The organism is Streptomyces sp. NPDC058257, assembly GCF_042881845.1.
Lineage (GTDB): Bacteria > Actinomycetota > Actinomycetes > Streptomycetales > Streptomycetaceae > Streptomyces.
The window spans coordinates 1,105,985-1,163,655 of record NZ_JBHVXJ010000001.1 but is presented as its reverse complement, the minus strand read 5'-3'; the positions used below and the strand labels follow the sequence as shown (position 1 = coordinate 1,163,655).

Sequence of the window (57,671 nt, the reverse complement as noted above, 5' to 3'; positions counted from 1 at the left end):
AAGTTCTCGGTCAGATGCAGCGCCAGTGACCCTTCGAGGATACGGGCGGCTACGGACGCCGCGGACTCACGGAACAGCAAGGCAATGCCCCCAGGCAGCACGAAGAAGACTCGTGCGGGTGGGGGCATGTCCTTCGTGGTCCGCCGCGCGATGTCGCGCGGCGGGTCAGGAAGCCCGTCGGGCCGCTGAGATTGGTTCTCGCCATCCTAGGTGAGGGTGTTGATCACGGGGAGGTGGTTGGTACGGAGTCGGCCATGAGGGGGTGGTGATGTCATCTGGGCTGTCTGCTACGGGCGTTCACCTCGGCGAGGAGGGCACTCAGCAGCTCGTCTTGCGTGAGGGTGCGGAGCCGGTCGGGGTCGGCGTCCCACTCCCGGCCACCGGCGAGCGGACGCAGTTGGATGTACGGGCCCTCGTAGCCCATGACCCGTCCGACGCGGTCGCGCCCGCTGTCGTGGACGGCCTCGCCGACGGTGGGTGCCCGGTCGGCGGCGTCCTCCGTCACCCGGTGATCCCCTTCGTGATCACGTCCGCGAGCATCAGGGCGATCGGGGCCGAGCACACGCCGAGGTGGACGAGGGCGTACTGCGCTTCGGCCTTACGGTCGTCCGCCCAGGGGGTGCGGATGTCCATCGCGGGGAGCTGGATGCCTGCTTGGGAGAGCGCGGTGGCGAGGGCGTCGCGGGCTTCTACGGCTTCCTGGACCTTGGGGGTGTGGGGAGCGGGCGGCGTGGGGTTCATGTGGGTCCTTGTTGATGCTTCTCGTCGGTGGTTCTCGGTGGGGTTCCGGTGCTGTTCCGCTGATTTCGTGACCCGACTGCCCTGCGCCAATTACGCTGTGTAGTCCGGTCGTGACGAGAATGCGCCCGGAGGTGGGCGGCCGGGTTGTGGGCGGGGTGGTGGTTCCTCGCCGCGCGGAGGTGGTTCCACACGTTCCACGTCGGTTACTCGTACGTCCCGGAGGGAGCGGTATGCCGCAACGACGCGTCATCACCGGCCGCAGTCAGGAACCCCGTCAGCGGTTCGCCGAGGAGTTGCGAAAACTGCGGGGCGAGAGCGGGGCGAGCCTGCGCGTGCTGGGCGAACGGCTGGGCTGGGACTGGTCGTTGTTCGGCAAGATGGAGAAGGGCGAGACGCTGGGCAGCCCGGAGGTCGTCCAGGCCCTTGATACGCACTACGGGACGCCGGGGCTGTTGCTGGCGCTGTGGGAGCTGGCTGCCGGGGACCATACGCAGTTCCGGGAGCGGTATCGGCGGTATATGGCGCTGGAGGCGGAGGCGGTGAGCCTTTGGCACTTTGCGGTGAGTGTGCTGCCGGGGTTGTTGCAGACGCCGGGGTACGCCCGAGAGGTGCTGGCAGCGGGTGGGCTTAAGGGCAAGGAGCTTGAGCAGCAGGTGGAGGCGCGGATGGGGCGGCGGGAGTTGTTGGCGGGGGAGGACGCGCCGCCGTTCCGGACCATCCTGTCGGAGGCGGCGTTGCGAATGCCGTTGCGGGATGTGGGGGAGTGGCGCGGGCAGTTGGAGTATCTGAGGGATGCGGCGGACCGAACCAACGTGACGGTTCACGTACTTCTGCAGAGCGCGGGCCTGCACGGTCTCGTGAGCGCCGATATGTGGTACCTGCTCCTTCCGGAGGGCAGAACCGTGGCGTATACCGAGAATGGGTACCAGGGCGAACTCATTGAGGAACCAGCCCCGGTTGTGCGTTTGCAGAAGACGTACGATGCGGTGCGTGACCTGGCGCTCACCCCGGCTGAGTCGCGCAAGTTCATCCTGCGGATTTTGGAGGAAGCAACGTGCGATCCATCGACCTGACTGCCGCCTCCTGGCGCAAGAGCAGTTACAGCAACCAGGACGGTGGGGCTTGCGTCGAGGTCTCTGACGACTTCGCCGCCGTCGTCCCGGTACGGGACAGCAAGGTTCCACACGGTCCGGTGCTCGTGTTCCCTGCCGCTGGCTGGGCTTCCTTCGTCTCGGCAATCAGCGGCGGGCAGTTGGACGACTGACCAGGCAAGACAACGGCCCCGCGATCTGCTCGGATCGCGGGGCCGTTGGCGTAGCTGGGGGACTACTTCTTGGCGGTGCGGCGCCCTCTGGTCACGGCGGCCGGTCGCCAGGCGCGCAGGTCGTCGTCGGTGAGGCCGTGCTTGCCCTGTTCCATTTGCCGGTCGCCCTCGAAGAACTTGGCGGGGGTCGGTGAGAAGAGCGGGTCGGGCTCGTTGTGCCACTGGTTCAGCCAGGGCTGGAGTTCGAGCAGCCCGGCGAGGAGTGGGGTGACCTCTTCGGTGGTCAGGCCCTCGTGGGTGGCGATGTACGTGTCGAGCGCGATGGCCTGCTCCCGGTGGTCCCAGCCGGCCCAGCCGTACAGGTCGGGGGTAGCGACGTTGGCCCGCGCGTACGAGATGAACCGCTCCTTGGGCACGTCCAGCTTGCCGCGCGCTCGCCAGTAGGAGGGCCGCAGGAAATCGGCAGAGGTGTACTTCGGCGGTACGGGGATGCGGTCCCGGATTTTCCGCTTGGCCGGCTCGTCGGGAGCGGCGTCTTCCTGCCGCTGAAGATCCCAGACGTGCTCCCAGTCGGCGCGCTTCTTGAGGGCGGCGGGCTTGTAGCGCAGGGAGGAGAGGAAGGGCACATGCTCGTCGGTCATCAATTCGGCGATGACGGAGTGCAGGTCCTTGCGGGGGGCATAGATCTTGGTGACGGAGACGAAGTCCTCATCGCGGGAGAGGTTGTCGGTGAGGCGGGACAGCGTGACGAGGGCGGGCATCCCGTTCTCGTCGAACCAGTGCGCACGATCCTCGATCCGGTCGAGCAACCAGATACGCAGCGCCTTTTCCTGAAGCGTGTCCCACCCTTCGGTGGCCCAACGTCGTTTGTACTCGGGCCGTTCGACCATGCCGATAGCGCGGGACGACTCGATGGCATCGATCCGCTTCTGGACAACCTCGCGGTAGGCGGCAGGCCAGTGAGTGGGAACCTCAGTGATTGGCGTGGACCCATGCCGCTTGAACCATTCGCCACTGGCTTCGCCTGCGGCGACCTGACGGGCGAGGAGGATCTCGAAAGCGCGCTCTCCGAGGCCGAGGTCGGGAAGGTTAGGGGATTCGGGGTCCTTGGACACACGCAGGTCCTCGGGGTAGAGGTTGTAGAGCGAGTAGACCTGCCAGTCCAACTCCTCGTGGAGAGCGATCATCCGGGCACGGGTTGAGAGCCACATGTGGTGTCCCTCGCGGAGGGTGTGGATCGTGGGGGGCGCCTCGGAAGGAACAGCGGAGGGGCTTGCGTAGCTGAAGTTTTTAGCAAGATTGTCTAGAGTGGCGGCAAGGAGGATACGAGATGTTGAGGGAAGAGGGAATCTCTCGACATTGGTTCCATTGAACTGGTAGCGGTTTTCCCACTCTTGGTCCTGGAACCCTCGCCCCAGTCCGCTTCCTCCCTTATTGTGACATGCCATCTTCAGCCAGAAACAGGCAGTTGAGCTGCTCAACAGGCCTAGCGCGGTGGCGTAATCGCTACGCTCGGCGGGAGGCGTCAACTTGATCAAGGGGGATGTTTGGTTGAAAACTCCTTCCCCTTCAAATATGGCAAAATGGTTATGTGTCGCAACCTCCGCGAAGACAATGGAGCTCGGATTTTGCAATTTTGCCTTGTATAGCTCGCGAAACTCGTACCATTTAAGCCCAGGGATGGTGTCGATTTCAACACCAAAGCGCCTGCGCTTCTGTAAGATCCTGCGATACGGCCAGAGCGAAGAGATGTTTCCGGGTATTTCTTCTTCTGGGAGTCTTTCTAGGTTGGAGCCATAAGGCCAATTGCAGATCATTGATGAGTTGACCATGAGGTCTCGAACTGTCGAACCTGTGGCCACAGGAAGTGACCTGTTCAGGCGCAGACGGCGGGCGGTTTGCGCATCAGGTAAGAAAAATGCGTTGTCCTCGCCGCTGATCGCTGCTGCGCCGATGCCGAGCGCAAGTGAATCCTTCAGTGGAGCCTGTTGGGCTAGAGCGATCTGTTCGATCATCTCTAGCCCCCCAGCAGTCAGGACCCATGGGTGCTTGGCGAAGTACTGTTGGCGATCTAAGTCATCTACAGAGACCCACAAGCTTGCTGATCCGGGGTCTTCGATCTGTTTAACGATAGCATTCCAGACAAGCCCATTGGCAGGCTCATCCGGCACTGAAGGCTCACTTTGGATGCTACGCACCGTTCGAATTGATGTTGAACGCTTTGGGCCTGACCGTCGCTTTCCAACCAGGATCACCGTCGGGGTCCCGTGTCCTGGGATGTATGCCCCGGACGTGTCAATAACCTCAGTTAATTCAATGTTATGTGCGAAATATTCTTCAATCAGCTTGCCGCCGAACTCGCGCTTCATGAACGAGTTGGCTGTGATTTGACCTACGATTCCGTATCCGAAACCGTCTGTATCACCTTGCTTTGCGAGCTCGAAGAATCGCTGCGTGAATGGGATTGAAAGTGCGTACTCGCGGTTGCATGCGGAGTACAGTTCCCGATAAAGTTGATTGAGTTTCTTATCTTGTACGGTAATGTACGGGGGATTACCGACTACCACATGGTAGCGCCCCTGCTGCAGAATTTCAGGGTGGTCGTGTACGTCTTCCGTCGTATAGGTAAATGCGGCTAGTGGGTCACCCTCGATGTCGCCGCCCTCATCCTCGCTTAAGGTAAGTGGTAACTCCAATTGTTGAGCTTTGATAAGAGAGTCGCCTACCGCAAGGTGAATTGGCCATTCGTGCTCAGCGGCTTCCCTCAGTGTGCGCACTCCGCTTGCAGCCATTGCTGCCACTAACAACCGGAACCGCGCTATAGCCACCGCGAAGGGATATAAGTCCACCCCGTGCACGGAGTTCAGCGACTCCTTCACCCGCTCGTGCACGTCCTTGCCGGGCCGACCCTCCGCCCACAGCCGTACCAGCCGCTGAAACGCTGCCAGCACAAAGTGCCCCGAGCCACACGTGGGGTCGATCACCCTCAGACCCTCGTACCCGAAGTCCCGGACCGCCGGATTCATTGTCCGGTCGAGGATGAACTCCGTCACGAATTCGGGTGTTTGAAGCAGCGCGTATGTTTTCCGCGCAGACCCATCCAGGTCCTGATAGAGGTCACCCAGGAACCGTGTGTCCCACCCTCGCGTCCCGTCCGCGTCCCTCTTCAGCGGGTCCGTGAAATCGTGGACGAGGGCGCCGTCCGCATCCCGCTGACGCCAGAACTCCACCAATTCTCGCGCGCCGTCGTGCGACAACGGAATCTGGAACAGGGGGTTGTGCCGCCGGTCGAATAGCAGTCGACCCGCCTGCCCCGCCCCCAGCTCCGCGAACGCATGCTCCAGCCAGCCCCGGTACGTCGGGTCCTCCGACTCCGAGACGTACTCTTCGAACCGTGCCAGCGCCAGATCCCGCCGATCGGCCTCCGGCGCCGTCAGATACGGCTCGGGAATCAGCCCATTGTCCTCGACGAACCGGACGAAGACCGCGCCCAGTACCCATGCCACCGCGACCTGCGTGACCCGATCGTCCAACCAGGAGTTCCAGGTTGCCGCAGTGCGGCCCAGCTTGCGCGCGCGTTCGTATTCGGAGCGCAACCTCTCGCCCTCCGCCACCACTCCGACCTGCTTGCCAAGGTCAGCCTCGACTGCCGTGACCTGCTGCTTCAGGTCATTCAGCAGGGCCCTGCGGTCGATCACTCGCCGCCCCCTTCTTACCGTTCGTGCCTAAGACACTCACGTTCGTCAGGCTGGACAGGTACTCCTTCCTGACCCACGAGTCCGGCAGGTCGATCCATTCCCCCAGGCCGGCCTGGTACGCCACCGCCGTGTGCCCAAGCTTCGGCTCCCGCCCCGGGTCCGCCTGTGGCACCAGCAGCCACAGCCCGCGCCCACCCTGCCGAGCCGCCTCCGCGAGCCGGTCCAGGATGCCCATGCCGTCGTACCGGGCGAACACGGCCGCCTCGGTCAGGAGAACCGGGCCCGAGCCGGCCCCAAGGTCCAACAGCTCCCGTACCTGCGGTTCCACCGCGCCCCACGCGGTCCGCGCGTACTCGCCGAACTTGAGCGCACCCCGCGAGCCCGGCTCGGCCACGTCCGCCTTCAGGAGCGTTTCCCACGTCGGCTTCGTGCCCGGAGGGACAAGCGCGTGCATCGACGACAGGAAGAGTTCGGTCACGGAGACCGGCTGCGCCCCGATGCGATGGCCCGCCAGCCTCCGTACCGCCTCGACCGTCCGCGCATGATGCACCGTCAGGACCCGGTAGCCGTCCCGCCGGGCCGACGCGAGGAGTCGCTCGTCCGCGCGCACCCCGCCCGCGACCAGCGGATCGTCGGAGTAGCGCGTCACCGCACCGGCCTCCGTCGACTGCCGCCAGTCCGCGACCGTCAGATAGGTGGACGCACTGTCCATCCGCGTCGGCAGATAGCGGGGCGTCCTCGTGTCCTCGCGCGTCGAGAGGGTGAGGTCGAAACCGGCGTCGCGCAATGCCTTGGTCAGCGGGCCGCCGGTCGGCAGCTCGTGTGTGCTCGTGCCCCGGCTGTCCTTGATGACCAGCTCGGGGAAGCGGGCCCGTACCCGCTCGTTGACGTCCTCGCCCGTCAGGCCGGGCTGCCGGGATTCGGGTACGCCTGCGATCAGCCGTACTAGACCGGCCTGGGTCAGGCGCAGGGCCCGTACCAAGGGCAGGTCGCGCGGATAGATCTCCAGGCGGGGCGTGGCCGCCGCGTTCACGGACGCGGCGGCGGCCAGTTCGACCAGGCGCCGTTCGTCCCAGTCCACGACACCGGGCGGTGGGGTGAGTGCGCCCAGCTCGCTCAGGACCGTCGTGGCCGTCGGCAACGTATCCAGACGGGTCAGGCGGTCGGCTGTCTTGCCCAGGCGGGTCGCGTAGTCGAGGAGGCCCGGAGCCGTCGGGGTGTCCGGGGCGTCACCTTCCCGCACGTCCAGCGCGAGCAGGCCCGCTGCTAGTACGTCCTCCGTCGCCCTGCGGTTGGCTTGGTGCTGGAACTCCGCCTCTTCCGGCTGGAGTTGCTCCACTTCCACGACCGCCCGAACCGCCGCCAGAGCCAGCGCCCGGCGCTGCTCGCGCCCCGGCAACTGCGTACCGCGTCGCACGGCGAGGGCATCGGCGATCTCCACGGCGGGGGCGACCCGGCCGAGGCCCACCAGCAGGCCGACGATCTCGTCCCGCAGAGCCTGGACCGCAGGGTGCTTCTTCCAGCGCTTTCTCTCCTCCTTCAGCATCTGCGGGATGCGCCCGGCGGACAGGCCGAGCGCTTCCGCGACGTCCTTCTGCTTGGGCCAGACGCCGATGCCGGGCAGCTCTCCGCGCTCGTCGGGCAGCCGCAGCAACAGCCGTACCATCTCGACCTTGTTGCTGTTGGAGCGGTTGTTGTTCAGCTCGGGAACGAAGAGGGTGGCGAGGGTGTCCAGGCTCACCGAACGAAGGACGGAATCCGTCAGCCGCGACGCTCCCTCACCCAGAACCGTGGCTCCGGCCACCGCCGACCCGGTGGCGGTGAGCTGGGCGAGCTCCTCCTTCGCCTCCGCGCGGCCCTTGGGGGTGAGCGGCGAGAGCGAGGCCTCGCGCAGCAGCTTGCCCCACTGGCGCTGGCGTCGCTGAACCTCGGTGCGGGTCTTGGTGCCCAGGCCCGGTGCGTTGAGGAGCTTGCTGCGGCTGTAGTCGAGAAGGCCGCCGACGGTTGTGATCCCGAGGCCGTAGAGGAAGGACTCCGCGGCCGGGGTGAGACCGGCCGCGGACAGGTGCGTGTCGCGGGTGACCGCCGCCGCCAGACGCTCACGCTGTTCGTCCGCGGTGAGCGGCTCGGCGTCCGCGATCGCCGTGGACCGCTCACCGGCAGCGGTCTCCTGTGGTGCGGGCTCGGGGTGGCGGGAACGGTGGCTGGACGGCACCGTCTGTGTGGCGTCCAGGAAGATCTTCCGCCAGGCGTCCCGCATCGGCTTCAGCTCGGCGAAGCGCTTCGCCGCGTCCCGGTGGAGGGCCTTGCGGAAGAAGGCGACCAGACTGTCCCTTACAGCGGGCTCGAAGGCGTCGGCCTGGACGGTCGGGTACGGGAATTCCTTCGCGTCCGTCATCCTCGGCGGGAGCGAGCCGTCGCCCCACTTCGGTAATTCGCCCGAGGCCATCTGGTGGAGGGTGACGGCTATCGCGTACCGCTCGGCGTGCGAGTCGTACGCGGTGCGGGTCAGGCTGCCGATGAACGGGTCGAGGTAACCGTCCGTGCCGGCCTCGTAGTCCTTGGCCGGGTAGCCCGCCAGGGAGAAGTCGATGAGGACCAGTTCGCGGGTGCGGTTGGGACGGATGCGTATAGCGATGTTGTCCGGCTTGATGTCGCGGTGCCAGACGCTCTCGCCCTCCAAGAAGTCCACGGCACCGAAGAGATAGTCGCCGTAGGCCTCCAACTGGTCCATTTTCAGGCGGCCGTGCTCGCGCAGCTGGCGTGCGACGGTCTCCTCGCGGCGGCGGGTGCGCGTGTTGGTGCCGGCGCCGGTGCTGGAATCGGAGGGCTCGGCGTCCGGCTCAGTGGCCTCGCGCTCGTCGCCCACGTACTCCAGGGCGAGGACGGTACGCGAGCCGATGTGCAGGGGTTCCGGCTCGACGAGCCGGATCACGCGAGAGTCGGGGCGCAGCCGGTTCATCACCTCGGCCTCGTGAAGCAGGACTTGGCCCCTGCTGTCCGAGAGAGCCACCTTCAGGACGGCCAGCGGGCGGGTCTTGCGCGCTTCGGCCTCCAGGTCGCGGACGAGGAAGGCCCGGCTGGTGGAACCGGTTCCGAGGCGGCGTCGGACTTCCCAGCGCCCGCCGAGCACATCTCCGGCCACCGCTTCGAGGGGGTCCTTCTCGGGGTGCTCGGCCGGTTCGGGATCGGGTGCCGAGGCCGGGGCGGTCAGGCCGTCCTCGACGATCTCCAGCATCTCCAGGAACTCGTCGACCGAGGAGAGACGTTGACCGGGCCGGTAGGCGGTCGCCGCCTGCACCAGGAAGTCGATGTCCTCGGAGAGATCGTCGACCAACGAACTGGGGCGCAGACCCTCGCCCGCCTCAAGACGGGCCAGCAGCTCGGCCTGGCTCGCGGCCGGGGCCCGGCCCGTGACCAGGAGGTACGTGAGGACGCCGAGGCCGTACACGTCCAGGTAGACCGGGTCGGCCTTGAGGGCGGTCAACTCCGGGGCGAAATAGGGATCGGAGCCCTCCGCCAGGTGCATCGCCGATAACGCGGTCGGTGCGAAGCGGGTCGCTCCCTGCCCGCTGTCGCCGTCCGTGCCGGATGCGCGCTGGGTGGCGATCTGCCAGTCCGATATCTCCAGGCGGGGGGTGAGCCAGGCGGCGTCCTCCCCGACCGCCCGACCGCGACGGCCCCGGTCGCGGGGAATCACGTGAACGGCGCGGGCGGCCAGCGCACGGTGGTGGATGCGGGCGGAGTGCGCGGAACGTATCGTCTCGGCGAGCTGGCGGACCAGTGCCATGCGGCCGAGGATGTCGAGACCCTTGCCGTGCTGGAGCAGGTACTCGTCCAGGCGCAGCGTGCGCGGGTCGTAGTCGAAGATCAGGGAGGGGCCAGCCGAGTGCCCGGACGGGTAGTACTGCTTGAGCTGGACCACGCCCGGGTGCTTGAAGCGCTGCAGCACGGCCGCTTCGCGGCGGGCCGCGTTCTCCACCGACCGCCTCAGCGAGGCGTCCGATCCGCGCTCGCTGAGGTAGACGCGGACCCGGGCCACTTCGGGCAGCTCACTGTGACTCGCCTTGTAGTCGGTCCAAGTCGGCCCTGAATCAAAAGACTTGCGGTCCAGTTGATACGGGCCGACCTTGTACTCGGCGTCACTGCGCCGGATGCCGATCCGTTCGAGCTTGGTCTTGATCTCACGGGACTCGACGGCGTTGATGCGTCGCCGCTCGTCGCGCGGCGGCTGCTTCAGCATCGTGACCAGCTCGTCGACCGTGTGGACGCCGTTCTGATCGTGGGCGGGCAGGCGGACGCGTAACCCGCCGTCGGTGAAGCAGACGGCCTCGCCGACCCACACCCGCCTGCCGTTCTGGCCGAGCAGCGAGGCCAGTTCCTTCGCCTTCTTGTTGACGAGGTGGAGCGGGTTGCCGTGCGGGCGGCGATGGCCACCGGGGGTCGTCTGCACCCAGGTGCCGTTCTCGCTGGTCACGGAGCCGTGCCAGTCCTTGAGCTCGATCATGTAGACACCGCCTGGCGCGACGACGAGGAGGTCGACCTCGCGGACGTGTCCGGTGTGGGCGGTGAAGGTGAAGTTCGACCACGCGCGCCAGGGATCGGCGTCCGCCAGCCTCTCCCGGATGGCTTCCAGGCCACGGTGTTCATGGTCGAACTCCGACTCGGTGACCGTGGTCCACCGACCTTGCCGCATGCGCTGTCCCCGCCCCTTGAATCTGTCCCCAGCCACTGTCCGTTGGTGTGTCTACATGCCGTTCCACCACGTCACGGATTCAAGGAATCCTAGCCGTGGCCGACAGCGGCGGGTAAGGCGTGCGTGGATCCGCAACTGTCGATGCTGGGGGGCGCGCGCAAGGGACACGCGCGGAAATGGGCGGCGCCGATACTCCCACGCGCCCCCATTTCGGCCAGCTCGGCCGAAGAAGTACTGGTCGGGGTGGATGGCTTTCCCGAATACTCATGAGGCATAGGCGGGGGACGGGGGATCTGATGCTGCTCGCCATGGCATTACTGGTGATCGGTGGTATCGCGCTGGTGTCGCGGTGTGGCGGTCCGACGGCACTCCACCGGCCGTGCCGTCGTAGACGCAGAGGGTTGTTCGCGCGCTGCCGCGACCACACCTTCACCTTGGTCACGATCACCGATCTGGCGGGCCTCGCGCTGTTCGGGCTGGCCGGTGGCATGTTTGCGCTCTTCGGCCCGGCCGTCTGATGCGGCGTAGGCGGAGCCAAGGAGGCTGGGAGGCAATTCCCTGGTGGGCGTGGGGGATAGGGGGCCTGGCCGGAATCAGCGGTCTGTGGCAGACGGCCGCGCAGTGGCCGGTGCGGACGGGCATTGTGCTGGCCGCCGCGGCAGTGGGATTGGGGTTGAAGCCGGGGAGGCTGGCCCTACGGAGGTGGAGTGGGCGCTCGGCGCTTCCTGCGGGGCCCGTGCGATATTCGCTGGCGCATCTCGATGCCCTGGATCCCCGGGAGTTCGAGCTGGCGGTCTGTTCTCTGCTGAGTCGGGACGGACTGGCCGCGGAGCACGTGGGCAGAGCCGGGGACAAGGGCGCCGACGTACTCGTAGTCGACCGTTCGCGACGACGGGTCGTCGTGCAGTGCAAGCGGCTGCGGCCGGACCGCAGGGTCGGGGACCAGGACGTACAGCGAGTCAACGGCACGTACCGCCACGACCACGGTGCTCACTTCGCGGTGATCGTCACCACCGGAGGATTTACGGCAGCCGCGAGGGCCAGCGGTCCACGCTATGGGATCCACCTGGTGGACCGGGACGCGCTGGAGAGGTGGGCGGACATGGGCGAGTCGCTGTACAGAATCCTGCGGATCGCGGACGTGGACGCACCACAAAGGCGCTGGACGACCGCCGCATGGCGGCGGGAAAGATCACGTGACTGACGGGGTGTCAGGGGCGCGGGTAACCCTGGGCGCAAGTAAGCGAGTTGGCGATATGAGGGAGAACATGTCCGACGAGATCGAGTCCGCGCAGATCCAGGTTTTCGGTGCCGACCCGCGGCATGCGGAGCTAGAAGCGCGAGAACTCCGCGATGTTCTGCGCCGGCTGAACGGAGCCCAGGTGCGCTTCGCCCCTTCTGAAGGGCAGGGAAAGGCGGAGAGTGCGAAGGGGGCGGAACTGCTGACCCCGGAGGTCGTGCTCATCCTCACCACGGGCACCTTCGCGCTGGCGCGAACTGCCATCAAGGCGTGGGTCGACGTACGTAAGAGCCGCAAGGTGCGTGTCGTGCACTCCGACGGCACGGTCACGGAGTTCCAGGGCGGAGTGTCCGGGCGTGAGGTGAAGGCGCTGCGGGACGGCCAGGACGGACGGGGCGCCGGGCCGGGCGTCGCCGGACCGGGAGACGAGCGATGAGCCGTCAGCACGCCTTGCTCGTGGGCACCGCTGTCTACGAGGACGCGCAATTCTCCGCTCTGCCGTCCGTACGCGCGGATGTTCACTACTTGAGCCAGATCCTGGAGATGCCTGCGGTCGGCAGGTACGAGAAATGTGTACGGGTCGAGGACTCGTCGAAGGCGGCTATCAAGCAGGCCGTCGAAGAGTTCCTCAGGGGCCGTGAGCCGGACGAACTGGTCGTGCTCTATCTCAGCGGCCATGGCGCGTACGACCGTGAGGACGGTCAGCTCTACTACGTCACCACGGACACCGAGGCTGACCGGCTCCAGCAGACAGCACTCGAAGCCTCTTACGTTACCGACCAGTTGGAGAAATGCGCCGCGCGGCGCAAGGTCCTGCTGCTCGACTGCTGTTTCAGCGGCAGCGCAGTGCAGGGCTTTCGCAGCAAGGGGGCCGCTCACTCGGGCACGGCACCGGTGGTCGAGGCCAGCGGTGTGTACGTCATCACCGCGTCGCAGCACTGGGAACAGGCCTTCACCACCGATGCGGACCAGCCCTCGCAGTTCACCAAAGCGATGGTCGAAGGTCTGCACTCGGGACAAGCGGACCTGGACGGTGACGGGAGGGTCTCGGCCAACGACCTGTTCCGGTACATCAGCCGTGACCTGCGTAAAGCACCTGACGGACGCAGGCAGACACCGACGCAGTCCAGTCTGCAGGTGACCGGCGACATCTATCTCGCCACTGCCTCCACCGGCCGTCAGATCCCCGCCCTCAAGCCGTTGCCCGCCGGTCTCACCGCAGTTTCCGACGGAGCGGGAGGCGTCACACCGGCACCGGTCAAGGCTGCCGAGGCAGCCCACGACGACTCTTCCTTCACCGACGCCGACTGGAGCCGGCTACTGGCGTACTACCAGCACTGCCTGGAGGCGGAGAACTCCACCGGCGAACTCCTGCCGCTGGTGGGCAGCGACCCTCCACGCGCGGTCTGGCCCGCTGGGGAGGAAGTTCTGCTCTCCGGTACGGAATCCGCGGTACACGCGCCGGAACGCGTCGTGGACCTTGCCGAGCGTGCGCAGAAGGACAGTGCGGACCTGTGGTACGGGTACCCCGCCGCTGTTCTCTACGACGGCAAACGGCAGATGTGCGCGCCGCTTGCCATGCGTCAGATCGAGGTCGAACGCGATCCGCAGGGACGCAGCGTGGTGACACCCACAGGGCCGATCGTCCTGCATCCCCAACTTGTTCTCGACCGGTTGGGCAAGGACGAAGGAAGGGAACTGCTCGCCGCCTACCAGCCCAACTGGCGTCCGGGGTTCCGGGAAGACATGGTCCGTGACCTGCGGAGTCTGCTGCAGGAACTGGGGCTGCCCGATACAGAGCACCTCGATCCCGGATCCCTCGGCGACGGCAGCTCGCTCTACGCCGCGCACGAGGGCGCCCGCAACGTGGCGATCGTTTTCGCCGCACGGTCGGACTCGGCGGCCACTGCACAGCTGATGAAGGACTACAAAACGCTGCAGAAGAGCGTCGGGCAGTTCCCGGACACCGCGCTCGGGGCGCTCACCGCGAGAGCGAACCAGGCGGTGGACGAGAGCGCTGAGCAGGAGGTGCAGGTCGTCGCACCGCTGGAACTGAACGAAGGACAGGAAGAGGTCATCCGGGCGGCGATGGTCCGCCCGCTCACCGTCGCCACCGGACCGCCTGGCACCGGGAAGAGCCAGCTCATCGTCAATGCGGTTGCCACGGCCAGAGCGGCCGGCCAGACCGTGCTCGTCGCCTCCACCAACAACAAAGCGGTGGACGAGGTGTGGGAGCGCTGCGAAGCCCTGGCTCCGGGTCTTCTGGTACGTACGGGCAACCAGACAGCTGTCGATGAAGAGCTGCGGACGTTGGAGAAGCTGACCCGCAGCGTGCAGCCCCACCAGTCGTCCCAGATGCACCGGGGTGAACTGCGGAACCATCTTCGCGAGCAGAAGGCGCTGCGCCGACAACTCTCGGAGGCCGCCGCCCGGGAGCGGGAGCTCGCTGACCTCGGACGGCTCCGCTTCGCCTACGCCGAACAACACCATGGCGACCCCGAGACGCTCGCTACGGCTCTGGGCGACGATGTCTCCCTCGGCAGGTGGCTGCGCCGGGCTCGCACGGCAGCGCGCCTCGGGATGCTCGGTGGGTGGCTGCGAAGGCGGTGTCTGCGCGGTCTCGCCCCGCTGTCCGCACAGACCGCAGAGCGTCGGGAGTTCGACGGTCTGGTGTGTTTCGCGAAAGCGGAGGCCGCTTGGCGGCAGACGGGCGCCGAAGCTGCTGCGGCCGCGGACGACACCCAGCTCCTGACGACGCTTCGTGAGACCGATCGGCGGGTTCGGGAGACGGCGGCGGCACTCCTGCAGACTTCGGTGGCAGAGCAGGCCACGACCGCCCGCGCGGCCATCCACGACCGCATCGAAGCCGTGAAGTCACGGTCGCCGCGCCAATGGTCGTCCTTGGAGCGCATCCTGCCGCAGGTGTCGGGCTGGGCCGTCACCGCGAGGTCCCCACGGCGATTCCGGGACCGCGCCGGCCTCTTCGACCTGGTCATTGTCGATGAGGCGAGCCAGTGCTCCACGCCGGACGTGCTCCCTCTGCTCTTTCGCGCACGTCGGGCCCTCGTGATCGGCGACCCCATGCAGTTGCAGCACATCACCACCCTTCAGCCCCGGCAGGAGGCCGAGGCACACCGTGGGGCGGGGCTACGGGCCAGTTGGCTCGACGAGCACCGGCTCGAGCACCGTCGATACTCCTCGTTCCATGCGGCCGCCCATGCGGCGGGCCAGACCCTGCTGCTGGACGAGCACTTCCGCTGCCACCCGGACATCGTCGGCATCTCCAACCGGCATTGTTACGGCGACCGGCTGACCGTCCTCACCGAGCCTCGGTCGTTGCGGCGCCTCGAAGGGGTCGACGCGGTGCAGTGGCTCGATGTGCAGGGGACGGCGCGCAGAGGCGGCAGCGGGTCCTGGATGAACCAGGAGGAGGCGGATCGCGTTCATATGTCGGTGGAGCGGTTGCTGAGGCGGCTTCCTCAAGGCTCGACGGTAGGAGTCGTCACCCCGTTCCGCGCCCAGAAAGACTTGATCGCCAAGCGCTGGGAGCACGAGCCGCGCGTGCGGGTCGGTACGGTGCACACGTTCCAGGGAGGGCAGCAGGACGTGATTCTGCTGTCACTGGTCGCGGGCGAAAGAATGCGCCCCAGTGCGGTCAGCTGGCTGTGCCGCGAGGTCAACCTGTGGAACGTGGCCATCACTCGTGCTCGTTCGCATCTCATCGTGTTCGGGGGCCGTGACTTCTGGTCGGTGCGTGCGGGGATGCCGCGCGCATTGCTGGACGCCGCTGAGGCCAAAGCTGCACAGGTCTCGCCCGGCGCGGAGTCCGGACAGGCCGACGAGCTTGTCGGCGACCGGCTTCAACACCTCCTGACGGGCAAGATCTCCGGAGTCCAGCTCGACCGGAACATCACGGCCGATGGCTATCCCTACGACTTCGACGTCCGCCGGGGTACGGACGCGGCCCAGGTCCGGCTGGACCACGGGGCGCCCGCCGACATGGAGGGAGCACGCCACCTGAGACTCGCCCTCAGTCACGCGGCCCTGCTGCCGAACGGCGTACGACTGCCCGCCTGGCACGTGTGGGCCGGCCGAGCGGAACGGGTGATGGATCGGCTCGGCGGCCAATGAGGTCGAAGCGCGGAATTTCGTAGAGATCAACCTGAATATGCCCGCCACCAATTCCTGCACACTACAGTGGAGTTGGGGGAACTCACTGACTTGACCTGCGCGACGGCGGCCCGCCACCGGCCCGTCAGCATGTCGTCCGAGCCTCTCCGACGACCGCCTTCTTCGCAGCCCGCCAGGAGCTCAATGTGCCGTACACGGCAGAGATCAGCCGCAGCAACCCGACGAGCATCATCTTCCTGATCGATCAGTCGACCTCTATGAGCGATCCCATTGGCGGTGAAGTTCCCCAGCAGAAGGCTGATGTCGTCGCCGACGCCATCAACCGGCTACTCACCGAACTCTCGGTCAAGTGCGCAAAAGAGGAAGGCGTACGCGACTACTTCCACGTCGCGGTAATCGGCTACGGCGCCACCGTGGGCTCAGCGTTCGCGGGGTCGCTGGCGGGCCGCGACATCGTCCCCCTCAGCGAGGTGGCGGACAACCCGGCCCGCGTCGACGAGCGAAGCAAGAAAGTGCCTGACGGTGCCGGCGGCCTGGTGGAAACGGCGGTCAGCTTTCCGCTGTGGATGGACCCGATCGCCCACGGCGGAACTCCCATGAACCGCGCGCTCCAATACGCCGAGAGCCTTGTCGCCGGGTGGACCGAGCGCTTCCCGGCCAGTTTCCCGCCCATCGTCATCAACCTGACGGACGGGGAGTCCACCGACGGCGACCCCACCGCGGCTGCCGAGGCCGTCACCTCGCACGCCACCGCCGACGGAGCGGCGCTGCTGTTCAACCTGCACGTGTCCGCTGCGGGCGGCACCCCCACTGCCTTCCCGGACACGGACAGTGGTCTCCCCGACAGCTACGCCCGGACCTTGTTCGCCATGTCGAGCCCGCTGCCCAGCCACATGCGTTCGTACGCAGCCTCACAGGGGCAGCGGGTCAGCGAGACCACCCGGGGATTCGTCTACAACGCGGACATCACCACCGTCGTGCAGTTCCTCGACATCGGCACTCGGGCCACTGAACTGCGGTGACGACTTCCACATCATGCGTGTACGTCACGCAGTTCGTGGCTCCCAAGCACGGAAGTACGGACGCGGAATGCGAAGACGCTGTCGCCGTGATTCCCGGCCGCCCGCACGACGACGAGCTGCAGGAGCCGCTCACAGCGGGTGTCTGCGACGGTGCGACGGAGAGTGCACTGGCCAAGGACTGGGCCAGGCTGCTGTCCCGTGCGGCGGCCGAGTGTGCCATGGAACGGCCGGACCTGTTGGGAGGTGGCGCCGCCTTCGAGGACTTCGCATCGTCGGCTGTCTCCCAGTGGGAGCCCTGGCTCGGGCAGTACACACAGGCGCGCCACGACGAAGGGCGCCCACTGAAGTGGTACGAGCACACCAAGATGGCCGAGGGTGCCTACGCGACCCTGCTCACCGTGCGCGTCGACCCGGTCGCCGCTTCCGATTCCGGTCCGGCTGAACCGACCTGGCGATGGCGCGCTGCGGCGCTCGGGGACAGCTGCCTTTTCCACTTGCACAACGATCAGCTGGTACAGGCGTTCCCGGTGTCGACAGCCGAGGAATTCGGCTTGACTCCCGATCTGTTCGGCAGTCGCAACCACGACGTGGCATTGCTTGCCCGCCGCACGTGCTTCACCGAAGGGCGGTGCGGCCCCGGCGACCGGCTACTCCTGATGACGGACGCCCTGGCCGCGTGGCTCTTGTCAGTCTCCGACCAAGAGGACGCCGTGAATCAGTTGCTGGAGTACGCCGGGCCTGACGACCTGGACAAGTTCAAGAATTGGCTGAGTGGTCTACGGGAGCGCCGGCAATTGCGCAACGACGACGTGGCACTCGTACGGATCGATTTCGAGGGGCGGTGAACGTGGGCCAGGCCACCGGTCCGCAGCGTCAATTTCCGAGCGGTGCCGAATACGCGGAGGCTTTGCAGCACACGCAGTTGTGCTTCCGGCACCCCGAACTCCAAGGCGCACGGCCGGAACTGACCAAGCTCGGCCTACCTCGAGCCATCTCCGGCGCCTTCGCGAGTGTCTTCTCGCTGACCTCGGACACCTCGGGTCGGCGTTACGCGATCAAATGCTTCACCCGACACGTCCCGGACCAGGAGCGCCGCTATCAGGCCATCAGCTCCCGACTGGCAGGACTGAACCGGGCCGAGCTCTCGCAACCGTGGAATCTTGGATTCGAGTACCTCCCTTCCGCCATCAGCGTCGGGCAGGATCACTATCCGGTCCTGAAAATGGAATGGGCCGAGGCCGTCACATTGTCCTCCTGGCTCGACGACAATCATGCCCACGGGTTCGCCGTCGACCGTATGGCAGACCGGTTCGAGGCGCTGACCCGTGATCTGGCCGCCCACGAGATAGCCCACGGCGACCTTCAGCACGGCAACCTGCTCGTAGCAGGCGATGACACGCTACGACTGGTCGACTACGACGGGATGTACGTCCCCGCACTCGATGGAATGGGTGGTACTGAGCGAGGACACCGCAACTACCAGTCGCCCATGCGCGGGAATGATGACTTCGGGGCGTCACTGGATCGGTTCTCCGCCTGGGTCATTTTCCTGTCGCTCAAAGCGATCGCCTCCGATCCCGCTCTGTGGAATCGGCTGCACGAGCCGAGTGGCGAGTTCCTGTTGCTCACCGAGGATGACTTCAAGAGTCCGGGTGGCTCCACGCGACTGCAGACGCTGCTGACCCACCCCGACCGGACGGTGAGCGGTCTCGCCGACCAAGTCCGGTCCTTGGCCTTCCAGCCGCTGGACGTGCTGCCCCCGCTCGCCGTGGCCGCCCCCAAGCAACGGGTCGCCGCGACGAACTCAGCCGCAGCAGCTCCCGACACTGCAGCCGCTGCTCCCGGTACAAGCGGACTGCCCGGGTGGATGACTGGGCACATCTCTCCACAGACCACGCCAACGCCGACTGCGCCTTCGGACACCGTCCCGGACGGCTTCCGTACCCGGACGTTGCTGGATGTCGCCGCTGCCGTGCTCTGCCCGCTCATGCTGATCGCGACCGCCTTGATGATCGTCACGGGATTCTCGGCGTCACCGGTCGGACCGGGGGTGCCCGCTCTCGCTGCCGTCGTGCTCACCGTGTTCGCCCGAAGCCGCCGTGCGGAACGGATGCGGGCACGGGCCGCCCTTGCCCGGCTGACGGATCAACTGGCCCAGCTTGAGGACCCGCTCAAGGCAGCAGAGAAGCTGCGCCAGGAGCGGGCGAAGTTCGACGAGGCGGAGGCGAAGCGAGCCGTTGCCTTCCCGCGGGATCAGGACAAGATCACTGCCCGATACCGCGTCGATCTCAAGGACGCCGAGAAGCGTAAGGTCCGCAAGCAGCGCGACATAAACAGGCAGATCGCCGGGCTTACGGGCGAACTCACCAGTGCCCTGACCAAAGCGCTCACCGACAAGCAGTCGGTGTATGTGCGGGACCAGCTCAGCCGACGGCTGATCGCACAGTCCCCGCCGACCGGCATCGGGCCGAAACTGGCATCGCGCCTGGCGGCAGCGGGCATCCGGACGGCAGCCGATTTCACGGGCTATCGGCCCGTGCAGAACACCCACTACAACAGCACCGGCGCCGTTCTCGTGTTGAGCGGTGGCCGGGTCGTCGATGTCCTTGGCATCGGCGAGACCAAAGCCATCGCCCTCGACCGCTGGCGCAGACAACTGGTCGCCGCCGCTCAGGCAAGGCAACCGGTCTCCCTCAGTGAGTCAGAGCGACAGCCGATCGAGCAAAGCGTCGCCAGGCGTCGACTCCACCTCATCGCCCGGCGCGATGAGGTGGAGTCCGAAACCGATGCGTTGCGTGCGAAGGCACGGAAGCAGATGGTGGACGGTCAGGACCGACTGAGCCGAGAGAACTCGGTTGCGGGCGATCGGGCCCGACAGCAGCGGCAGGATTTTGGTCGGCGCACGGTCGGGCTCCAGCAGAACAGCGCGCTCCACGAGACACTGAGCGACTCCGTCGTGGCTGCCAAGCTCCGACAGCGCGAACTGTCGCTGATGTGCTATTTGCGCTTCCTCTACATCGGTCGCTGAGGTCACAATCGCCTGCCGAGGGCATCGGAGGTCTTCGCGACGGCGCCGGTGGCCGCTCCTCTGACGTCGACAACATGTGCCGCAATTCCTGGTGGCCAGAACCCGGTGGAATGAGAACGTGGCTCCGTCGGCGGTGAGTCCCTCTCGGTCGGCAGGAGCCGCATCACCGACGACACGGCTCCCGCCGGAGCCCTTCGCGGGTGGGAGGAATCCCGCATCTCACCCTTGGAGGGCACCGCGCGAGGAAGCGACGAGGGGGAGCCTCGTTCCTCGCGTCCTGGGCGGCCGTCGCCGCCCAGTGCGCGGCGGCCGCCATCAACCAGCCGCTCCGATCGCACCACCACGACGTTACTCCCTCTTTGCCCTAAAGTCCGTACACATGTGCGTAGTTGGTACGAACCGTTGCGCCCCGTCGGCCACTCAACGGCCCGGCAGCGCCTTCAGTTGGGCGGCGCGTGTATCGGCGACGCGGGCGGCGATGCGGCGGACCTCGCTGCTTCCCGCCGACCGCGCGGCGGAGCGGGAGACGCGCCTCGATTGGCCGAGGTGGTCGCGGAGTTCCCGGAGTACGAAGCGGTCGAAGGCGCCGCCGGTCAGCCGACGACCCCGGGCGAGGTCGCTCTCGGTGATCTCGGTGACCATGCCGGGCATATCGTGGCCCTGGTGCACATGGGTGTCGGGCAGGCCATGCGGTGCAACAGGGGGCGCAGACAGGCGGTCAGGAAGGGTGGCCGTCCGCACCACACTTGATGATGGGGTTGATGCAGTCACGCACCCGGCGTTCCATCTCCGCCTCCGGCCATACGTTGATGAAGTCGCCGTGCATCGATGAAGTCGACGTGCATCGTGTACCCCAGCGAGTCCCCGCCCCCCCCACCCGGCAGGGAAGGTCACCCCTTCTGTTCCGCCCGCACCCAGTCGATCTCCGCCTTGACCCCACCCGCCGCGATCTTGTCGACGCTGGACTGCGGCAGACCCCAGTACGGCTGGGTCACCTTGTTCCAGCCGGCCGGGTAGGCGCCGCCCAGAGCGAGGTTGAGGATCACGTACTGGTTGTGGTCGAAGACCCACTCGCCGCGCGTGGACTCCAACTTGTTGCGCGTCGTCTCCTGGACGACGCGGTCGTCGACGTAGAAGCGCATGACCGTCGGCGTCCACTCCACCGCGTACGTGTGCCACTGATCGGCCGTGCCGCCGTTCGGATAGGTCTGGCGGGCGCCGATGTTGCCGTCCGCCGAGTAACCGGGGCCGTGCAGGGCGGAGCTCGTCCAGTCCGCGTAGCCGATGTTCTCCATGATGTCGGTCTCACCGGAGGCGGGCCACGAGACGTTCGGGTCGTCGACGTCGCTGCCCAGCATCCAGAAGGCGGGCCAGAATCCGTCGCCGACCGGCAGTTTCATGCGGGCGCTGACCTTGCCGTACGTGAAGTCGAACTTGGTGTTGGTGTCGATGCGGCCCGAGGTGAAGTCGTAGGTGCCGCCGCCCGCGGTGGTGCAGTTGTCGCAGTATTTGGCCTGTAGGACCAGATTGCCGTTCTCCGCACGGACGTTGTTGGTGGAGTCGACGTACGCCTGCGACTCGCCGTTGACCGACCCCATCTCCTGACCGGTCCTGACGACGCGCCACTTCGAACGGTCCAGGCCCTCCGTGGTGAAGTCGTCGAAGAACTTCGTCTTGTACGTCCCTGACTGCTCACCCGGCAGCGCCGGATACGCGGCGGAGGCGCTGCCGCCCGTGCCCCACACCTGGAACTCGTAGAGGGAGTAGCCGAATTGGGCCGTGGAGGGGGCCGGGTTGTAGAAGGACCTGCGTTCCTTGCCGAGCATCCGCACATAGCGGCCGGTCGCGGGCTGCGAGAGCTTCACACTGTCGTGCCGTCCCACCGCGTCGGCGGGAGACTTGACGTCCGCCCGGCGCGCGGCGACCTCCGCGGTGGAGGGCTTGTGCACCGTACGCCAGGTCTGGTTGTCGTCGGAGACCTGGAGTTCGTAGTCGACCGCGTAGGCCGCCTCCCAGTACAGGTCCACGGTGTCGATCGTGGAGCGCGCGCCCAGGTCGACCGAGATCCAGCGGTTGGCGTTCCAATCGCTCGACCAGCGGGTCTGGTCGGCCTTGAGGTCGGCGGGCCAGCCGCCGTCGGTCACGAAGGCCGGTGAATTGCCCGCGTGCTGATAGCGGTTGGAGCGAGCGGGGTGGTTCAGGGCGAGGTTCGAGCGAGTCGTCGAGGCCGGGGCGGGTTCGCCGCCGTAGACCTTGAAGGCGTGCAGCGAGTAGCCCCAGGGCGTGGCGCGTTCGACGCCCCGCATCCTGACGTAGCGGCCCGTGACTTCCTGTGGGTAGGTGTGGGCGGTGACGGAGCCGCCCGTGCCCGCCGTCTCGGTGTAGAAGGGGGTCCAGTCGGTGCCGTTCCTGGACACCTCCAGGACGTACTTCTTGCCGTAGGCGGCCTCCCAGTCGAGGACGACACGATCGACGCGGAGGGTGGCGCCGAGGTCGACGCGTATCCACGCGTCGTCGGCGAACTGGCTGGACCAGCGGCTCGACGCGTTGCCGTCGAAGGCGGCGCCAGGACCGGGGGTGCCTGCTTCGTTGCCGGACGCGGTCGCGGCGGCCGGGTTCGCCGTGTACGCCTCGGCGGCGCGGTCGGTGTCCCAGGCCGCTGCGGCGACCGCGCCGGGAGGGTCGGCCGGCGCGGCCGAGGCGAGGCCGGTCAGCAGGGTCAGGGCGCAGGCCGTCGCCAGCGCGAGGACGGGGGTGAGTCTGGGGCTGCGTCTCTTTCTTCGGGGGGTGCCGGAGCTTCTTCGGGGGGTGCCGGAGCGCATGGTGCTCTCCTTGCGGGTGTGGGTACGACTCGGGACGGAGGGGGCGGAGGTCAGGGGAAGGAGACCACCGTGGACGGCACCGTGTCGGAGCCCGACGTCGGATTGCCGGTTCCGTTGATGACGTGCGCGTACTGACCCTTGCCGCCGAGCGAGACGACGAGCAGGTGGTGGAACTTCACGCCCGGCTTGTTCGGGGCCTGGAAGCCGTGCTCCTGCACGATGTTCGGAGCGACGTTGTAGAAGCAGTAGCTGCCGAGTCCCCAGCCCTCGTGGGTGGTGACGGAGTCGGCGACCTTGTACGAGGCGAAGCCCCGGATGCTGCCGTTCTGGATGGCGGCCTGGTTGGGGGCGTCGTACGCCTTCTCGTTCTGGTAGAAGATCGTGCGACCGCGCTCGCCGTTCCACTGCACGTCGTACTTGTTGAAGTGCTCCACGAACAGGCCGGTGGCGAGCACATCGGCGCCGTTGACGACGACGCCGTAGTCGGCCCGGTTGGTCTCCCAGCCGACGCCGTCGCCGTGGTCGGCGCGCCAGATCCAGGTGTGGTCGACGATGGTGTGGCGGCTGTTGACGACCATGCTGGTGGTGGCCTTGCCCGCGCCCGCACCGCCGATGCGGATGAACACGTCCTGGACGGTGGTCGGGTTGCCGACGTGCGAACCGCTCGCGCCCCCGGGGCCGATCTCGACGAGCGTCTTGGAGTTCTGCGGCCCGGCGTCGACCAGGAACCCGGCCAGGCGCACCCCGTCCACGTCGGCGGTCTTCACCGCGGTCACTCCGTTGTCCGGTATGAGGGTGGCGTAGCCGATGCCGAGGACGACGGTGTTCGCCTTCTTGACCTCGATCGCCCGGTCGAGGTGGTAGATGCCGGGGGTGAGCAGGAGGTGGAGTCCCCGGTCGAGGGCGGCGTTGAGCGTGGCGGCGCTGTCCCCCTCCTTGGCGACGTAGAAGGCGGAGAGGGAGAGCGACTGCCCCTGCGGGGTGCCGTGGCCCCAGCTGGTGCCACGGGCGTTGGTGCGCAGGGCGGGCAGGAAGACCTTGTACTCGCCGCCGTCGAGGTAGAGGAAGGGCTTCTCGCGGGAGTACGGCGTGTTGTTCAAGGTGGTGTAGGGCGGGTTGGGGAAGGAGTCACCCGGGGCGCCCTCCACCCCGGAGAAGACCATGTTCCACACCGCGTTCAGCCAGCCGCCGATCGAGCTGTCGCGGGTGTACCACTGCTGCTGGGAGTACGGCTGTACGGTGCCGTCGATCCGGCTGTCGGCGATGTAGCCGCCGCTGGCCCAGCCGTAGCCGTTGGGCGCGAGGTTCAGGTCGCCGCGCACGTGCATGCGGCGGAACGGGGCGGCCTGGGAGACCGCCCAGCGGTTGGCGCCGCTGACCGGGGAGAGGGAGAGGTTCTCCGCCGAACGCCAGAAGTTCTGCGTGGCGTTTCCGTTGAACCAGCCCGCGTCGACGGTGACGTCACCGTTGAAGTGCGTGTCGTCGGGGGACAGGCCAAGGCCCATGATCGAGGTGTAGAAGCCGATCTGGGCGTTGAGCCCGCCGTAGGTGCCGGGCTTGAACAGCAGGGCGTAGCGGGACTTGCCGAACTGCGCCGACTCCTGCTTCTTGAAGACCTCGTCAAGCTTCGCCTGGATGCCCCCGGTGGACGGGTCGAAGATGATGACGTTCGGGCCGAAGTCGGGAGCCAGGGCGTTCGCCGGCTGGGGGCGGCGGACGGCGGGGGCCTGCGCCGACGGCGAGTCGGGAGCGGCGACCGCGTGGGAGGCGAGCAGACCGGTGGCCGGGACCGCCAGGGCGGCGGCCAGGGCGGTGCGGCGGGAGAGGGTGGTTCGCGCGGCGGGCGAAGGCATGTGCTCAGACATGGCAAGTCTCTCTGGTTGCGGGATTTTTGAGTCGCCGATGGTGCGGGTGGGGTGCGTTGGTGGGGGTGGGGGCGCTGATGGTGGGGGGTGTGGTGCCGCTCCGGGGTGGGTGGTGCTCCGGGGTGGTGGTGCTGCGGGGTGGTGGTGCTGTGGGGTGGTGCCGCTCCGGGTGGGTGGGCAGAGCGGTGCCGTGTGCGTTCAGCCTGAGTTCAGAACATGAACGGTGATCGCTGAGAGAGCGCTCTCTCGCGTTGGATAGTTGTGTCTGCGGCAAGGCGCGTCAAGGGGGTGCGCACGATGTCGCACTGACTCGGTGGAGAGAAGTCAACTAGGTGCCGCTGTGGGCAAGTTGACGCCAAACGCTCGTACGTGGGCGATATGTCCGGCGGAGTGCGAGGGGGCGTCGGCCGGGTTCAACTGGGCGCGTGATCAGCATATGTGACGTCCCATCAGGGACGCAGGCCTGAACATCAGCCCACCTGATTGCTATAAAGACCTCGTGACTGCCGATGCCCCGCGCTTCGCCCGCCCGGTGACCCTGGAGGACGTGGCCCGGACGGCGGGGGTGTCGCGCGCCACCGTCTCCCGGGTCGTCAACGGCGCGCCCACCGTCGATCCGGTGCTGCGCCGCAAGGTGGAGGAGGCCGTCGAGGCCACCGGGTACGTACCGAACCAGGCGGCCCGCTCTCTGGTGACCCAACGGACCGACTCCATAGCCCTCGTGGTCTCCGAGCGGGAGCGGCGGCCGGTCGCGGCTCCCTTCGTCGGCCGGATGTTCTCCGACCCCCACTTCGGGCGTGTGGTCGGCGGGCTGCTCGACGTGCTGCGGCCCGCCGGGGTGCAGATGGTCCTGATGCTGGTGGACGACGACACCTCGCGCCGACAGTTCCTCTCGTACCTGCGGCAGGGGCACGTGGACGGCACGGTGCTCGTCTCCTCGCACGCCTCCGATCCGCTGCCCCGGCTGCTCGCCGAGACCGGCCTGCCCGCCGTGCTCGCCGGGCGCCCCGCCGAGACGGTTCCGCTGCCGTACGTGGAGGTGGACCAGCGGGCGGGGGCGCGGATGGCCGTCGACCGGCTGGTCCGCGGTGGCCGCCGCCGGATCGGTACCATCGCCGGGCCGCAGGACATGCCCGCTGCCCAGGAACGCCTGGAGGGCTTCCGTGCCGCGCTGGCCGCTCGCGGCATCACCTGCGCGCCCTGGGCGGAGGCGGACTTCACGCGAGTGGGCGGCGCCGATGCGATGCGGCGGCTCCTGGCCGAACACCCCGACCTGGACGGGGTGTTCGTCGCATCGGACCTGATGGCGCAGGGTGCGCTGCAGACCCTGGTGCGGGCGGGCAGGCGGCTGCCGACGGACGTGGCGGTGGTCGGCTTCGACGACAGTGAGGCCGCCGGGGCCTGCGAGCCCGCGCTGACCACGGTCCGGCAGCCGGTGGAGGAGATGGCCGCCGAGATGGCCCGGCTGCTCCTTGGGCGGATCAAGCAGCCGGGCGACTCACCGCCGTCGATGGTGTTCCGCCCGACGCTGGTGGAGCGCGCGTCGGCATGACCGGGACCGAGGCCACCCTGGGGCCGGAGTCCCGAGGCCATCCTGGCGCCGGAGTCCCAAGGTCACCCTGGGGCCGGAGCCCCCAGGCCCAAGAATTCGCCCCTGGGGCCGGAGCCCCCAGGCCCAAGAATTCGCCCCTGGGGCCGGAGCCCCCAGGCCCAAGAATTCGCCCCTGAGGCCGGAGCCCCCAGGCCCAGGAATTCGCGCCCGGAGCCGAGACCACCCCGGGCGCACGCTCAAGACAGCAACATCACCAGCGTGACCGTGGTCCCGTCCTCGTTGACCGTGACTTCGAAGTGGTCCGTGAGGGCCTGGGCCAGCCACAGGCCCCGGCCGTCCTCGGCTTCCTCGCCCTCGGGAAGGGTGGCCGACTCGCACGGCCTCTGCCGGATCATCCCCGGACCGCTGTCCGTGATCACGCACCGCAGCCCATGGCCCGTATAAGCGAGTTGGAAGCGTCCCTTGCCGCCGCCATGCACGACGGCGTTGCTCGCGACCTCGTGCACGGCGAGTACGAAGTCGCTGAGGCGGGGGTCGCACAGGCCCGTGTCCTCGGCGCGGCGGGTGACCAGGAAACGTAGACGTGCCAAGTCGGCCATGGTGAAAGGGAGTTCGAGGAGCATCCTGCCCGGAGCGGGGAGGAGAGTGTCGTTGATGTGTTGCTTTCGGTGTGGGGCCGGGTCGCCGCCGTTGTCGTCGTTGCCGATGCCGCGGTTGAGGACCACTTCGCGGATCACCTTTCGCCCAGGACGAGTTGAGGCACTTCGGCGGCTCCGCAGAGCCGTATCGCTCTGTCCTGCGCGGGTTGGCAGCGGATCGAAAGGAGGTGTCCGCAGGGGAGTCCGCTCGCGAGCCGCACCAGCGTCGACGCGCCCCGCATGTCCATGAAGCACAGCTCGGACAGGTCGAGCACGCGCGGGCGGTCGGGACCGGCCAAGGCGTGCGTCAGCGCCGCGTCGAACTCCTCGTGTGTCGCGAGGTCGATGTCTCCGGCGATCTTCAGTTCGGCGCCGGTCCGGGTGATGGCCAGAGCGCCGAGGCGCTCCAGGACCCGGTTGGGATGCGCGAGGTGGATCCGGCCCAGGAGACCGTCGCCGAACTTGCGCCGGTCGTACTCGCAGACCGCGGTGAACCCGATCTTGGCGAAGAGCGGCGAGAGTCCGGTCTCGTACTCGACCAGGAGATCCTCGTCGACGCCCGGCTCGGCGGCCCAGCCCATGTCGCCGACCACCCGGATGCCGGAGAAGCCGTCGCGACGGGCCCTGTTGGTCAACTTCACCCAGGTCTCCGCTCGTTCGGACGGGTCGAAGCCGGTCGCCGGGTCGTATCCGGGGGCTTCGTCGACCACGACAAGGCGTCCGTCCATGAGTGCGGGACCCAGCGCGAATCCGCCGGCGCACAACCGCTCGGCCGCCACGGCGGGAGTGGTCGCACGGTCGGTGAAGATCAGCACTTTCTCGCCGCGCGAGAGGCCGATGTCGGCGTACGCGGCACGGACTTCCCAACGGGATTCGTCGTCGTCGAATCCGAGGCAGGCGTGATCCCCGGAGTTCATACGGGTGACGGAGACCGTCCTGGTCACAGAACTGGCATCCATGGGGCAGACCCTAGGGTCCGCGCGAGGAGTCACGCCGTCCGTGATCACTGTTGACTGAAGTCGTTGCTATCGCTCGACAACTCGATAATTCGTTGCGGGGTGCGATCGCCAGAAGCGATGATCCGCGCATGGTTCCGACACCTTCCGACGGCCGCGCCGGAATCGACGCGGCCCTGGTGGAACGACTCGTCGCCGCGCAGTTCCCGCAGTGGCGCGGCCTGCCGGTCAGGCCGGTGGACGTGGACGGCTGGGACAACCGGACCTACCGTCTCGGGGATGCCCTGACGGCCCGGCTGCCCACAGCCTCCGGCTATGTCCCCGCGGTCGCCAAGGAGAACGAGTGGCTGCCCCGGCTCGCGCCGTCCCTGCCGTTCGCCGTTCCGCCGATCGTGGGCCAGGGAGACCCGGGCGAGGGCTACCCCTTCCCGTGGTCGGTCCGCGGCTGGCTGGACGGTGAGACGGCTTCCCCCGAACGCATCGACGACATACGGCAGTTCGCGCTCTCGGTGGCCGAGTTCATCCTCGCCCTCCAGCGCTGCGACGCCACCGGGGGTCCGCTCGCCGGCGAGCACAGCTGGTACCGAGGGGCGTCTCTGGCGTACTACGACGAGGAGACCCGGCGCTGCCTGACCGCCCTTGAGGGGCGTGTCGACACGGGCAGGGCCGCGGCGGTCTGGGAAGCCGCCATCGGCGCGGAGTGGCACGGGGAGCCCGTGTGGTTCCACGGCGACATCGCCCCCGGCAACCTGCTGGTCGCCGACGGCAAGCTGACCGCCGTCATCGACTTCGGCACATCGGGCGTCGGAGACCCGGCCTGCGATCTGGTGATCGGGTGGGGGATGTTCTCGGGCGAGAGCCGGGAGGCGTTCCGGAGTGCGGTCGGCCAGGACGCAGGCACGTGGGCACGGGCACGCGGCTGGCTTCTGTGGAAGTGCCTGCTGACCCTGACCGAGCACATCGACACCGATCCGCAGCGGGCGGCCTTCGAACGGCGCGTGATCGCCGACGTCCTGGCCGACCACGAGCTCTTCGGCTGACGCCGGACTCGGGGGAGGGAGGGGCGCGCGGCCGGCGCGCCTACGTGGGCACGACCGTCGTCTCCGTCGCCTTCACGCTGGTCCACACCGGCGACCCGTCGGTGAGGCCGAGTTCGGCCGCGGCCTGCGGCGTGATCTCGGCCACGAGGTCCGGGGCCTGCGGCGAGGTGATCAGGAGGCGGAGGCGGCTGCCGCTGGTGGTGATCTCGCGGATGGTGCCCGGCCAGACGTTGCGGGGGCTGCCGGTGGGCTTGTCGCGGTGTACGGAGACCGCCTCGGGGGCGATGATCGCCAGGGCCTCGGTGCCCTGCGGAAGCGGGTCGGCGATCACGAGGGTCCCCCCGCCGGGAAGGGTGAGGCCCTCGGGTCCCGCAGTGCCGGGCCACGCGTTGCGGCCCAGCATCCTGGCCACCCACGGAGAACGCGGATGCCGTGTCACCTCGGCGGGCGCCTCGTCCTGGAGCGCGATTCCCTGGTCGAGTACGAGAACGCGGTCGGCGAGCGATACCGCCTCGACGGGGTCGTGCGTGACGATCAGGCAGACACCGCCGAAGGTGTCGAGGTGCGTACGCAGGGTGTGGCGTACGTGGGCCCGCGTCGTCTGGTCGAGCGCGGCCAGTGGTTCGTCCAGGAGGAGCAGCCGGGGCCGGGCCGCCAACGCTCTCGCCAGCGCGACCCGTTGGGCCTGACCGCCGGAGACCTGGGCCGGCCTGCGGTGCGCGAGGTGGCCGACGCCGAGCCGGTCGAGCCACTCCTGCGCGCGGCGCCGGGCCTCGGCGCGCGGGACGCCGAGGGCGCGCGGCCCGTACGCCGTGTTGGCGAGGGCGCTCATGTGCGGGAACAGGGCGCCGTCCTGTGGGACCCAGGCGACGTGGCGGCGGTGCGGCGGCAGGCCGGTGACGTCGGTGTCGCCGAGACGGAGCTCGGCGTGGGCGCGCGGGGTGAGCCCGAGGAGCGCGCGCAGCAGCGTGGTCTTGCCCGCGCCGTTGGGCCCTACGACGGCGATGGTGGTGCCCGGTTCGGCGTCCAGGGTGAGCTGGTTGAAGCCGGTGACGTCGGCGTGCAGGGGCCAGCGCTCCTGGGGCGGCGGGGTGGGGTCGGGTGAGGCGGATTCGGTCGCGGCGGGATCAGGGAGTGCCGAGGTGGGATCGGGGAGTGCCGAGGTGGGATCGGGGAGTGCCGAGGTGGGCTCGGGGAGTACGGGAGCGGCGACGTCGTCGGACAGTCCGCTGGACCGTCCGCCCCGACGGTTTCCCGGAGTGCTCATCCAGCGCCCGCGCAGCGCCACCAGAACCGCCATGGCGATGGCGAGCAGCAGCAGCGACACGGATGTCGCGGCCTCGGGAGAGCTCTGGAGGAGCAGGTACACCTGGAGAGGCAGGGTCTGGGTGGTGCCGGGGAGGTTGCCGGCGAAGGTGATGGTCGCGCCGAACTCGCCCAGGGCCCGTGCCCAGGTCAGGGCCGCTCCGGCGATGAGCCCGGGAGCGACCATGGGCAGCGTGACCGTACAGAACACCCGTACCGGCGAGGCTCCCAGGGACGCCGCGGTCTCCTCGTAACGGGGGCGCAGTCCGCCGAGCGCGCCTTCCAGGCTGATGACGAGGAACGGCATCGCTACGAAGGTCGCCGCGATCACCGCGCCGGACGTGTGGAACGGCAGGGTGATCCCGAACGTGTCCTCCAGCCACGGGCCGAGCAGTCCGCGCCGCCCGAAGGCGAGAAGCAGGGCGACGCCGCCCACGGTGGGCGGAAGGACCATCGGCAGCAGGACGAGGGAACGTACGACCGCCTTGCCGGGAAAGTCGACACGGGCGAGCAGCCAGGCAAGCGGGACCCCGAGCAGCAGGGAGAGGCCAAGGGCCCAGAAGGAGACGATGAGGGACAGCTTCAGCGCCTGCGTGGTTTCTTCGCTGGTCAGATGGGTGCCGAGGTCGCCCCATTCGGTACGGACGAGGATCCCGAGCAGCGGCAGCATCAGGAACGCGATGGCGAGCAGCGCGGGGATCGCGAGGGCGATCGGGGTGCGGGGGCCAGGGGTGCGGCCGCGCAGGCGTTTCATCGTGGTCCCTGGGGTGAGCTCGGGGCGGTGCCGCGAGGTGAGGGGGCGTCAGGGGCGGGCCGGGGGACGGCCCGGCCCGCCCCGACCGGGGAGGCGGTCGGCCCCCTCACCTCGGCTCGGTGTGGTCACATCCTTCCCCGGACGGCAAGGCTCTCCCGGGAAGGACGCGGCCACGGCTTTCGCGAGGCGACGGTGACGCTACGGCTTTCGCGAGGCGACGGTGACGCTACGGCTTTCGCGAGGCGACGGTGACGCTACGGCTTTCGCGAGGCGACGGTGACGCTACGGCTTCTCGAAGCCCGCGTCCTTAAGGATCTTCTGCGCGGCGGGCGTGGACAGCCACTTCACGAACGCCGCCGAGGCCTTCGCGTGCTTCGACGACTTCAGCGTGGCCGCGGGGTACTCGGCGATCGCGTTCTCGCTGTCGGGGATCTTGATCGCGTCGACCTTCTCGGTGGCGGTGGCGGTGGCGGCGTCGGTCTTGTAGACGAGCCCGGCGTCCGCCTCGCCGAGTTCGACCTTGCTCAGGACCGCGCGGACGTTGGGCTCCTGCGAGACCGGCTTCACGTCGATCTTCTGCTCGTCCAGGATCTGCTCGCTGTAGCGGCCGACCGGTACCTCGGGCGCGGCGAGGACGACCTTCAGCTTGCTGTCGGAGAGGTCCTTCAGCTCGGCGACCTTCTTCGGGTTGCCCTCGCCGACCGCGATGACCAGGCGGTTCTTGGCGATGACGGATGGCGTCCCGGTGTCGGACTTCAGGCCGTCCATGGTCTTGGTGTCGGCGGTGACCAGGGCGTCGGCCGGCGAGCCCTGGTTGACCTGGGCCGCCAGTTCCTGGGAACCGGCGAAGGAGAAGTTGACCTTCGTCCCCGGGTTCTCCTTCTCGTACGCGGCACCGGCGGTCGCGAAGACGTCGGTGAGCGAGGCGGCGGCGAGCACCGTCAGATTGGCCTTCGGGGCGGCGCTGCCCGAGGACTTCGTACCGCTGTCGCTGCCGCTGTCCTTCTTGTCGTCGTTGCCGCAGGCGGCGAGCGGGACGAGCAGGGCGGCCGTGAGCACGGCGGCGGCAGTGCGGCGCCGGGCGGGGGTGAGAGCGAGGGACATCAGCGTGGAACTCCTTGGAGGCGAGGCCGGCGGCGCGGTCCGGCCCGTGGTTGCGGACCCTGGGGTGCGGACCAGGGGTCAGGTGCGGTCGATGTGCACGCTGGTGGACTTCACGCGGGCGGTTGCCTGCATGCCGACCTCCAGGCCCAGCTCCTCCACGGCCTCCCGGGTCAGGAGCGAGACGAGCCGGTGCGGCCCCGCCTGGATCTCGACCTGGGCCGCGACGTCGCCGAGCTTCACGGCGGTGACGATGCCGGGAAAGGCGTTGCGGGCGGAGGTGTAGGGGATGTCGTCATCGCCGTTGCCCCCCTGCCCCTGCGCGACCTCGACGCAGAACGCGGCGAGAGCGCGGCCGTCGATGAGCCGACGGCCGCCCTCGTCGCGGTGGGTCGTGACCCGTCCGGCGTCCGCCCAGCGACGAGCGGTATCGGGGCTGACGCCGAGCAGACGCGCTGCCTGACCGATCGTGTAGGACTGCATGCGCGACACGATAAGCCGCCTCACCTGGCATCTACAACATGTATGGGTGATTGTCCATGGCAGATGCCACCCTCCTTGGAGGAAGCGTCAAGGGGGTCGTCAAGAGGGATCGTCAAGAGGCGGTGGCGCCTCCGGGGGGCGCGGTCTCCTTGACCTGTGGCACCTGCTTCAACGTGATGCCGAAGTGCGTGGCGTACGCGTCGAGCACGTCGGCGTCCGTGGCCAGCTCGACGGTGTGGCGCTCACCGGCCGTCGTCGTGGTCAGGGTGCGGCCGCTGAGGGTGATCCGGCCGGTCTCGGTGAGGAGCGAGCAGACAAGTGACCGCGTGAAGTGGGACTTGGGCGAGGTGCGGTGCCACCAGGCCCCGGACGTGAAGTCCGCCAGCGCGCGCGGGCGTTGATCGACCACGTACTGCGCCTTGCCGTCCCTGCCGACGTTCAGATCGCCTTCGGGGGTCTCGGAGATACGGAACGTGCCGCCGGGGTCCGACTGGTCGCCGCGCTCGCCGAGGACCAGCGGGAAGTGGCTGTGGGTGCCGAACCCGACGTCCGCGAGCCGGTCGCCGCCGTCACGGGTGCGTACGCGCAACGCCAGGTGGTCGTACGGGATCCCGGGGTGCCCGGAGGCGTCGTACACCCGGGCCTGCAACAGGGTGACCTCGAAGCCGAGAGCGGTGAGGAGCGCGGCGAAGGCGCCGTTGAGTTCGTAGCAGAAGCCGCCGCGGCGGGCGCCGACGACCTTCGCTACCAGGGAGTCATCGGTGAGTTCGATGTCCTCGTCGAGGTGGATGGAGAGGTTCTCGAAGGGGACGGCGCGCAGGTGCGCGAGGTGCAGATCGCGCAGGGCCCGCGTGGTGGGGGCGGCGGGGCGCTCGGCGCCGATGCGGCGCAGATAGGCATCCGTCTGGTCAGAATCCATGGGCAGATTCTTACGCGATCCGGAGGGCCGCCCCTTCGCTCGCCACTGGTGCAGTTAGGTTAGGCTAAGCTAAGTTGATATTGTTGTGTGGTCGATATTGTCGTGTGCTGGACCAGGAAGGCGGGGAACGATGCGGGTCCTCTTCGTGTGCGGATGAGTGTGACTGCGGGGGTTGCGGGGGTTGCGGGGGTTGCGGGGGCTGCGGGGGTTACGGAAACCGCGGGGGTGTTCGCGGCCGACGCGGTGCCCCGTCGGCCGACGGGCGTCGCGCCCTGCATCGAGCGCGTCGCCACCCGCCTCGCCGATGCCTCCGAAGCCGAACGGGCGGCCCTCCTGGAGGAGTTCTGGGCGGATGCCGCGCACCGCGGCACCCCCCTGATCGAGGCCATCGACGGCGACCCCGACCACTGCGCCGTGACGTTCCTGTGGCGCGGCCACCGCGCCACCCGGCAGGTCCTGCTGCTCGCCGAGGGCGTCGCGGACCACGCCGATCTCGCCGCGTCCCTGCTGAGCCCGCTCCCCGGCACGGACATCTGGCATCTCGGATACCGGCTGCGCGCCGACCACCGCGCCTCGTACCGCATGGCCGCCGACATCTCGCCCGGCGCACCACCCGCCTCCGCCGCACTCCTCCAGCGGCGCCTGCTCTCCCTGTCCGCGCACGCCGCGCCCGACCCACTCAACTCCAGCCGCATGCGCGGTCGTTGGCCGGACCGAGACACCTCCGTCTTCGAGCTTCCGCGGGCGCCCGCGCGGCTGCGCGGCGAGCCGGCGGACGGTATGTCAGGGGTGTCAGGGGTGTCCCGGGGGAGGGTCGAGCGGCACCGGCTGCCCGCGGGGGTGCTCGGCGCCGAGCGCGACGTGTGGGCGTACCTCCCGCCGGGCGGCGAGGCGACGCCCGAACTGCCGGTGCTCGTGCTGTGCGACGGCGACATGTGGTTCGGGCGGCTCGCCTTCCAGGACACGCTGGACGCCCTCATCGCCGACGGCGCCCTGCCGCCGCTCGCCGTCCTCGCCCCGGACGCCGTCGACAGGGACACGCGCCGCCGGGAACTTGACGCCTACGACAGCCATGTGAGTTTCCTCGCCGACGAACTGCTGCCGTGGGCGGCGGGCCGCTGGCCCCTCACCACCGACCCCGCGCGCACGCTCGTCGCGGGCCAGGGCCTCGGCGGGCTGGCCTCCCTGTACGCCGGTTTCCTGCGGCCGGAACGGTTCGGCAACGTCCTGTCCCAGTCCGCGCCCGTCTCCCGCCTCAGCGGTGGTGTGTCCCGGCCCATCGCCGTGTGCCTCGACGTCGGACTGCGTGAGGGCGAAATTCTTGATCACCATCGGGATCTGTACGAGGTCCTGCGCTCACGCGGCTGTCCGGTGACCCTGCGGGTGTACAACGGCGGTCACGACTGGGCCTGTTGGCGCCGCTGTCTGACCGAAGGGCTTGTGGGACTTCTGGGACACTGACCCGTCGGCCCTGGCACACTGGTTCGCTCGCCCCGTGTCGCTGTTGGGCCGAACGGGTGAGGTCGCGTAAGAATGAGCCAGTGCAGATATCGAGTGCGAGCCAGGACGGGGTGGATCGTTGAACAGCCACGACGTCACAGATGAACAGTGGGAAGGGCTCGCCCAGGTCGTACCGCTGCGCAGCCGCAACGAATGGCCGTCCTGGCCCGGGCACCGTGCGCTGCCCGACGCGGAGACCGAGGCGCGGCGGCGTTTTGTGGTGATGCGGGTGAACATCTTCGCGGACGCCCGCGAGGTCGCCGAGACCGTGATGGCGCAGATTCCGGTGCTGCTCGACCTGACCGGGGCCGAGACGGACGTCGCCAAGCGCGTCCTGGACTTCAGCAGCGGCGTGGTCCTCGGCCTCGGCTGCGGGATGCACCGCGTCGACAAGAACGTCTTCCTGCTCGCGCCGCCCGGCACCGAGGTGCAGGGGCTCGTCGCGGCGGCGCAGTCGTAGCAATACGGTTGGAACGGTTGCAGGGGAGGGCCCGGCTCTGGCCAGAGCCGGGCCCTCGGCGTAGTCGGCAGGCATAGGCCAGACGCATAGCCGCTCGTGGGCGGAGCCGGAGCCGCTCCGTCCGGAATCCCTCATTCGTAGGAAGGTCACTCGGGCGGAACGGTTCACCAGTTCCGCCGCCGCCTACCGTCCGGTCATGACTGTGCACCTTCCGGAGGCGGTCGCCGAGCCGCCGTCGGGTCCGGACCGGAGCCGCGTCACCGAACTGCGGCTCTCGGCTTTCGCCTCGCACCGGGGCGCCGTGTTCCCGCTCGGTCCGCTGACCTTCGTCACGGGGCCGAGCGGGAGCGGCAAGTCCACCGTGCTCGCCGTGTACGAAGCGCTGGCGCGGCTCGGCGCGGGCGAGGAACTCCCCGATGTCTTCGCCGATCCCGTGGCGTGCGTGCCCGATCGCGCACGGGGCGACGGGCAGCAGCGGCGCGGTTTCCGTATCGGCTGCACGGTCGACGGTCCCGTCGGGGCGGTGCGCCTGGACATCGCCGTACAGGCCGAGCCGGAACTGCGCGTCGTGGGCGAGCGGCTGACCCGGGGCGGGCTCACCCTGCTCGAGACGGCCCTGCGTGATCCGGGGCGGCGTGCCGTGCAGGCGGCCTGGCACACGGCGGGCATGACGCCGGTGACGCGTGGTCCGCTGCCGGACGACCGGCTCGGCACGGCGCTGCTCCCGCTGCGGGTCGCGGGCAAGACCGAGGGGCAGCGCCTGGTGCTCGCGGCGGCCGAGCAGGTGGTGGTCGCGCTGCGCTCGGTGTTCCCGTGTACTCCCCGGCCCGGACTCATGCGGCTGCCCGTGCCCCCTGGTCTGATCGGCGCGGGCCGCCTGTTGAGCGGCTGCGACAACCTCGCCGAGGTCCTCCTCCGTACGAAGGAGGAGTGCGGCAACCGTCATGCGCGGCTGGTGGCGGCGGTGCGGGCGGGGTGTGCGGGGCCGGTCGCCGACGTGTTCGCTGAGGTGGCCGACGACGGGTCGGTCCACGCGCTGATCGACCGGGGCGCAGGGATCAGGTCGCCTGTCGGACGGCTCGGGGACGGCGAGTTGCGGTATCTGGCGCTGGCCCTTGTGCTGCTCACCGGACCCGGAGTCCTTGAGGTGGACCCGGTGGCCGAGGTGCCGTCGGCGTACCAGAACCTCACCGTGCTCGCCGACGGCCTCGACCACTTCCTGGACCTGCGGCAGAAGCGCGCACTCGCCGAACTGGCCGCGCGTACCTGCGAGCGGGGGCACATCCGTCTGGTCGGGACGGTGAGTGACGCGTCGTGGGCCGCTGAGGTGGGCGGGGCCGCGGTGGTAGACCTGGAGCCGTGAGCGAACTGACTGAATTTGATGTAGCGGGACTGCAGCGCCGACTGGCCGACTTCGCGGCGAAGCGGAACTGGGAGCAGTACCACACGCCCAAGAATCTGGCCGCCGCGCTCAGCGTGGAGGCGTCCGAACTGGTCGAGATCTTCCAGTGGCTGACGCCCGACGAGTCGGCGAGGGTGATGGACGACCCGGATTCGGCGCACCGGGTGGCGGACGAGGTCGCCGACGTACTCGCCTATCTGCTGCAGTTCTGCGAGGTCCTTGGCGTCGACGCGCTGGCGGCGCTCGCCGCGAAGATCGACCGGAACGAGCAGCGCTTCCCGGCGCCATGAGTTCCCTGACTCTCGGCTCCCTGACTCTCGGCTCCCTGGCCCTCGGTTCCCTGGCCCTCGGTTCCCTGAGCCCCCGGTTTCGTGCCCCAGTTCATGGACCCATTTTCTGTAGATCCGTCACTCTCCGGAGTGGACATACCGTCCACAGTCGATAACTTGTCCACAGATTTCCAGGTTGCTCTAGCTTTTCGTCCCGCTGGCACTCACTCTGGGTAGTGGGCAGAGTGGCTGTGGCGAGCGTGCGGCGGGTGCGCGCGGGATGGGTGGGGGGTGCGCATGGAGGCGATGCGGCTCATCGAGGCGAGCAGACATGCTCTGGCGCGGAGTCAGGAGCCGTCGGACATCGTCGCGGAGGTGTGGCAGTCCCAGGCCCTCGCTCAGGCGATCGGCAATCGGCTGGCGATCGCCGGGCCGCAGGAGTTGCGGGGCGAGGCGCTCGACCTGAGCGAGGTCGGCGGCAGAGGCTGCGGGGTTCTCGATGCCCAGGGCCTGGGGAAGGAGAGCATCCGCGCGGCGCGGCTGACGGGCGTCGACCAGGTGTACGAGGTGCTGCAGGGGCTCGACGAACTCCTCGGCGAGGTGGGCATCGCGCTCGTCGGCGTGGCCATGGGCGCGGAGGACGAGGGGCTGTACTGGCAGTGCATGGAAGCGATCGACGCCGCCGACGAGTCGAGGGACCGGGTGCTCGAAATGCTGCGCGGTCTCGCGGTGCGCGAACAGATGCTGCCCGAACCCGACTCGGCGGCGGGGTCGTCATGAGCCGGCGCCGTGACGGGGGCCGCGGACGGTCCGATGGCACAGACGCCGGGGGCGCCGGGGGAGTGCCGGTGCCTTCAGAAGCGGGTGGGCTCGTCGCCTACGGGGGGACGAGGAACGGGGTGCGCGGAACCGTCGGCGGACGACGTGGACTGCTGGAGCTCCGCGTCGAGCTGCGTCAGATCCGCGTTGAGCGCGGCCATCAGCTCCTCCATCTGCTGGAGCAGGCCCTTCGCCGGACTCTTCGCCGGGCCCTTCGCTGGACTCTTTGCGGGGCCCTGCTCGGGCACGGACGGTTCGCGCGCGGCCTCCTGCTCGGGTACGGCTTCCTGGGACATGACGGCCTCCTCGGCCCTCGCCCTCCGGGTGGAGGAGGGCAGCTGATGCAAGCGACGCACCAGCAGCGGCCACCGGCGCGGGTGCCGGGCGGTCCGGCTCCGCCCGAGCCAACGATCACCCGCGGTGGCGGGTCACTGGGGCGGAGCCGCACCGGATGCGGGGTTGACGGAATTTCACCCGGCCGTGGCCCGATCACCTCGCCATCAGGTCAGTTGCCGTCAGGCCGACTGGTGTCGGACCTACTGCCGTCAGGCCGACTGGTGTCGAACCCACTGCCGTCAGACCCACTGCCGTCAGGCCAGCTGCCGTCAGGTCAGCTGCGGCATGACCTCCGAGGAGATCAGCTCCAGGTGGTCGAGGTCGTCCAGGTCGAGCATCTGGAGATACATGCGCTGCGAGCCGACCGCCTGGTAGGCGGCGATCCTCTCGACGACCTCGGCAGGGGATCCGGCGAGCCCGTTCGCCTTCAGGTCCTCCACCTCGCGCCCGATCGCGTCGGCGCGGCGCTTCACCTCGGCGTCCGTCTTGCCGACGCAGGCCACAAGGGCGTTGGAGTAGGTGAGGTCATCGGCGGTGCGGCCGTGCTCTTCGGCGGCGGCGCGCACGCGCTTGAACTGCTGCTCGGTATCGGAAAGAGAGGCAAAGGGGATGTTGAACTCGCTCGCGTAGCGGGCCGCGAGGGCGGGCGTCCGCTTGGCGCCGTGTCCGCCGATGAGGACGGGCACCTTGGACTGCGCGGGCTTGGGAAGGGCGGGGGAATCGGAGAGCTGGTAGTAGGTGCCGTCGAAGGTGAAGCGCTCGCCGACCGGGGTCTCCCACAGGCCGGTGACGATGGCGAGCTGCTCCTCAAGGCGCCCGAACTTCTCCTTCGGGAAGGGAATTCCGTACGCGGAGTGCTCCGCCTCGTACCACCCCGAGCCGAGGCCGAGCTCGATGCGGCCGCCCGACATCTGGTCGACCTGCGCGACCTGGATCGCGAGAACGCCCGGCAGCCGGAACGTACCCGCGGTCATCAGGGTGCCGAGTCGGATCCGCTGGGTCTCGCGGGCCAGTCCGGCGAGAGTGACCCAGGCGTCCGTGGGGCCGGGAAGGCCGTCGGAGGAGCCCATCACGAGGTAGTGGTCGGAGCGGAAGAAGGCGCTGTAGCCGAGGTCCTCGGTGGCCTTGGCGACGCGGAGAAGCGTCTCGTAGGTCGCACCCTGCTGCGGTTCGGTGAAGATTCGAAGGTCCATACAGATATCTTGCCCGGACGCCGGATCCACTTTCAGCCCCGCACGGGTCGTGTTGCGGGGGTTAGGCTTCGGAACTGGCTGTCCGGGCGAGGGGCCCGGAGATGGTGTGTTGGGGTTGAGATGGTCGCTGGCAGAGTTGTCCGGTTCGACGGCGCGCGGGGTTACGGGTTCATTGCCCCGGAGCACGGTGGGGAAGACGTGTTCCTGCACGCCAATGATCTGCTGATTCCGGAGCCCTTGGTGTACACGGGGGCGCAGGTCGAGTTCGAGATCGAGGAGGGCGAGCGCGGGCCCAAGGCGTCGTCCGTCCGGCTTCCCAAGGGGGCGCAGGCGCCGGCGGCACCGCCGTTCGCGGGCCGGGCCCAGGCGCCGCCGTCGATTCAGGCGTCCGCCCCGGGGTTCGACGACGGTGAGGAGCCCACCTGCGATGTGCTCAGCGTCGCGGAGTACTCGTTCGAGGTGACCGAGCTGCTGCTCGGCACGGCGCCGTGGATGACCGGTGAGCAGATCAAGCAGCTCCGCGAACAGTTGGTGCAGCACGGCAAGAGCCACGGCTGGGCAGAGGGCTGAACAGAGGGCTGAACAGAGGGCTGAGTGGAGGGCTGAGTGGAGGGACGCACGGTGAGCTGAACACGCGGTGACGCAGCGAGCGGGCCGGGTTCCGAGGGGAGCCAGGGGGAGCGAAAACCCCTGAGTGTGGCGCAGGTGTTCGCTGTACGGTCTAGAGGCGCGCTGGAGCCGCAACCGTAAGTTTCCGCAGTTCAGATTGCGTTTCGAGGCAAACCCGTGTTCCTGACGATCAGTACCTCCGGTACCCCCGAGAGCCCTGCGACCGACCTCGGGTTCCTGCTGCACAAGCATCCCGACAAAGCGCAGGCGTTCTCCACGTCCTACGGCACGGCACACGTCTTCTACCCAGAGGCGTCCGTGGAGCGTTGCACAGCCGCGCTGCTGCTGGAGGTGGACCCCGTCGCACTGGTGCGGCGGGGGAAGGGCAAGGGGAAGGGCGGTGCGCCCGACGCGGCACTCGCCCAGTACGTGAACGACAGGCCCTACGCAGCTTCGTCGCTGCTCGCGGTGGCGCTGAGCGCGGTGTTCTCCAGCGCGATGCGCGGGGTGTGCAACGCACGGCCCGAGCGGGCGGTGCAGCCGCTGCCGCTGCGGATCGAGGTGCCCGCACTGCCCTCGCGCGGCGGCGCGGATCTGGTGCACAAGCTGTTCGAGCCGCTGGGCTGGACGGCCACGGTGACGCGGATCCCGCTGGACGTGCGGTTCCCGCAGTGGGGCGAATCTCGGTACGTGCACCTCGTGCTCGAAGTGCCGGACGGGAAGCTGACCCTGGGCGAGGCGCTTCGGCACCTCTATGTCCTGCTCCCCGTCCTCGACGACGCCAAGCACTACTGGGTCTCGCCCGACGAGGTCGACAAGCTGCTGCGAGCCGGTGAGGGCTGGCTCGCGGACCACCCGGAGCAGAAGGTCATCACCAGCCGCTATCTCGCGCGGCGCTGGTCGCTGACCCAGGAGGCCATGCAGCGGCTCGAACTGGTGCGGCTCGCCGACGCGGACGACACGGACGTCGACGACCTCGACAACGCGGTCGAGGAGGAGAGCGCTGACGCTGATGTTGAAGAGGCGGAGGAGGGGATGGACAAGCCCGTGCCGCTCGCGGTGCTCCGTCGCGAGGCGATTCTCGCGGAGCTGACCGGCTCGGGCGCCGGACGCGTGCTCGATCTCGGATGCGGACAGGGCCAGTTGGTGCAGGCACTGCTCAAGGACACGCGGTTCACCGAAATCGCCGGTGTCGATGTGTCGATGCGGGCCCTGACCATCGCCTCACGGCGGTTGAATCTCGACCGCATGGGCGAGCGGCAGGCCGAGCGCGTCAAGCTCTTCCAGGGCTCGCTCGCGTACACCGACAAGCGGCTCAAGGGGTATGACGCCGCCGTGCTCAGCGAGGTCATCGAACACCTCGACGTGGAGCGGCTGCCCGCCCTGGAGTACGCGGTGTTCGGCTCCGCGCGGCCGCGCACCGTGCTCGTGACGACCCCGAACGTCGAGTACAACGTCCGCTGGGAGACGCTCCCCGCCGGACATGTCCGGCACGGCGACCACCGGTTCGAGTGGACGCGGGAGGAGTTTCGCGGCTGGGCCCGCCAGGTGGCCGAACGGCACGGTTATGGAGTGGACTTCGTGCCCGTCGGCGAGGACGACCCCGAGGTGGGCCCCCCGACTCAGATGGCCGTGTTCACGCGAACCGACAAGACCGACAAGGTGGATAAGGCCGACAAGACCGAGAAGAACAACAAGACGTACGAGACCGCGAAGAACAGCGACACCGACAAGAACGCGAAGGAGGTGCAGGCGGCATGACGAATGAATCCGGCACCGGTCCCAGCAACAGCTCCCGTACTGAAGCCACTACCGAAGCCACTACTGAAGCCAATACCGAAGCCACTCACGCGGGACGCGTGCTGCCCGTCACCGACCTCTCCCTCGTCGTCCTCGTCGGTGCCACCGGCTCCGGGAAGTCCACCTTCGGCCGCAAGCACTTCAAGCCCACCGAGGTCATCTCCAGCGACTTCTGCCGTGGCCTCGTGGCGGACGACGAGAACGACCAGGGCGCGAGCGGTGACGCCTTCGACGTGCTGCGCTACATCGCGGGCAAGCGCCTCGGCGCGGGCCGCCGCACCGTCGTCGACGCCACGAACGTACAGAGCGAGAGCCGTAAGCAGCTGATCGCGCTGGCCAGGGAGCACGACGTCCTGCCCATAGCCATCGTCCTGGACGTGTCCGAGGAGGTCTGCGCCGCGCGCAACGCCGAGCGCGACGACCGGGCCGGCATGCCGCGCCGCGTCATCCAGCGCCACCAGCGCGAACTGCGCCGCTCCCTCAAGCACCTGGAGCGCGAGGGGTTCAGAAAGGTCCACGTCCTCAGAGGCGTGGACGAGGTCGACGGCGCCACCATCGTCACCGAGAAGCGCTATAACGACCTCTCCCACCTCACGGGCCCCTTCGACATCATCGGCGACATCCACGGGTGCGCCACCGAGCTGGAGACGCTGCTCGGCAAGCTCGGTTACGTCGACGGCGCGCACCCCGAAGGGCGTACGGCCGTCTTCGTGGGCGACCTCGTCGACCGCGGCCCGGACTCCCCGGGCGTGCTGCGCCGCGTGATGTCGATGGTCGGCGACGGCAACGCCCTGTGCGTACCGGGCAACCACGAGAACAAGCTCGGCCGTCACCTCAAGGGCCGCAAGGTCCAGCTCACCCACGGACTCGCCGAGACCGTCGAGCAGTTGGAGGCGGAGAGCGAGGAATTCACCCGAAGCGTGCGGGAGTTCGTGGACGGACTCGTCTCGCACTACGTCCTTGACGGCGGAAAGCTCGTCGTCTGCCACGCGGGTCTGCCGGAGAAGTACCACGGGCGTACGTCGGGCCGGGTGCGCTCGCACGCGCTCTACGGCGACACGACCGGCGAGACCGACGAGTTCGGCCTGCCCGTGCGCTACCCGTGGGCGGAGGACTACCGCGGCAGCGCCGCCGTTGTCTACGGCCACACCCCCGTGCCCACCGCGACCTGGCTGAACAACACCATCTGCCTGGACACCGGCGCCGTGTTCGGCGGTGCGCTCACCGCGCTGCGCTGGCCGGAGCGCGAGCTCGTCGACGTACCGGCGGAGCAGGTCTGGTACGAGCCGGTCAAGCCGCTCAGCACCCAGGCCCCCGGGGGCCGCGAGGGGCGGCCGCTCGACCTGAACGACGTGCACGGCCGCCGCGCCGTGGAGACCGGTCAGGCGGGCCGCGTCGCCGTGCGCGAGGAGAACGCGGCGGCGGCCCTGGAGGTCATGAGCCGTTTCGCCGTCGACCCGCGGCTGCTTCCCTACCTCCCGCCGACAATGGCCCCGACCGCGACATCGCAGCGCGAGGGGTACTTGGAGCACCCGGCCGAGGCCTTCGCGTCGTACGCCAGGGACGGGGTCGCCCGGGTCGTGTGCGAGGAGAAGCACATGGGTTCGCGCGCCGTGGCCCTGGTGTGCCGCGACGCGGACGTGGCCCGCGAGCGCTTCGGGGTGGACGGGCCGACCGGCTCGCTCTGCACCCGCACGGGGCGCCCGTTCTTCGACGACCCGGAAGTCACCGAGGAGATACTCGGCCGCGTGCGCGCCGCCGTCACCGAAGCGGGCCTGTGGCAGGAGCTCGCCGGGTCCGACAGCGCCTCCGGCACCTGCGACTGGCTGCTGCTCGACGCGGAGTTGATGCCCTGGTCGCTGAAGGCGTCCGGCCTGCTCCGCACGCAGTACGCAGCCGTGGGCGCCGCGTCCGCAGCCGTCTTCCCCGGCGCGATCGCCGCCCTGGAAGCGGCGACGGCACGCGGCGTGAACACCGGGGAACTCCTGGCCACGCAGCGCGAACGGGCCGTGGACGCCGCCGCGTTCACGGACGCCTACCGCCGCTACTGCTGGCCGACCGAAGGCCTTGAGGGCGTGCGCCTCGCGCCGTTCCAGATCCTGGCCGTCCAAGGCCGCAGCCTCGCCGCGCTCCCGCACGACGAACAGCTCGCCCTGATCGACCGCATGGTGGAGCACGACGGCACCGGGCTGCTGCAGACCACCCGGCGGCTCTATGTCGACACCGGCGACGAGGCGTCGGTCCAGTCGGGCATCGACTGGTGGCTGGAGATGACCAACCGCGGTGGCGAGGGCATGGTCGTCAAGCCGGTCGAGGCGCTGGTCCGCGACGGGAAGGGCCGGATCGTGCAGCCGGGCATCAAGTGCCGGGGACGCGAGTACCTCCGGATCATCTACGGCCCGGAGTACACCCGCCCCGACCGCCTCGACAAGCTGCGCGGCCGTTTCCTCGGCCACAAGCGCTCGCTCGCGATCCGTGAGTACGCGCTCGGTATCGAGGCACTGGACCGCCTCGCGGCGGGCGAGCCGCTGTGGCGGGTGCACGAGGCGGTGTTCGCGGTCCTGGCCCTGGAGTCGGAGCCGGTCGACCCGCGGCTCTAGGGACGGCCCGCGGCTCTAGGGACGGCCCGCGGCTCTGGGGACGGCCCGCGGCTCTGGGGACGGCCCGCGGCTCTGGGGACGGTCCGCGGTTCTAGGGACGGTCCGCGGCCCTGGGAGCCGCTGACCGGCGGCTCCGGATGCCGCTCCGCGGCTTTGGGCAACAGCGGGCGTCGGCCGTCCGGCCAGGGAAAGATGGACTCCATGGGATTCCATGTCGACTCCGAGGCCGGGCGGCTGCGCCGCGTGATACTGCACCGCCCCGATCTGGAGCTCAAGCGGCTCACGCCGACCAACAAGGACGCGTTGCTCTTCGACGACGTCCTGTGGGTCCGCAGAGCCCGCCAGGAACATGACGGATTCGCCGACGTGCTGCGCGATCGCGGGGTGGCCGTCCACCTCTTCGGCGACCTCCTGACCGAGGCCATGGACGTGCCAGGGGCGCGCCTGCTGGTCCTTGACCGGGTCTTCGACGAGAAGGAGTACGGGCCGCTCGCGACGGACCATCTGCGGGCCGCGTTCGAAACGCTGCCCTCCGCCGAGCTCGCCGACGCGCTGATCGGCGGGATGACGAAGCGGGAGTTCCTGGAGCGCCACCCGGAGCCGACATCCGTGCGCTTCCACTGCATGGACCTGGACGACTTCCTGCTCGACCCGCTGCCCAACCACCTCTTCACCCGCGACACCTCGGCCTGGATCTACGACGGCGTCTCCATCAACGCCATGAGCCGACCCGCGCGGCAGCGCGAGACCGTGCACTTCGAGGCGATCTACCGGCACCACCCCCTCTTCAAGTCCGAGGGCTTCCACGTCTGGTCCCAGGGGCAGGCGGACTACCCCTCCACCATCGAGGGCGGCGACGTCCTGGTGATCGGCCGGGGCGCCGTCCTCATCGGCATGAGCGAGCGCACCACGCCGCAGGCCGTCGAGATGCTCGCGCACAAGCTCTTCGCGGCGGGCTCCGCGCAGACGATCGTGGCCCTGGACATGCCGAAGAGACGCGCGTTCATGCATCTCGACACGGTGATGACGATGGTCGACGCCGACACCTTCACGCAGTACGCGGGCCTGGGCATGCTCCGCTCGTACACCATCGAACCAGGCGTCGACGGGCGGGAGCTGAAGGTCACCGACCATCCGCCCGAGCACATGCACCGGGCGATCGCGGCGGCCCTGGGGCTGAGCGGTATCCGGGTCCTCACGGCCACCCAGGACGTGCACGCGGCCGAGCGCGAGCAGTGGGACGACGGCTGCAACGTGCTCGCGGTCGAGCCCGGCGTCGTCGTGGCGTACGAACGGAACTCGACGACGAACACGCATCTGCGCAAGGAGGGCATCGAGGTGATCGAGATCCGGGGGAGCGAGCTGGGGCGCGGCAGGGGCGGGCCGCGCTGCATGAGCTGTCCGGTGCAGCGGGATGCCGTATAGAAATGTGGAGCGTCGTATAGACTTCCAGTGTCCTCATACGTGTACCCCTGGAGCGCCATCATGGCCATCGACCTCACCGGCCGCCACTTCCTCAAGGAGCTGGACCTCACCGCCGAGGAGTTCCGCGGCCTGGTCGACCTCGCCGCCGAGCTGAAGGCGGCCAAGAAGGCCGGTACGGAGGCGCAGCGTCTGCGCGGCAAGAACATCGCGCTGATCTTCGAGAAGTCCTCCACGCGGACGCGCTGCGCCTTCGAGGTCGCGGCCGCCGACCAGGGTGCCTCCACGACGTACATCGACCCGGCCGGATCGCACATAGGCAGCAAGGAGTCCCCGAAGGACACCGCCCGGGTGCTCGGCCGGATGTTCGACGCCATTGAGTTCCGCGGTGACGCCCAGTCGACGGTCGAGGAGCTCGGCGCCCATGCGGGCGTGCCCGTCTACAACGGCCTGACCGACGACTGGCACCCCACCCAGATGCTCGCCGACGTGCTCACGATGACCGAGCACAGCGCCAAGCCCCTCACCGAGGTCGCCTTCGCGTATCTCGGTGACGCCCGCTTCAACATGGGCAACTCGTACCTGATCACGGCCGCACTGCTCGGCATGGACGTACGCATCGTCGCGCCGAAGGCCTACTGGCCCGCCGCCGAGATCGTCGCCAGCGCCCGCGAGCTCGCCGAGACCAGCGGCGCCCGGATCACGCTCAGCGAGGACATCACCGAGGGTGTCGCGGGCGCCGACTTCGTCGTGACCGACGTCTGGGTCTCCATGGGCGAGCCCAAGGAGATCTGGGACGAGCGCATAGCCGCGCTCGCGCCGTACGCCGTGACCATGGACGTGCTGCGCGCGACGGGCAACGCCGACGTGAAGTTCCTGCACTGCCTCCCGGCCTTCCACGACCTGGGCACGGAGGTCGGCCGTGAGATCCACGCTCAGCACGGTCTAAGCTCTCTCGAGGTCACCGACGAGGTCTTCGAGTCGGCGCACTCCGTCGTCTTCGACGAGGCCGAGAACCGCTTGCACACCATCAAGGCGGTCCTCGTCGCCACGCTCGCCTGACACCACGGGCCGTCGGCACTCGTCCGACCTGCCACACACGCGTTACCAGCTCACACTGGTGGGGCCGGGGAACACCTTCCCCCGGCCCCATTTCGTTGCGGCACCACCCCTCGCCGCACCCAGCACCACCGAAATGAGAACCACCGCATGCGCTCGACCGGTCCGGCAGGACTCCGCATCAAGTCCCCCGAACTCCTCGTCGCCGAATCGGGCGCCGACCTCGAAGGCCATGGCCTCAAGCGCACCATGGGCCTGTTCCAGCTGGTGTGCTTCGGCGTCGGCGCGATCGTCGGCACCGGCATCTTCGTCGGCCTCTCCGACAGCGTCGCCGAGGCGGGCCCCGCGGTCGCCGTCTCGTACTTCCTCGCCGCCGTCACCTGTATCTTCACGGCGTTCTCGTTCGCCGAGCTCGGCGGGGCGATCCCGGTCTCCGGCAGCTCGTACTCCTTCGCGTACGCCTCGCTCGGCGAGCGCACCGCGTTCCTCGTCGGGTGGTGCCTGCTCCTGGAGTACGGCGTCTCCGTCTCCGCCGTCGCGGTCGGCTGGAGCCAGTACCTGAACGAGCTGCTCGAAAGCCTCACCGGCTGGCATCTGCCCGACGCGCTCTCCACCGGGCCCGGTGAGGGCGGCGTCGTGAATCTGCCCGCCGTGGTCGTGATCCTCCTTGCCGCGGTGCTGCTCGTGCGCGGCATCCGCGAGAGCGCGCGGGCGACGGCAGCCATGGCCGTGCTCAAGATCGGGATCCTGCTGCTCTTCCTGGCGATCGCGTTCACCGCGTTCAAGGCCGGCAACCTCACGCCCTTCGCGGGCGCCGGGGTCTCGGGGATCACCGCGGGCGCCTCGCTCGCCTTCTTCTCCTTCATCGGCTTCGACGCGATCACCACGGCGGGCGAAGAGGTCAAGAACCCCCGGCGCAACATCCCGATCGCCGTCCTGATCTGCATCGGCGTCGCCACGCTGCTGTACGTCGCTGTCGCCATCGGAGCGATCGGTGCCCTGGGCGCCGACGCGGTAGCCGACAAGCCCGCGGCGCTCTCGCTGATCGTCAACCAGGTCACCGACTCGACGGTCGGCGGCGGCGTCATCGCCTTCGGCGCTGTCGTGGCCATCGCGTCCGTCGTACTGGCCGTGATGTACGGGCAGACCCGCATCCTGATGTCGATGTCCCGCGACGGGCTCATCCCGCGCGTCTTCGAGCGCGTCTCGCCCAGGACCTCGACGCCGGTCGCCAACACCTGGATCGTCGCGGCGGTCTTCGCCGTCCCGGCCGCCTTCTCGTCGCTCGACGTGGTGGTCAACCTGACGACGATCGGCACGCTGGCGATCATGGTCGTGGTGAATGTCGCGGTACTAGCGCTGCGCCGCTCGGCGCCGGAGCTGAAGCGCACCTTCCGGGTGCCGCTGTACCCCGTGTGCCCGGTCCTCGGCGTGGGCTTCTGCCTCTATCTGATCTGGGGCACGGGCTGGACGACGTGGGTGCAGTTCGCCGTGTTCCTCGTCGTGGGTGCCCTGGTGTACGCGCTGTACGGGCGCCGTCACTCCCGGCTCGCCGGGGCGGCCGGGGCTACGCCGCGGGGAGTGTGAACCAGACCGCCTTGCCGGAGTCGGTGGGGCGGTGACCGCAGGACGAGCTGAGGGTGCGGATCAGGAGCAGACCGCGCCCGTGCTCCTGCCAGGGGTCCGGCTCGCTCATCGGTGCCGGATCGCTGAGATCGCCGGGCGGCAGCGGGTTCGAGTCGTGGACCTCCACCTGGCAGCCGCTCGGCAGGAGCTCGATGACGAGCTCTATCGGGTCGTCGCCCGAGGTGTGCTCCACCGCGTTGGCCACCAGCTCGGCCGTGAGCAGCTCAGCGGTATCGCTGTCGGCGGGCGACTCGATCTCCGTGAGTGCGGTGCGCACCAGTGCTCGGGCGATCGGCACGGCCGCGGTGGTGTGCGGCAGCGCGATGCGCCACGAGGCTGGAGCGGAAGGTTTGTGCAAGGCGGGTCCGTTCAAGGCAGCAGGAGGTCCTGCTTTCAACCGTACGAATCTTAAGCGCTATGTCGACAGGGTCGACGGTCGGGCATTTCCGGGACGTCCGGCCCTTGGGTGCCTCAGGCGACAAGACATGCATGTCGGGATTTCCGTTCCCTCAAGGAGCCCCTGATGCGAACGCGTGACCGCGTGATCGCACGGTCGTGACGTATCGCGTACGCGTGACGACAGTCACGGACAGGTGATAACTTCGAAAGGCAGAGGCACCTTCGAAGAGGCACCTTCGAAGAGGCACCTTCGAAGAGGCACCTTCGAAGAGGCACCTTCGAGAAGCAGACCGCCGCCGCCCCGACCGAGGAGGCCGCACGTCGTCATGAGTCCCTTCACCGGCTCCGCCCCCCGCACCCCCGACTGGCAGCACCTCCGATTCGGGGTGGACGACGGGGTCGCCACGGTCACCCTCGCCCGCCCCGACAAGCTGAACGCGCTCACCTTCGGTGCCTACGCCGACCTGCGCGATCTCCTGGCCGAACTCTCCCGCGACAAGTCCGTACGCGCGCTGGTGCTCGGCGGAGAGGGGCGCGGCTTCTGCTCGGGCGGTGACGTCGACGAGATCATTGGCGCGACCCTCGGTATGGACACCGCGGCGCTGCTCGACTTCAACCGCATGACGGGACAGGTCGTACGGGCCATCCGCGAGTGCCCCTTCCCGGTGATCGCCGCCGTGCACGGGGTGGCCGCGGGCGCGGGCGCGGTGCTCGCGCTCGCCGCGGACTTCAGGGTGGCCGATCCCTCGGCGCGGTTCTCCTTCCTCTTCACCCGGGTCGGCCTGTCGGGCGGTGACATGGGAGCCGCGTACCTCCTGCCCCGCGTCGTCGGCCTCGGCCACGCCACCCGGATCCTGATGCTCGGCGACCCGGTGCGCACCCCGGAGGCCGAACGGATCGGCCTGATCAGCGAGTTGACGGACGAGGGCAAGGCGGCCGAGGCCGCACAGTCCCTCGCGCGCCGCCTCGCCGACGGCCCCGCCCTTGCGTACGCGCAGACCAAGGCGCTGCTGACCTCGGAACTCGACATGCCGATGGCGGCCGCCGTGGAGCTGGACGCCGCGACGCAGGCCCTCCTCATGACCGGCGAGGACTACAAGGAATTCCACGCGGCGTTCACGCAGAAGCGCCCGCCCAAGTGGCAGGGGCGCTGACGATGGCCACCCCCGAGACCCCGGCCACCCCCGAGACCCCGGCCACCCCCGAGACCCCGGCCACCCCCGCGCGCGACTCCGCACACCGCGTCGCCGTTATCGGCGGCGGACCCGGCGGGCTCTACGCCGCCGCCCTGCTCAAGCGGCTCGACCCGGAGCGCGAGATCACCGTCTGGGAGCGCAACGCCCCGGACGACACGTTCGGCTTCGGAGTCGTTCTCTCGGACGAGACGCTCGGCGGCATCGAGCACGCCGACCCCGTCGTCTACGCCGCGCTCCAGGCGGAGTTCGTGCGCTGGGACGACATCGACATCGTGCGCCGGGGGAGCCGTCACACCTCGGGCGGGCACGGATTCGCGGCGCTCGGGCGGCGCAGGCTGCTCGGCATCCTGCACGAGCGGTGCCGGGAGCTCGGCGTCGATCTGCGCTTCTGCGCCGAGGCGCCGTCAGCGGCCGAGCTCTCCACCTCGTACGACCTGGTGATCGCGGCGGACGGCGTGCACAGTCTCACGCGCGAGGCGCACGCGCAGGCCTTCGGGCCGAGTGTCGAGACGCACCGCTGCCGCTACATCTGGCTCGCGGCCGACTTCGCCTTCGAGGCCTTCCGCTTCGAGATCGCCGAGACCGAGCACGGCGTGATGCAGCTGCACGGCTACCCCTTCTCCACGGCGGGGACCGGTGAGTCCACGGTCATCGTCGAGATGCGCGAAGAGGTGTGGGAGGCGGCCGGGTTCGCGGAGCTCGACGAGCGCGACTCGACCGAACGCTGCGCCAAGATCTTCGCCGACGCGCTCGGCGGCCGCACCCTGCGCGGAAACAAGTCCTCCTGGATCAACTTCCGCACGGTCCTCAACAAGCACTGGTCGCATGGCAATACGGTGCTGCTCGGCGACGCCGCCCACACCGCCCACTTCTCCATCGGCTCCGGCACCAAGCTCGCCGTCGAGGACGCCCTCGCGCTCGCCGCATGCCTTCAGGAGCAGCCCGGCATCCCCGAGGCCCTCGCCGCGTACGAGACGGAGCGCCGTCCCGTCGTCGAGTCCACGCAGCGCGCCGCCCGCGCCAGCCTGGAGTGGTTCGAGCGGCTTCCCGACTATCTCGGCCAGCCGCCGCGCCAGTTCGCCTTCAACCTGCTCACTCGCAGCCGCCGCGTCACCCACGACAACCTGCGCCTGCGCGACGCCCGCTTCACCGAGTCCGTCGAACGCGACTTCGGCTGCCCGGACGGTACGCCGCCGATGTTCACGCCCTTCCAGCTGCGCGACCTCACCCTGCGCAACCGCGTGGTCGTCTCGCCCATGGACATGTACTCCGCGACGGACGGCGTCCCCGGCGACTTCCACCTCGTACACCTGGGCGCGCGGGCGCTCGGCGGCGCGGGCCTGGTCATGACCGAGATGGTGTGCGTCAGCGAGAGGGGCCGCATCACACCGGGCTGTGCGGGCCTCTACACCGAAGGGCAGGCCGACGCCTGGCGCCGGATCACGGACTTCGTGCACGCACAGGCGCCGGGCACCGCGATCGGCGTCCAGCTGGGGCACTCGGGCCGCAAGGGCTCCACGAAGCTGATGTGGGAGGGCATCGACGAACCCCTCGACGAGGGCGACTGGCCGTTGGTGGCCCCCTCGCCCCTCCCGTACAAGCCGCACAGCCAACGCCCGCACGAGCTGGACCGGGCCGGGCTCGACGAGATCCGCGAACAGTTCACCGAAGCGGCCCGGCGGGCCGGGCGTGGCGGGTTCGACCTCCTCGAACTGCACTGCGCGCACGGCTATCTGCTCTCCGGGTTCCTCTCGCCACTGACGAACCGCAGGACGGACGAGTACGGCGGCTGCCCGGAGAACCGCCTGCGCTTCCCTCTGGAAGTATTCGACGCGGTAAGGGAGTTGTGGCCGGACGGTAAACCCATGACCGTCCGCGTCTCGGCCACCGACTGGGCCGAGGGCGGCACCACGGCGGACGACGCCGTCGGCATCGCCCGCGCCTTCGCCGCGCACGGAGCCGACGCGATCGACGTCTCCACGGGGCAGGTCGTCTCCGACGAGCGCCCCGCGTACGGCCGCTCCTACCAGACCCCGTTCGCCGACCGCATCCGCAACGAAACCGGCATCCCCGTCCTGACGGTCGGCGCCATCTCCTCCTGGGACGACGTCAACTCCCTGATCCTGGCGGGCCGCACCGACCTGTGCGCGCTCGCGCGTCCCCATCTGTACGACCCGCACTGGACGCTGCACGCGGCGGCCGAGCAGGGTTACGCGGGACCTGGCGTCGCCTGGCCGGTGCAGTACGGCGCGGGCAGCCGCCGCCCACAGACAGGGCGCACGGACGCCCCCAAGCCCCGCCTCAAACTGGGGAGTTGACGAACCCCGCCCCCGCGTCCCGCAGCCGCCCGTCGAGCGCCCTGAACACCTCGGCCGACCGGTCACCGGGCCACCCCTCCGGGAGGAGTTCCCCCGGAAGGCCCGGGTCCGCGTACGGCAGCCTGCGCCAGGAGTCCAGGGCGAGGAGATAGTCGCGGTACGCCTCTTCGGGCGGGGTCTGTGTCCGTCCCTGCCAGGCTCGGAGCACCGGCTCGTGCCGGTCGAGGAACGCCTCGTGCTCCTTGGCGATCGAGGACAGGTCCCACCAGCGGGCCACCGCGTCCGCCGTCGCCGCGAAGCCCAGGTGCTCGCCCCGGAACAGGTCGACGTACGAGGCGAGTTGGAGGCGTTCCAGCGTGTGCCGGGTCTCTTCGTAGAGGTGCGCAGGGGCGATCCACACCCCCGGTGCCGCCGTCCCGAAGCCGAGTCCGGCCAGGCGGGAGCGCAGGACGTGCCGCTTCTGGCGTTCCGACTCCGGTACGGAGAAGACGGCCAGCACCCAGCCGCCGCCCCGCCGTGCGGCCGGGGGAGTGGCGTAGATGCGCCGGTCGCCGTCCTCCAGGAGCTGGCGTGCGTCCGGCGACAGGGCGTACCCCGCCGCGCCCGCCGCCGTCCGCGCCGGTACGAGAAGCCCGCGCCGCTTGAGCCGGGACACGGACGAGCGCACGGACGGGGCGTCCACGCCGAGGGGGGCGAGGAGCCTGACGAGGTCGGCGACCGGCACCGGGCCGGGGGCCGCGCGCCCGTAGGCGCCGTAGAAGGTGACGATCAGGGACCGTGGAGTGTGCTGCTCGGACACGTGATCACTCTACGGGCCCCGGCTCCCGCAGCCGGAACCGTTGCAGCTTGCCCGTCGCGGTGCGCGGCAGCGCGTCCAGAAAGACGATCTCGCGCGGACACTTGTACGGCACGAGCTCGCCCTTCACGAACTCGCGCAGCCGCTCCGGGTCCCGTTCGGTGCCCGCGCGCGGGACGACGTACGCGACGACCGCCTGCCCGCGCAGCTCGTCGGAGCGCCCCACGACGGCCGTCTCCAGGACATCGGGGTGGCGCAGGAGCGCCTCCTCGACCTCCGGGCCCGCGATGTTGTACCCCGCCGATATGATCATGTCGTCCGCGCGGGCCACGTAGGTGAAGTAGCCGTCGGCGTCGCGGACGTAGGTGTCGCCGGTGACGTTCCAGCCGTGGCGTACGTACTGGAGCTGGCGCTCGTCGCCCAGATACCGGCAGCCGACAGGCCCGCGCACGGCGAGCAGACCCGGCTCCCCGTCCGGCACCTGAGCCCCCGAATCGTCGACCACGCGCGCGTGCCAGCCGGGTACGGGGCGGCCTGTGGTGCCGGGCCGGATCGCCTCGTCGGCGGCGGAGATGAAGATGTGGAGCAGCTCGGTCGCGCCGATGCCGTTGATGATGCGGTGCCCGGTGCGCTCGTGCCAGGCGTGCCAGGTGTTGGTGGAGAGATTCTCCCCTGCGGAGACGCACCGCCGCAGTGTGGAGACGTCGGGGGCGTCCGGCTTGCCCAGCTCGTCGAGCATCGTGCGGTAGGCGGTCGGCGCCGTGAAGAGCACGCTCACGCCGTGCTCGGCGATCGCGGGCAGCAGCTGCTTGGGAGCCGCGTGTTCCAGGAGGAGCGACGAGGCGCCGAACCGCAGCGGGAAGATGACGAGACCGCCGAGTCCGAAGGTGAAACCGAGCGGTGGGCTGCCCGCGAACACGTCGTCGGGCACCGGCTTGAGGACATGGCGCGCGAAGGTGTCGGCGATGGCGAGCACGTCACGGTGGAAGTGCATACAGCCCTTGGGGCGCCCGGTGGTGCCGGACGTGAAGGCGATGAGGGCGACGTCGTCGGCGGCGGTGTCGACGGGTTCGTAGACGTCGGGCTGCCGGGCGGCGCGCGTGAGGAGGTCGTCGTCCGCGTCCCCGCCGAAAGTGGTGACGCTCAGTCCCGGGATCCCGGCCTTGATCAGGTCGTCCACGGAGCGGGCGTCGCACAGCGCGTGGCTCACCTCGGCGATCTCGCACATCGTGGCCAGCTCGTGCGCGCGCTGCTGGGCGAGGACGGTGACCGCGACCGCGCCCGCCTTCATCACCGCCAGCCAGCAGGCCGCGAGCCAGGGCGTCGTGGGGCCGCGCAGCAGGACGCGCTGTCCCGGCAGTACGTCGAGTTCGCCGGTCAGGACGTGCGCGATCCGGTCGACGTGCCGCTGCAGCTCGCCGTACGTCCACACGCCTGTGGAGCCCGCGTCGCCGGAACCCGCACGGAACGCGGTTCTCTCGGCGCCGTGCCGCTCCACCGTCCGGTCGAGGAGCTCGGCGCCGCAGTTGAGGCGGTCGGCGTAGTGCACCTCGGGCCGGTCGCGGACGAACGCGGGCCACTGCTCCGGCGGCGGGAGATGATCCCGGGCGAAGGTGTCGACGTGAGCCGATGGGTGGAGTCGCAGTGCACTCTTGGCGTCCACAGCGGGTCGCCCCCTTGCCGTTCGGGCTTGTGGTGAGCTCGCGCAACGAGCGTATCGTGATGGTGACGACAGTCAACGGTGCGCGATAGAGGAGGGGCCCGCATGACGGCATTCTCGCTCGATCCAGAACAAACCGCCTGGTGTGCGGAGCTACGCGCCCTCGCCGACGAGCGGCTGCGTCCGCTGGCGGAGAAGGGCGAGCCGGGCCGCGTGAACCGCCCACTGGTGGAGGCCCTCGGAGAACTGGGCCTCCTCGACCGCCTGTTCGCGGGGGAGGGGCCGGGTGGCTCGGCCGCCGCACGGTCCCCGGCCCCGCCGGCCACCTCGGGCGCCCTGGGCCTCTGCCTCCTGCGCGAGTCCCTCGCCTACGCCTGCACGGAGGCCGAGACCGCGCTCGCGCTGCAGGGGCTCGGGGCGCACCCCGTCGCCGCGTACGGCTCCGCGCGCCAGCGCGAGCAGTGGCTGGCCCCCGCCCGCGCGGGGCGCGCCGTCGCCGCCTTCGCGCTCTCCGAACCCGGCGCGGGCTCGGACGCCGCCGCCCTTGCCCTGAGCGCCGTCCCGGACGGCGCCTCCTCCTGGCGGCTCACCGGCGAGAAGTGCTGGATCTCGAACGCCCCCGAGGCCGACTTCTACACCGTCTTCGCCCGTACGACCCCCGGCGCCGGCGCCCGCGGCGTCACCGCCTTCCTCGTGCCCGCCGACCGCGCGGGCCTCACCGGCACGCCCCTGGACATGCTCTCCCCGCACCCGATCGGAGCCCTCGCCTTCGACGGGGTGACCGTCACCGGCGACGACATGCTCGGCGAACCCGACCGCGGCTTCCGCGTCGCCATGACCACCCTCAACCGCTTCCGCCCCAGCGTCGGCGCCTTCGCGGTCGGCATGGCGGGCGCGGCACTCGACGCGACACTCGCGCACACCGCCGGGCGGGACGCGTTCGGCGGCAAGTTGAAAGACCTCCAGGCGGTGGCGCACCAGGTCGCGGAGATGGCGACGCGCACGGAGGCGGCCCGCCTCATGGTGCACGCGGCAGCGGCGGCGTACGACCGCGGCGAACCGGACATCGCCCGACGCGCCGCCATGGCCAAGCTGATCGCCACCGAGACGGCACAGTACGTCGTGGACGCGGCGGTCCAACTGCACGGTGCGCGCGCCTTGCAGCGAGGCCATCTCCTTGAGCACCTCTACCGGGAGGTGCGGGCGCCCCGCATCTACGAGGGCGCGAGCGAGGTCCAACGGACCATCATCGCGAAGGAGTTGTACGCAGCACAGCCCGCACCGCATCCCGCGCCCCATGAGGAGCCCTCCGCATGAGCATCGAACGCGTCAACCCCGTCGAACTCTCCCCGCCCACCGGCTTCTCGCACGCCGTCACCGCGACGGGTGGCCGCCTCGTCTTCCTCGCGGGCCAGACCGCCCTCGACACCGACGGCAAGGTCACCGGCACCACCCTGCCCGAGCAGTTCGAGCTCGCGCTGAGCAATCTGCTCACCGCCCTGCGCCACGCGGGCGGTACTCCGGCCGACCTCGCCCGCGTCACCGTCTACGCCACGGACGTCGCCGACTACCGCAGTCAGGCGGCACAACTGGGCCGTATCTGGAAGAAGTTGGCGGGCCGCGACTACCCCGCGATGGCGGTGATCGGCGCGGTCCGCCTCTGGGACGAGCAGTGCCTGGTGGAGCTGGACGGGGTGGCGGTCCTCGACTGAGCCGCTTAGCGTCGGGCAGAAGATCAGGCTAGGAAACGGGGCGGCCATGGCACGGATCGAACTCACCGCAGGGCCCGTCGAGTACGAGGACACGGGAGGCACGGGCACGCCGATCGTCCTGCTGCACGGCCTCGTCCAGGACGGCAGCGTATGGCGCCACGTCGTGCAGGAACTGGGCGAAGACTTCCGCTGCCTGGTGCCGACGCTTCCGTACGGCAGCCATCGCCTACCGCTGAAGCAGGGTGCCGAGCTGACGCCGTCGACCATGGCCCGGCTGATCGGTGAGTTCGCCGACGCGCTGGGTCTGGGCGGCGACGCGGTCTTCGTCGAGAACGACGCCGGGCGGCTCCAGCAACTGGCCGCCGAACGCCCCGACCGCGTGGGCCGCATGGTCATCGCGGGCTGCGAGGCCTTCGACAACTACCCGCCGCGCGCGGGCGGCAAGATGATGGACGCCGCCGCGCGCGTGCCCGGCGGCATCGCCCTCCTGATCCGCGTCCTGTCCGTACGCGCCCTGCGCCGCGTCCCGGGCACGGGATTCGCGGTCATGGCCCACCGCCCCGTCCCGCACGACCTGACGGACCGCTGGCTCGAACCCCTGCGCACCGATCCCCAGGCCCGCCAGGTCCTGGTCCGTTACCTCCGCTCCGCCCGCAGGACGGAGATGCGGGAGGCTGCGGAGGCCCTGCGCACGTACGACAGTCCCGCCCTGATCGTCTGGGGCAGGCAGGACAGGATGATGCCCATCGAACACGGCCGCAGGTTCGCCGAGTTGCTCCCCAAGAGCCGCCTGGTGGAACTGGACGACTGCCGCACCCTGATCCCGCTGGATCGCCCCGACGCGCTGGCCGAGGCGATCCGCGAGTTCGTGAAGACCACGTAGGCGAACGGCCGACGGCCTCCTAGATGTCCCGGAACGTCTCGATCTGCGCGCCCACGGAGTTGAGCCGCTCGGCCAGCTCCTCGTACCCGCGATTGATCACGTACACATTGCGCAGGACGGACGTGCCCTCGGCCGCCATCATCGCGAGCAGCACGACCACGGCGGGCCGCAGTGCGGGCGGGCACATCATCTCGGCGGCGCGCCAGCGGGTCGGGCCCTCGACCAGCACCCGGTGCGGGTCGAGGAGTTGGAGGCGCCCGCCGAGGCGGTTCAGGTCGGTCAGATAGATCGCGCGGTTGTCGTAGACCCAGTCGTGGATCAGCGTCTTGCCCTGCGCCGCCGCCGCGATGGCCGCGA

47 protein-coding genes (2 of these 47 running past the window's edge) are annotated in these 57,671 nt (G+C 69.2%); 27 read left to right on the top strand and 20 right to left on the bottom strand.

All coding sequences use genetic code 11. From position 1 onward, the window contains the following. The 3 genes from ACFVXC_RS04990 to ACFVXC_RS04980 form a co-directional block, all read right to left on the bottom strand. On the bottom strand, positions 1-128 hold the 5' portion of the coding sequence (locus ACFVXC_RS04990; protein ID WP_389901468.1) for a DNA/RNA helicase domain-containing protein. Its footprint begins 1,813 nt before the window's first position; the window shows 128 of its 1,941 coding nt (coding positions 1-128); the start codon lies at positions 126-128; its stop codon lies off the left edge, out of view. Between the two features lie 143 nt (positions 129-271). Beyond that, positions 272-505 carry a hypothetical protein gene (locus tag ACFVXC_RS04985; RefSeq protein ID WP_389901466.1) on the bottom strand — a complete coding sequence of 78 codons (234 nt, stop codon included), beginning with the start codon at positions 503-505 and terminating at the stop codon, positions 272-274. Further along, positions 502-741: a hypothetical protein gene (locus ACFVXC_RS04980; RefSeq protein ID WP_389901464.1), complete on the bottom strand. Its 240-nt coding sequence runs from the start codon at positions 739-741 to the stop codon at positions 502-504. The genes ACFVXC_RS04985 and ACFVXC_RS04980 overlap by 4 nt, the downstream gene beginning before the upstream one ends. A gap of 230 nt (positions 742-971) precedes the next feature. On the opposite strand from ACFVXC_RS04980, the gene ACFVXC_RS04975 reads away from it, so the two are divergent. Together ACFVXC_RS04975 and ACFVXC_RS04970 are read left to right on the top strand one after the other, a co-directional pair. Then, complete coding sequence (locus ACFVXC_RS04975) at positions 972-1,814, top strand: helix-turn-helix domain-containing protein (protein ID WP_389901463.1); 843 nt, start codon at positions 972-974, stop codon at positions 1,812-1,814. Beyond that, on the top strand, positions 1,796-2,005 hold the full coding sequence (locus tag ACFVXC_RS04970) for a DUF397 domain-containing protein (RefSeq protein WP_389901462.1): 210 nt from the start codon (positions 1,796-1,798) through the stop codon (positions 2,003-2,005). Before ACFVXC_RS04975 ends, ACFVXC_RS04970 begins: the two co-directional genes overlap by 19 nt. Positions 2,006-2,067: 62 nt before the next feature. On the opposite strand, the gene pglX is transcribed toward ACFVXC_RS04970, so the two are convergent. After that, the gene (gene pglX / locus ACFVXC_RS04965) at positions 2,068-5,703 is read right to left on the bottom strand and encodes a BREX-2 system adenine-specific DNA-methyltransferase PglX (RefSeq protein WP_389901461.1); all 3,636 of its coding nucleotides are present in this window, start codon (positions 5,701-5,703) and stop codon (positions 2,068-2,070) included. Beyond that, the gene (gene pglW, locus ACFVXC_RS04960) at positions 5,675-10,399 is read right to left on the bottom strand and encodes a BREX system serine/threonine kinase PglW (protein WP_389901459.1); all 4,725 of its coding nucleotides are present in this window, start codon (positions 10,397-10,399) and stop codon (positions 5,675-5,677) included. The genes pglX and pglW overlap by 29 nt, the downstream gene beginning before the upstream one ends. Before the next feature lie 296 nt (positions 10,400-10,695). Between pglW and ACFVXC_RS04955 the strand changes: the two genes are divergently transcribed. The 7 genes from ACFVXC_RS04955 to ACFVXC_RS04925 all read left to right on the top strand — a co-directional run bounded on the left by ACFVXC_RS04955 (position 10,696) and on the right by ACFVXC_RS04925 (position 19,820). After that, the gene (locus ACFVXC_RS04955; protein ID WP_389901457.1) at positions 10,696-10,917 is read left to right on the top strand and encodes a hypothetical protein; all 222 of its coding nucleotides are present in this window, start codon (positions 10,696-10,698) and stop codon (positions 10,915-10,917) included. 218 nt (positions 10,918-11,135) lie between these two features. Beyond that, a complete protein-coding gene (locus ACFVXC_RS04950; protein ID WP_389901456.1) occupies positions 11,136-11,603 on the top strand; it encodes a restriction endonuclease in 468 nt (155 codons plus the stop codon). 64 nt (positions 11,604-11,667) lie between these two features. After that, positions 11,668-12,075, top strand: a complete 408-nt coding sequence (locus ACFVXC_RS04945; protein ID WP_389901455.1) for a hypothetical protein — start codon at positions 11,668-11,670, stop codon at positions 12,073-12,075. Beyond that, positions 12,072-15,770 (top strand): AAA domain-containing protein, encoded by a 3,699-nt coding sequence (locus ACFVXC_RS04940; RefSeq protein WP_389901453.1) that lies wholly within the window; start codon positions 12,072-12,074, stop codon positions 15,768-15,770. Before ACFVXC_RS04945 ends, ACFVXC_RS04940 begins: the two co-directional genes overlap by 4 nt. A gap of 185 nt (positions 15,771-15,955) precedes the next feature. Beyond that, positions 15,956-16,792, top strand: a complete 837-nt coding sequence (locus ACFVXC_RS04935) for a vWA domain-containing protein (protein ID WP_389901451.1) — start codon at positions 15,956-15,958, stop codon at positions 16,790-16,792. 86 nt (positions 16,793-16,878) lie between these two features. Further along, positions 16,879-17,637, top strand: a complete 759-nt coding sequence (locus ACFVXC_RS04930) for a hypothetical protein (RefSeq protein WP_389901450.1) — start codon at positions 16,879-16,881, stop codon at positions 17,635-17,637. A 2-nt stretch (positions 17,638-17,639) separates the two neighbouring features. Continuing rightward, entirely contained in the window at positions 17,640-19,820 is a 2,181-nt protein-coding gene (locus ACFVXC_RS04925) for a hypothetical protein (protein WP_389901448.1), read from the top strand. 420 nt (positions 19,821-20,240) lie between these two features. Here the strand turns inward: ACFVXC_RS04925 and ACFVXC_RS04920 are convergent, their stop codons facing one another. The 3 genes from ACFVXC_RS04920 to ACFVXC_RS04910 form a co-directional block, all read right to left on the bottom strand. Beyond that, positions 20,241-20,462, bottom strand: coding sequence for a hypothetical protein (locus ACFVXC_RS04920; protein ID WP_389901447.1), 222 nt, complete (start codon positions 20,460-20,462; stop codon positions 20,241-20,243). A gap of 248 nt (positions 20,463-20,710) precedes the next feature. Continuing rightward, positions 20,711-22,642 carry a discoidin domain-containing protein gene (locus tag ACFVXC_RS04915; protein ID WP_389901445.1) on the bottom strand — a complete coding sequence of 644 codons (1,932 nt, stop codon included), beginning with the start codon at positions 22,640-22,642 and terminating at the stop codon, positions 20,711-20,713. A 50-nt stretch (positions 22,643-22,692) separates the two neighbouring features. Continuing rightward, positions 22,693-24,507 (bottom strand): coagulation factor 5/8 type domain-containing protein, encoded by a 1,815-nt coding sequence (locus tag ACFVXC_RS04910; RefSeq protein WP_389901444.1) that lies wholly within the window; start codon positions 24,505-24,507, stop codon positions 22,693-22,695. A gap of 499 nt (positions 24,508-25,006) precedes the next feature. Between ACFVXC_RS04910 and ACFVXC_RS04905 the strand changes: the two genes are divergently transcribed. Beyond that, positions 25,007-26,059: a LacI family DNA-binding transcriptional regulator gene (locus ACFVXC_RS04905; protein WP_389901443.1), complete on the top strand. Its 1,053-nt coding sequence runs from the start codon at positions 25,007-25,009 to the stop codon at positions 26,057-26,059. A 236-nt stretch (positions 26,060-26,295) separates the two neighbouring features. On the opposite strand, the gene ACFVXC_RS04900 is transcribed toward ACFVXC_RS04905, so the two are convergent. Both ACFVXC_RS04900 and ACFVXC_RS04895 read right to left on the bottom strand, forming a co-directional pair. Beyond that, entirely contained in the window at positions 26,296-26,784 is a 489-nt protein-coding gene (locus ACFVXC_RS04900) for an ATP-binding protein (RefSeq protein WP_389901441.1), read from the bottom strand. An 8-nt stretch (positions 26,785-26,792) separates the two neighbouring features. Next, positions 26,793-27,656, bottom strand: a complete 864-nt coding sequence (locus ACFVXC_RS04895; protein WP_389901439.1) for an MEDS domain-containing protein — start codon at positions 27,654-27,656, stop codon at positions 26,793-26,795. A gap of 128 nt (positions 27,657-27,784) precedes the next feature. Here ACFVXC_RS04895 and ACFVXC_RS04890 point away from each other — a divergent pair, with 128 nt between their 5' ends. After that, entirely contained in the window at positions 27,785-28,693 is a 909-nt protein-coding gene (locus tag ACFVXC_RS04890; protein WP_389901437.1) for an aminoglycoside phosphotransferase family protein, read from the top strand. Positions 28,694-28,733: 40 nt separating this feature from the next. On the opposite strand, the gene ACFVXC_RS04885 is transcribed toward ACFVXC_RS04890, so the two are convergent. From ACFVXC_RS04885 to ACFVXC_RS04870, 4 genes are all read right to left on the bottom strand, one after another. Further along, on the bottom strand, positions 28,734-30,752 hold the full coding sequence (locus ACFVXC_RS04885; protein WP_389901435.1) for an ABC transporter permease: 2,019 nt from the start codon (positions 30,750-30,752) through the stop codon (positions 28,734-28,736). Positions 30,753-31,034: 282 nt separating this feature from the next. Further along, positions 31,035-31,856 carry a molybdate ABC transporter substrate-binding protein gene (gene modA / locus ACFVXC_RS04880; RefSeq protein ID WP_389901433.1) on the bottom strand — a complete coding sequence of 274 codons (822 nt, stop codon included), beginning with the start codon at positions 31,854-31,856 and terminating at the stop codon, positions 31,035-31,037. A gap of 78 nt (positions 31,857-31,934) precedes the next feature. Continuing rightward, entirely contained in the window at positions 31,935-32,336 is a 402-nt protein-coding gene (locus ACFVXC_RS04875) for a molybdopterin-binding protein (protein ID WP_389901432.1), read from the bottom strand. A gap of 112 nt (positions 32,337-32,448) precedes the next feature. Beyond that, entirely contained in the window at positions 32,449-33,255 is an 807-nt protein-coding gene (locus ACFVXC_RS04870) for an arylamine N-acetyltransferase (RefSeq protein WP_389901431.1), read from the bottom strand. 225 nt (positions 33,256-33,480) lie between these two features. Between ACFVXC_RS04870 and fes the strand changes: the two genes are divergently transcribed. The 5 genes from fes to ACFVXC_RS04845 all read left to right on the top strand — a co-directional run bounded on the left by fes (position 33,481) and on the right by ACFVXC_RS04845 (position 37,666). Further along, positions 33,481-34,716 (top strand): enterochelin esterase, encoded by a 1,236-nt coding sequence (gene fes, locus ACFVXC_RS04865; protein ID WP_389901429.1) that lies wholly within the window; start codon positions 33,481-33,483, stop codon positions 34,714-34,716. 118 nt (positions 34,717-34,834) lie between these two features. Further along, positions 34,835-35,215: a cell division protein SepF gene (locus ACFVXC_RS04860; RefSeq protein ID WP_389901427.1), complete on the top strand. Its 381-nt coding sequence runs from the start codon at positions 34,835-34,837 to the stop codon at positions 35,213-35,215. A 196-nt stretch (positions 35,216-35,411) separates the two neighbouring features. Further along, entirely contained in the window at positions 35,412-36,578 is a 1,167-nt protein-coding gene (locus ACFVXC_RS04855; protein ID WP_389901425.1) for an AAA family ATPase, read from the top strand. 5 nt (positions 36,579-36,583) lie between these two features. Continuing rightward, a complete protein-coding gene (locus tag ACFVXC_RS04850; protein WP_389901587.1) occupies positions 36,584-36,907 on the top strand; it encodes a nucleotide pyrophosphohydrolase in 324 nt (107 codons plus the stop codon). A gap of 276 nt (positions 36,908-37,183) precedes the next feature. Then, the gene (locus tag ACFVXC_RS04845) at positions 37,184-37,666 is read left to right on the top strand and encodes a DUF6099 family protein (RefSeq protein WP_389901424.1); all 483 of its coding nucleotides are present in this window, start codon (positions 37,184-37,186) and stop codon (positions 37,664-37,666) included. 74 nt (positions 37,667-37,740) lie between these two features. On the opposite strand, the gene ACFVXC_RS04840 is transcribed toward ACFVXC_RS04845, so the two are convergent. After that, entirely contained in the window at positions 37,741-38,001 is a 261-nt protein-coding gene (locus tag ACFVXC_RS04840; protein WP_389901422.1) for a hypothetical protein, read from the bottom strand. Positions 38,002-38,310: 309 nt separating this feature from the next. Further along, positions 38,311-39,234 carry an LLM class F420-dependent oxidoreductase gene (locus tag ACFVXC_RS04835; protein ID WP_389901420.1) on the bottom strand — a complete coding sequence of 308 codons (924 nt, stop codon included), beginning with the start codon at positions 39,232-39,234 and terminating at the stop codon, positions 38,311-38,313. 120 nt (positions 39,235-39,354) lie between these two features. Here ACFVXC_RS04835 and ACFVXC_RS04830 point away from each other — a divergent pair, with 120 nt between their 5' ends. From ACFVXC_RS04830 to ACFVXC_RS04805, 6 genes are all read left to right on the top strand, one after another. Further along, a complete protein-coding gene (locus ACFVXC_RS04830; protein WP_389901418.1) occupies positions 39,355-39,804 on the top strand; it encodes a cold-shock protein in 450 nt (149 codons plus the stop codon). Positions 39,805-40,020: 216 nt separating this feature from the next. After that, positions 40,021-41,604 carry a 3' terminal RNA ribose 2'-O-methyltransferase Hen1 gene (locus ACFVXC_RS04825; protein ID WP_389901417.1) on the top strand — a complete coding sequence of 528 codons (1,584 nt, stop codon included), beginning with the start codon at positions 40,021-40,023 and terminating at the stop codon, positions 41,602-41,604. Next, entirely contained in the window at positions 41,601-44,243 is a 2,643-nt protein-coding gene (locus ACFVXC_RS04820) for a polynucleotide kinase-phosphatase (protein ID WP_389901415.1), read from the top strand. The genes ACFVXC_RS04825 and ACFVXC_RS04820 overlap by 4 nt, the downstream gene beginning before the upstream one ends. Before the next feature lie 201 nt (positions 44,244-44,444). Next, positions 44,445-45,668: an arginine deiminase gene (locus ACFVXC_RS04815; protein WP_389901414.1), complete on the top strand. Its 1,224-nt coding sequence runs from the start codon at positions 44,445-44,447 to the stop codon at positions 45,666-45,668. Positions 45,669-45,728: 60 nt separating this feature from the next. Then, the gene (argF, locus tag ACFVXC_RS04810) at positions 45,729-46,727 is read left to right on the top strand and encodes an ornithine carbamoyltransferase (RefSeq protein WP_389901412.1); all 999 of its coding nucleotides are present in this window, start codon (positions 45,729-45,731) and stop codon (positions 46,725-46,727) included. 147 nt (positions 46,728-46,874) lie between these two features. Next, positions 46,875-48,311, top strand: a complete 1,437-nt coding sequence (locus tag ACFVXC_RS04805; protein ID WP_389901411.1) for an amino acid permease — start codon at positions 46,875-46,877, stop codon at positions 48,309-48,311. Here ACFVXC_RS04805 and ACFVXC_RS04800 read toward each other — a convergent pair. Then, positions 48,292-48,723, bottom strand: a complete 432-nt coding sequence (locus ACFVXC_RS04800) for an ATP-binding protein (protein ID WP_389901409.1) — start codon at positions 48,721-48,723, stop codon at positions 48,292-48,294. The two genes, ACFVXC_RS04805 and ACFVXC_RS04800, sit on opposite strands and share 20 nt — an antisense overlap. A gap of 352 nt (positions 48,724-49,075) precedes the next feature. Between ACFVXC_RS04800 and ACFVXC_RS04795 the strand changes: the two genes are divergently transcribed. Together ACFVXC_RS04795 and ACFVXC_RS04790 are read left to right on the top strand one after the other, a co-directional pair. Further along, positions 49,076-49,903: an enoyl-CoA hydratase family protein gene (locus ACFVXC_RS04795; protein ID WP_389901407.1), complete on the top strand. Its 828-nt coding sequence runs from the start codon at positions 49,076-49,078 to the stop codon at positions 49,901-49,903. A gap of 2 nt (positions 49,904-49,905) precedes the next feature. Beyond that, positions 49,906-52,263, top strand: coding sequence for a bifunctional salicylyl-CoA 5-hydroxylase/oxidoreductase (locus tag ACFVXC_RS04790; protein WP_389901406.1), 2,358 nt, complete (start codon positions 49,906-49,908; stop codon positions 52,261-52,263). Here the strand turns inward: ACFVXC_RS04790 and ACFVXC_RS04785 are convergent. Both ACFVXC_RS04785 and ACFVXC_RS04780 read right to left on the bottom strand, forming a co-directional pair. Then, positions 52,247-53,062 carry a PaaX family transcriptional regulator C-terminal domain-containing protein gene (locus ACFVXC_RS04785; RefSeq protein ID WP_389901404.1) on the bottom strand — a complete coding sequence of 272 codons (816 nt, stop codon included), beginning with the start codon at positions 53,060-53,062 and terminating at the stop codon, positions 52,247-52,249. The genes ACFVXC_RS04790 and ACFVXC_RS04785 overlap by 17 nt on opposite strands. Before the next feature lie 4 nt (positions 53,063-53,066). Continuing rightward, entirely contained in the window at positions 53,067-54,722 is a 1,656-nt protein-coding gene (locus tag ACFVXC_RS04780; protein ID WP_389901402.1) for an AMP-binding protein, read from the bottom strand. A 102-nt stretch (positions 54,723-54,824) separates the two neighbouring features. Here ACFVXC_RS04780 and ACFVXC_RS04775 point away from each other — a divergent pair, with 102 nt between their 5' ends. Genes ACFVXC_RS04775 through ACFVXC_RS04765 form a run of 3 tightly spaced genes read left to right on the top strand, consistent with a single transcriptional unit; the run spans position 54,825 to position 57,314 of the window. Then, complete coding sequence (locus ACFVXC_RS04775; RefSeq protein WP_389901400.1) at positions 54,825-56,036, top strand: acyl-CoA dehydrogenase family protein; 1,212 nt, start codon at positions 54,825-54,827, stop codon at positions 56,034-56,036. Continuing rightward, complete coding sequence (locus ACFVXC_RS04770) at positions 56,033-56,431, top strand: RidA family protein (protein WP_389901399.1); 399 nt, start codon at positions 56,033-56,035, stop codon at positions 56,429-56,431. The genes ACFVXC_RS04775 and ACFVXC_RS04770 overlap by 4 nt, the downstream gene beginning before the upstream one ends. 46 nt (positions 56,432-56,477) lie before the next feature. Beyond that, positions 56,478-57,314, top strand: coding sequence for an alpha/beta fold hydrolase (locus ACFVXC_RS04765; protein ID WP_389901397.1), 837 nt, complete (start codon positions 56,478-56,480; stop codon positions 57,312-57,314). Positions 57,315-57,333: 19 nt separating this feature from the next. Here the strand turns inward: ACFVXC_RS04765 and ACFVXC_RS04760 are convergent, their stop codons facing one another. Further along, positions 57,334-57,671, bottom strand: the final stretch of a protein-coding gene (locus tag ACFVXC_RS04760; protein ID WP_389901395.1) for a helix-turn-helix domain-containing protein. 1,192 nt of this gene lie beyond the right edge of the window; the window shows 338 of its 1,530 coding nt (coding positions 1,193-1,530); the start codon falls outside the window, past its right edge — the gene reads right to left on this strand; it ends in the stop codon at positions 57,334-57,336.

Coding starts and splice junctions, on each gene's coding strand:
- ACFVXC_RS04980 (WP_389901464.1), bottom strand. CDS start 741: ATGAACCCCACGCCGCCCGCTCCCCACACCCCCAAGGTCCAGGAAGCC.
- ACFVXC_RS04830 (WP_389901418.1), top strand. CDS start 39,355: ATGGTCGCTGGCAGAGTTGTCCGGTTCGACGGCGCGCGGGGTTACGGG.
- ACFVXC_RS04770 (WP_389901399.1), top strand. CDS start 56,033: ATGAGCATCGAACGCGTCAACCCCGTCGAACTCTCCCCGCCCACCGGC.
- argF (WP_389901412.1), top strand. CDS start 45,729: ATGGCCATCGACCTCACCGGCCGCCACTTCCTCAAGGAGCTGGACCTC.
- ACFVXC_RS04955 (WP_389901457.1), top strand. CDS start 10,696: ATGCTGCTCGCCATGGCATTACTGGTGATCGGTGGTATCGCGCTGGTG.
- ACFVXC_RS04835 (WP_389901420.1), bottom strand. CDS start 39,234: ATGGACCTTCGAATCTTCACCGAACCGCAGCAGGGTGCGACCTACGAG.
- ACFVXC_RS04920 (WP_389901447.1), bottom strand. CDS start 20,462: ATGGTCACCGAGATCACCGAGAGCGACCTCGCCCGGGGTCGTCGGCTG.
- modA (WP_389901433.1), bottom strand. CDS start 31,856: ATGTCCCTCGCTCTCACCCCCGCCCGGCGCCGCACTGCCGCCGCCGTG.
- ACFVXC_RS04875 (WP_389901432.1), bottom strand. CDS start 32,336: ATGCAGTCCTACACGATCGGTCAGGCAGCGCGTCTGCTCGGCGTCAGC.
- ACFVXC_RS04805 (WP_389901411.1), top strand. CDS start 46,875: ATGCGCTCGACCGGTCCGGCAGGACTCCGCATCAAGTCCCCCGAACTC.
- pglW (WP_389901459.1), bottom strand. CDS start 10,399: ATGCGGCAAGGTCGGTGGACCACGGTCACCGAGTCGGAGTTCGACCAT.
- ACFVXC_RS04890 (WP_389901437.1), top strand. CDS start 27,785: ATGGTTCCGACACCTTCCGACGGCCGCGCCGGAATCGACGCGGCCCTG.
- ACFVXC_RS04790 (WP_389901406.1), top strand. CDS start 49,906: ATGGCCACCCCCGAGACCCCGGCCACCCCCGAGACCCCGGCCACCCCC.
- ACFVXC_RS04940 (WP_389901453.1), top strand. CDS start 12,072: ATGAGCCGTCAGCACGCCTTGCTCGTGGGCACCGCTGTCTACGAGGAC.
- ACFVXC_RS04975 (WP_389901463.1), top strand. CDS start 972: ATGCCGCAACGACGCGTCATCACCGGCCGCAGTCAGGAACCCCGTCAG.
- ACFVXC_RS04840 (WP_389901422.1), bottom strand. CDS start 38,001: ATGTCCCAGGAAGCCGTACCCGAGCAGGAGGCCGCGCGCGAACCGTCC.
- ACFVXC_RS04820 (WP_389901415.1), top strand. CDS start 41,601: ATGACGAATGAATCCGGCACCGGTCCCAGCAACAGCTCCCGTACTGAA.
- ACFVXC_RS04795 (WP_389901407.1), top strand. CDS start 49,076: ATGAGTCCCTTCACCGGCTCCGCCCCCCGCACCCCCGACTGGCAGCAC.
- ACFVXC_RS04815 (WP_389901414.1), top strand. CDS start 44,445: ATGGGATTCCATGTCGACTCCGAGGCCGGGCGGCTGCGCCGCGTGATA.
- ACFVXC_RS04945 (WP_389901455.1), top strand. CDS start 11,668: ATGTCCGACGAGATCGAGTCCGCGCAGATCCAGGTTTTCGGTGCCGAC.
- ACFVXC_RS04855 (WP_389901425.1), top strand. CDS start 35,412: ATGACTGTGCACCTTCCGGAGGCGGTCGCCGAGCCGCCGTCGGGTCCG.
- ACFVXC_RS04895 (WP_389901439.1), bottom strand. CDS start 27,656: ATGGATGCCAGTTCTGTGACCAGGACGGTCTCCGTCACCCGTATGAAC.
- ACFVXC_RS04910 (WP_389901444.1), bottom strand. CDS start 24,507: ATGTCTGAGCACATGCCTTCGCCCGCCGCGCGAACCACCCTCTCCCGC.
- ACFVXC_RS04765 (WP_389901397.1), top strand. CDS start 56,478: ATGGCACGGATCGAACTCACCGCAGGGCCCGTCGAGTACGAGGACACG.
- ACFVXC_RS04870 (WP_389901431.1), bottom strand. CDS start 33,255: ATGGATTCTGACCAGACGGATGCCTATCTGCGCCGCATCGGCGCCGAG.
- ACFVXC_RS04845 (WP_389901424.1), top strand. CDS start 37,184: ATGGAGGCGATGCGGCTCATCGAGGCGAGCAGACATGCTCTGGCGCGG.
- ACFVXC_RS04885 (WP_389901435.1), bottom strand. CDS start 30,752: ATGAAACGCCTGCGCGGCCGCACCCCTGGCCCCCGCACCCCGATCGCC.
- ACFVXC_RS04775 (WP_389901400.1), top strand. CDS start 54,825: ATGACGGCATTCTCGCTCGATCCAGAACAAACCGCCTGGTGTGCGGAG.
- ACFVXC_RS04915 (WP_389901445.1), bottom strand. CDS start 22,642: ATGCGCTCCGGCACCCCCCGAAGAAGCTCCGGCACCCCCCGAAGAAAG.